This is a genomic window from Nostoc sp. CmiVER01, assembly GCF_034531135.2.
GTDB lineage: Bacteria > Cyanobacteriota > Cyanobacteriia > Cyanobacteriales > Nostocaceae > Nostoc.
Window position 1 is genome coordinate 1 of record NZ_JAVRBU020000001.1, and the last position, 41216, is coordinate 41216.

Below are 41216 nucleotides of genomic sequence, written 5' to 3' on the forward strand. Positions count from 1 at the left end.
AAGCACAGCTTTTCAGCCAACAATCAGGTTCCCAGGTATTCATCACACAGCGATCGCAAAACTTTTCGGTCTACTGAGTTTTAACAACCATCCCGGCTAGGGGTGGGTTGAAAGAAGCCGTAGAAAATCGCTTTGATCGCCAAAGTGAGTAAATCTTGGTTTCAACAACCATCCCGGCTAGGGGTGGGTTGAAAGTTTGAGGAGCGGAAGGGAGATTTTCACCCCCACGTTTCAACAACCATCCCGGCTAAGGGGTGGGTTGAAAGGTTCGCGCTGTGATTCTTTGAGCCATGTAAAAAGTTTCAACAACCATCCCGGCTAGGGGTGGGTTGAAAGTATCCAGCTAACGATATCCACAGCTTTACAAGTAAGTTTCAACAACCATCCCGGCTAGGAGTGAATTAAGAAAAATATTTGAAGCATTAAAATTTTTTTGAGAGGGTTGAAAGGCGCACTTCGTTCGGGAATATTCCAACATTTGTGAGTATATTAGAGATGTGCTGGGATCAACTCCACTTAAAAGGTCGGCGACATTAATTTGTTAATACGACATTTAAATCGTTAATAACGACACTAATGTGTTAACGACGACAAATAATTAGTTATTCGATACATCTACATCGGGATGACTGGATTCGAACCAGCGGCCCCTTCGTCCCGAACGAAGTGCGCTACCAAGCTGCGCCACATCCCGGCATAAAAATCCCATGATAAATTAACAATATCACAACCCGTGCCAAATAACAGAATTACATCTATATATATGAACACTTTACCCAAGGCTTTGCTTGCTACGATTAAATTTGTATAACTCTAGTGGTAAAAGCGGATTGTGACTGTAAAACCAGACTGGTTGCGGGTAAAAGCGCCTCAGCATGAGCGGATTGGTAACGTTAAAGATATTTTGCGGGATTTAGCCCTCAATACAGTTTGTGAGGAAGCATCCTGTCCAAATATTGGTGAATGCTTCAATGCTGGGACTGCCACATTTTTAATTATGGGCCCGGCTTGTACACGCGCTTGTCCCTACTGCGATATTGATTTTGAGAAAAAACCTAAACCGCTAGACCCCACGGAACCTGCACGACTAGCAGAAGCTGTTCGCCGCATGAAACTTAATCATGTTGTGATCACTTCTGTAAACCGAGATGACTTGTCAGATGGCGGTGCGTCTCAGTTTATAGCGTGTATTAATGCGGTTCGTACTGTTTCACCCAACACCACGATTGAGGTACTAATTCCTGACTTGTGCGGTAATTGGAATGCTCTAGAGTTGATTCTACAAGCCGCGCCAGAGGTATTAAACCACAATACAGAAACTGTTCCACGCCTATATCGCCGGGTGCGTCCCCAAGGAAACTACGATCGCACATTAGAATTATTGCACCGCTCTCGCCAAGTTTCTCCTAGCACATATACTAAATCTGGTATCATGGTTGGACTAGGTGAAACTGATGCCGAAATTCGCCAGGTCATGCAAGACTTGCGAACTGTAGATTGCGACATTTTGACAATTGGGCAATACCTCCAACCCAGTCAAAAACATTTGCAAGTAGATGAATTTGTCAACCCAGAACAATTTGCAGCTTGGAAGGCATTCGGCGAACAAATCGGATTTTTACAAGTTGTTTCTTCACCATTGACAAGAAGCTCATATCATGCAGAACAAGTCAGGGAATTAATGGAACGTTATCCCCGCAGCCGATTTTAGATTTGTTCTTGCGTTTAAATTCGGGCACAACTCTTAGAGATGGTGTTCGCATTCAGACCTTTTTAAATTTTGGATTTTAAATTATTCAATTCCAAAATCCAAAATTTAAAATCTAAAATTCGGTGAGTTAAAAGAATGGGGTGATGGGGAGACTTTTGATTAATGACTAATCCAAAAACTGTAGCAATTCTTGGTGCAGGTGCTTGGGGTGCATCTCTGGCAAATCTCGCCACAGCAAATGGTCATCAAGTGCGCGTGTGGTCGCGTCAAGGTTCGCAAACTATCCAAGCAGTTTTAAAAGATGTCCAAATCGTCCTATCCGCTATCTCGATGATTGGTGTGAGGGATGTTGCTTCTCAAGTCCAGTCTTTCCCCCTTTCTCCAGAGACAATTTTTGTCACAGCGACGAAAGGCTTAGACCCTCAAACCACCTGCACGCCATCGCAAATTTGGCAAACAGCATTTCCTAACCATGCAGTGGTTGTTCTGTCTGGGCCTAATTTATCAAAAGAAATTCAAATGGAATTACCAGCAGCCACAGTGGTAGCCAGTAATATTCCCACGGCTGCGGAAATAGTGCAGTTAGTATTTTCCTCTGGACGTTTTCGGGTATATACCAATCCCGATCCTTTGGGAGTGGAATTGGGGGGAACACTAAAAAATGTGATTGCGATCGCAGCTGGTGTGTGCGATGGTTTACAACTAGGAACCAATGCCAAAGCTGCTCTAGTCACCCGTGGACTTACAGAAATGGTTCGCATCGGCAACAACTGGGGTGCGAAGACAGAAACATTTTATGGTTTATCAGGTCTAGGAGATTTATTAGCAACCTGCAATAGTCCCTTAAGTCGCAATTACCAAGTCGGCTATCAGCTAGCTGGCGGTAAGTCACTTACAGAAACTCTCGCAAATTTACAAGGAACTGCTGAAGGAGTGAACACTTGTCGGGTTCTGATGCAACGAGCCAAGCAAGAAAATATTCCTGTTCCAATCACTGAGCAAGTTTATCGTTTACTTCAGGGTGAAGTCACACCTCGACAAGCGCTTGATGAACTGATGCTGCGAGATATCAAGCCAGAGTACAACTACTAGTACCGCAAAGTGGAAATCAAAAGTTAAAAGTCAAAAGTCAAAATGAACACAGCGTAAGAGTTTCGTTGATTTGGGATGGATGGTTTATTTACGCCGTGCTGTACTAGTAGTCTGTCCTATAAGTTCTGATTAGACCTCTTGCAAAAAGCACTTTTGCAAGAGGGGGAAAAGGGTAAAGGTTAAAGGGAAAGGGGACAATACAGAACCTTTCGCCTTTCCCCCTTTCCCTTTTCCCGACTTATGCAAGAAGTCTATTGATTAGTTTGTTACCAAAACCCTGTAGAGACGCGAAATTAATGCGATAGACCAGTAGTCTGTCTTGAAATTGGCAGGTTAAGGCTAATATGCAAAAAGACGCGGGGACAGGAGAGAGTATTTAATAACTCCCCCACGTTTTCTATTTCCGTATCGAGAGAATTTTTGCCGTTAATACTAATCACTTCTTAAATATCTATTAGCTCTACTTATACCTGAATAATCCTGAGAAAAAATTGCTAAATCGTCAGGATATTACTTTTGTAGCCATGTAAATGTGACTATGCCAATTATAAAGATGACATTCACTTAAGGATGTTTATACCGTGTTAAAAAAGCTACTATTAAAAACCATCAAGGTTGAAATGTTAACTAAGTAGTTGAAATATTCAAAACCTAGCTGCCGATTTGAATAGCTATTGGTTTAATCAAAAGCTTATCAGCCGATTAAGTTCAGTAATGCTGTATCCAATAAAACTATTACAGTTAATTTCAAAAAAAACTGTAATGGAACGTTCAACTATGTTAGTTCATCGTAAATCACGGGAACAATAGCAACAGTTGAATAGCTGACCGTAATCTAAGCTGACCGAAATCTATTGTTACCTGGAGCCATTGAGACGATCTTTATGCCAGCAACATCTTTTTATGCAGACGCCCCCTACAACACCAAAAAGTCTAGCCAGGCTTTGGACTCGGATTTCACGGTTGACGAAAGTGAGTTATCGGTAGATGACCTACAGGAGCTAGAAATAGCTGCTGCTGACAATGCTAACTTTACTCTTAACACTAACCGTCGGAGTACAGACCTAGTACGTCTATATCTTCAGGAAATTGGTCGGGTTCGCTTGTTGGGGCGCGATGAAGAGGTTTCAGAAGCTCAAAAAGTTCAACGCTACTTGCGGATGCGGATAGTACTTGCTAAAGCCGCTAAGGAAGGGGATGAAGTGATTACGCCTTATCTTCGGTTAATTGAAGTTCAAGAACGTCTTACTTCTGAACTAGGACATCGGCCGTCTTTGGAAAGATGGGCTGCTACTGCTGATATAGTTTTATCGGATCTTAGACCGACTTTGGCAGAAGGCAAACGTCGCTGGGCTGAAATTGCCAAGTTGACTGTAGAAGAGTTGGAGCAAGTTCAGTCCCAAGGACTTCAAGCAAAAGAACACATGATTAAGGCGAATCTTCGCTTAGTTGTGTCTGTTGCTAAGAAGTATCAAAATCGCGGTTTGGAATTGTTGGATTTAGTCCAAGAAGGCACACTTGGTTTGGAGCGAGCTGTAGAAAAATTTGATCCAACAAAGGGTTATCGCTTCAGTACCTATGCTTACTGGTGGATTCGTCAGGGAATTACACGGGCGATCGCTACTTCTAGTCGCACCATCCGCCTCCCTGTCCATATTACCGAAAAGTTAAACAAAATCAAAAAGGCCCAACGCAAAATTGCTCAAGAAAAAGGTCGCACCCCAACTCTAGAAGATTTAGCAACTGAGTTAGAGATGACACCGACTCAAGTACGAGAAGTTTTGTTGCGGGTTCCTCGCTCCGTTTCTTTAGAAACCAAAGTAGGTAAAGATAAAGACACTGAGTTAGGCGAATTACTCGAAACCGACAGTGTAACTCCAGAAGAGATGTTAATGCGAGAATCTTTACAAAGAGATTTGCATCATCTTCTATCAGATTTGACTAGCCGGGAACGCGATGTAATTTTGATGCGCTTTGGTTTGGCAGATGGTCATCCTTATTCTTTAGCAGAAATTGGCCGCGCTCTCGATTTATCACGGGAACGAGTCAGACAAATCGAATCCAAGGCTTTGCAAAAGCTACGTCAACCCAAGCGTCGCAACCTCATCCGCGACTATTTGGAATCTTTAAGTTAGTCATTTGTCATTTGTCATTTGTCATTAGAAAACTGCATTTGACAAATGACTACCAACAAATGGCTGATTTTATCCCATATTTAAAGCCTTTTAGAGGCTTGTAGCAAATAATTTGCATTTAATTGGACAAGAGTTTCCCCAGACCTTTGCTCAAATATCTTAAAGGTGGGGATCAACTGCACAATTCAAAATTAACTTATATAAAATTCAAAGTCAAGGGATGCAATCGTTATAAGTATCCTAATTATTAGCTGTATGCAAATTAAATGCACTACAGCTTATTACTTGATTTTTGCTCAAGATTTGATGAATTGTTCTTATAATATTTAGTAAGAATTCTCAATAGGCAATGATTGTTGCAAATTGCTCCCAAGATTTGTTATATTCTCAACTAACAAGCTTTGTTGAGAAATATTAGTATGACTGTCTACACAACTACTTCACTCAAGGCAGAACTGAATGAACGAGGCTGGCGATTAACTCCCCAGCGCGAAACAATTTTACACATTTTTCAAGAACTTCCGCAAGGTGAGCATTTAAGCGCGGAGGATCTTTATCATCGGCTAGAAACTGATGGTGAAGGGATCAGTCTGTCAACTATTTATCGGACTTTGAAGTTGATGGCAAGGATGGGAATTTTACGGGAACTAGAACTGGGCGAGGGACATAAGCATTATGAAATCAACCAGCCCTATCCTCATCATCACCATCACTTAATTTGTGTTAGATGCAACTCAACTATTGAGTTTAAAAATGACTCAATTTTAAAAATTGGGTCGAAAACAGCTCAAAAAGAAGGTTTTCACCTACTAGACTGTCAAATGACCATTCATGCAGTGTGTCCCAAGTGCCAACGGGCACTGATGCCGCTTTAGCATTTGGGTAGATAAAAAACAAAACTACTCAAATTAACCAAATAAATGGAATTTTGAGCAGTTCGTAATTTGTTGTTACTGGAGGCAAGCAACCAGTTTGGGACTGATACTAACAACGCCAAAGCGGATGTTAAAAGCGTCCGCTCTTAAGATCCTTGAGACTAATGCCGTAGAATTCTTGGGCTTGTTTAATTGCTTTTTTGGTGTCAGCTGCCATTACACCGTTCAGCTTGCCTTTATAAAAACCCCGCTCCCGTAGTCGCGTTTGGATTTCTAAGGTATTAAATTCGCTTTTGCTAGTAGTATTAACTGAGCTATATAACTTAGCTCGCGTAGTTGGGCCGGCAACACCACTTGCTGACAAGTAGTTAGCTGCTTGGAATCTCCGTACAGCATCGGCAGTGTAAGGGCCATAATAGCCATTTGGCTCTCCCTCTAAGTATCCTGCCTGGATTAACTGTTCTTGAAGTAGTCTAACTGGTTCGCCGCGATCGCCTACACGAAGTTTATTGCGATTGACTACCTTTGTGGGAGCCTCTTCTCCATCACCAATGCCAACTCCCGGCAGTTTAGCTAATGTTGCTGGGCCAACAATACCGTCAACGCTTAATTTGTAAGAATCTTGGAACCGCTTGACAGCTTCTTCGGTAATTGGCCCAAATATTCCTGTGGCGTTTCCGTAATAAAAGCCTGCAATTCTTAAGCGTTCTTGCAAAGCTTTGACATCTTCACCTTCAGCCCCTTTAGCAAGGTAGTTGGAATTACGGCCTTGGCTACTAGTTGCTGAACTGGCTGAACTAGTTGTGCTAGGCTTTTTGGCTTGTGCGCTTCTTACAGCAGTAGTTTTTTTAGCTTGCCAAGTTTCTAATTTTTGTAGGGTGTTTGCGCCAACAATGCCGTCCACTGGTAAACCGGCAGCCTTTTGAAAGCGCCGCACAGCTTCTTGTGTGGATGCGTCATATACTTGGGTAACAGAAGATTGGTAAAAACCTGCTGTTTTCAACTTTTGTTGTAAATTTCTGACGGAAGGGCCTTGATCGCCTTTTTCCAGTGCCATGACGCTGGTAACAGCGCCAAGAATAGATAAAGACAGAGCAAGGGGCAACATATACTTCCAAGCCCTACCTGAAAGCCGTTTCCAGTCTGGTGCAGCTGCGTCCTTAAACAAGGAACTGAGGGAGACCAATTCACTGGGTGTGCTGTCTTCGTAGGCGAAAGCTAGGTGCAAATACGCAAGATTCTCCATATTTGTTTCCTACACCATTGATTTTTCTTCGATCACTGCTTCAGCTTGATGTACTAGGTTCCTCAAAGCTTCTAATGTTCCTATATTTACATCCTCCCACAAATTGCGCTTATGTGCTTCTAATAATTTTTCAGCTATATCACGCAGTGCATAAGGATTCTTTTCCTGAATAAATTCTGACACAACTGGGTCGAGTAAGTAAGCCTCTACTATGCCTTGATACATATAATCTTCTACACATTTAGCTGTTGCATCGTAGGCGAATAAAAAATCTACTGTCGCCGCCATTTCAAAGGCTCCTTTGTATCCGTGGCGCATAACTCCGGCAATCCACTTGGGATTAACTACGCGAGAACGATACACCCGCGCAATTTCTTCTTTCAGTTGGCGGACTCGTGGTTTAGCGGGTATAGAATTATCACCAAAATAAGTTTCGGGATTTTTCCCCTGTAGAGAACGCACCGCCGCAGTTAAGCCACCCTGAAATTGGTAATAATCATCAGAATCTAGTAGATCGTGTTCACGATTATCTTGATTGTGCAGGACAATTTGCATTTGCGCCAAGCGTTGCTCGAAGGCTTTGGTATTGGGGACTGGGAATTGGGGATTGGGAATTGGGAATTGAGTATAGTTATTTTCCTTGTCTCCTTGTCCCCTTGTCCCCTTGTCCCCTTGTCCCCCTGCTCCCTGCCCCCCTGCTCCTGTTCCCGATGAGTAGGCGTAAGAACTCCAGTTGATGTAGGCGCGGGCTAAATCTTCGTCGTCTGTCCAGTTTTGGGATTCGATTAAATCTTGGAGTCCGGCGCCGTAAGCACCTGGGCGAGAACCAAAAATGCGATAGCGCGATCGCTCCACGGCTTCTTCTACAGTTAATCCTTGGCTTGTCCACAAATCAGTTTCTTGGCGAACTGCATCCGCTAGGGGATTTTGTTCTGGCGGTTCATTCAAGTCTGCTACTGCTGATACTGCTTGAGCAAATAAGTCAATTAAGTTGCCAAAAGCATCGCGGAAGAATCCCGAAATTCGCAACGTGACATCTACACGAGGACGCCCCAAAATCGCCAAGGGCAAAATTTCAAAATCCACTACTCGCCGCGCTGCACCATCCCAGACAGGTTGGACTCCAAGTAAAGCTAAGGCTTCGGCTATATCATCACCGCCTGTTCTCATGGTGGCTGTTCCCCATAGTGATAAACCTAGTGTTTTGGGATACTCACCATATTCTTGTGTGTAATATTCAACGAGGGTTTCAGCAGCTTTTCTGCCGATATCCCAAGCTGTCTCTGTGGGAATGGCGCGAATATCGACAGAATAAAAGTTTCTCCCTGTTGGTAGAACTTCTGGGCGGCCGCGCGTGGGTGCGCCAGATGGGGCGCTGGGGACGTAACCGCCATCAAGTCCGTGTAATAAGTGGGTGATTTCTTGGGGGGTTTTTTGTAAGGCGGGAAGGAGGCGATCGCATATCCAGGTAGAGACGCGATGAATTGCGTCTCCCTCCCCAGCTAAGACGCGATGAATCGCGTCTGTACAAGAAGAATTTTGATTTATTAGCTGTTCTACTAGGAGGGCGGCGTGTTCTTCTAGGACTTCGACGATATCACCGAGGGTACGGCATTCTGTGCCATTAACTATTGAGTATTCATCGCTAGGCATTGACAAATTGGCTGTGAGGGGGTCGAAATCTAGACCCCAGTCTTGAGCGATCGCACGCGTGATGCCTGAAGAATGGCGATTGGGGATGCGAGCGATCGCTACTATTAAATCTCGTAGCTGCCTTCCTTGGGGGCATTGCCCGAAAATGTGCAAGCCATCACGGATTTGGGCTTCTTTCAATTCACAAAGATAGCCACCGATGGAATTCAAAACCAGAGATTCAGACTTAAAAATTTCTGTTTCATTTTGGATTCCTAAATCTAGATGGAGATTTTCTTTGATTACCAGTTCGTGGATGCGATCGCGAATCACTGGCAAACGCGAAGGATCTAAACTGTCGGCTTCGTAATACTCATCAATTAAATTTTCTAACTGCTGCAAAGAACCGTAGAGTTCCGCACGAGTCATCGGTGGCGTTAGATGATCTATAATCACCGCTTGAGCGCGACGTTTCGCTTGGGAACCTTCACCAGGATCATTCACAATAAACGGGTACAGGTGGGGAAGTGCGCCAAATGCCACTTCTGGATAACAATTACTTGATAAAGCCACACTTTTACCGGGTAGCCATTCTAGATTTCCGTGTTTCCCTACATGAACTACAGCATCAGCACCAAAAGTTTCTCTTACCCAATAGTAGAAAGCTAGATAGGCATGGGTTGGTTCTAAATCCGGCGCATGATAATTCAAACTGGGGTCATTATCATAACCTCTTGCTGGCTGAATTCCCACAAAAACGTTGCCGAGTTGAATTCCGGGAACGGGGAAAGAAGCAGGGGGGCAGGGGGGCAGGGGGGCAGGGGGGAAGAATTCTTGATTGCTCCTCTGCTCCTCTGCTCCCCTGCTCCCCTGCTCTAAATTTCCCCACCGTTCACTAATACCTTGCTGAACTGCTGGCGGTAATGAAGCGAAATATTCTTGATATTCTTCCCAAGAAACACTTTGGTGTACCGGAAGCGATTCTCTACCTTCTGGATCGTTGGTTACACCATCTGTCAGGCGTTGAATCAACTCTTCTCCTTGAGCAGGTGGATTTTCTACTTCATACCCAGCCTGATGTAAAGCTTGGAGGATTTCTACACAACTAGCTGGAGTGTCGAGTCCCACACCATTAGCGAGGCGGCCGTTGCGGTTGGGGTAGTTTGCCAAAATTAGAGCAATTCGCCGTTCTTGGGGTGGTTTGGAACGTAGACGCGCCCAATTTGCTGCTAGGTTGGCAACGAACTCAATGCGATCGCTCACTGGTTCATAAATTACCACATCCGTCTCTAGATGGGGATTACGAGTTTGTACGGCTTTAAAAGACACAGCACGAGTAATAATCCGCCCATCTACTTCTGGTAGCGCCACATTCATCCCAATATCGCGGGGAGAAAGCCCTTGAAACTGTGACTCCCACTGCTCAATTGATCCGCCACTGAGGATCACCTGCAATACAGGCACATCTAATTTTTCCCATAGTTCAGTTTGGGGTGTTTCGCTTTCCAAACGTGCTAGAGAAAAACTGGTGGTATTCAGCAACACAGCTATTGATTCGCCTTCTTTGGGTTGAAAAAATTCACTCAACTCAACTTGCACATCAGGTTCACGCAATGAGGAAACAAATACTGGCACAGGTTGTAAATTTTTTTGTACCAAAGCTTCGCATAAAGCATCAATTACTTTAGTATTTCCCGCTAAATAATGAGCGCGGTAGAAAAGGATGCCGATTTTGGGGATTGGGGATTGGGGGATTTGAGGTTCCGAGGTGGATGAATCTAGTTCCGAGGTGGATGAATCTAGTTCCGAGGTGGATGAATCTAGTTCCGAGGTGGATGAATCTAGTTCCGAGGTGGATGAATCTAGTTCCGAGGTGGATGAACGGAGTTCTGAGGCGGATGAATCTAGTTCCGAGGTGGATGAACGGAGTTCTGAGGCGGATGAGTCCAGTTCTGAGGTGGGTGAATCCAGTTCTAACTCTCCCCTGCGCCCCTGCTCCCCTACTCCCCATTCATACAATCCCACACGCGGAACTGGACAGGGTAACGGCGGATTATATGCAGTTAACAGGCAAGTATCAGAGATAAATTCCAGAGCATTAACGAAATTTTCTACGCCGCCTTCGCTGAAATATTGCCATACCTGATTCACAATACTCAGAGGTACGGTAGACTGAGAAATTAAGTCGGGATCAAAAGCGTCGTCCCCTGGCATTACAATGAGGGTTCTACCATTACGTTGTACAATTTCTTGCACTACTTCTAAGCCATAACTCCAGTAGGAACGTCCTCCTAACAGGCGCAAAATAATTACTTGGGCAAGTTCCAAAACTTGCTCCCCATAAGTATCTATGCTTAACTGTTGCTGTAACTGCAAGAGATTAGCGACTCTTAAGGCAGGAAAGCTTGTAGGTAATTTTGTCACCGCAACTGCCAAAGTTTGAATGTCGGTATCAGCAGCCGTAATCAACACGAAAGGCGCTGGAGTTTGTTCTAGAAAAATTAAGCCCTCTGACTGATTCCATCCACCCGATATGCTACTTGTACGATGCATAATGCTGTATTACCGTCTTAAACTATATGGTTATTGCACAATCAAAACAAACTTTTTCCGTGCATTCAGCCCCTTCTTACCAGTAATGATTTAAAATGCTTAGTTCTCCTGATTTGAGCTTTTCTCGAACCTTGCCTATTGTTGTATTTAATCAGCTTGGGGAATTGTTAGAACAGATGGCTCAAACGGTGGGAAGTGCCACTCTAGTACTGACAGAAGCTGTGTTGATGCGGATTTGCATACCTGTGGAATGGCAAAGGCAAAGGTTTACGTTGGTGGTTTCTGAGCAGTTTAGTGCGCTTCTGGTAGGAAACTTAGCGCAGGGGGAGGAAGGGGAGCAGGGAATTGACTCGGCGCTTAATGCTCAATTGACATTTAATTTAGAGGCGATCGCAACATTCGTTTACGAATTGAGAGACTTGTTTGAGTGTGATTCCTCCACTTACCAAAATCTCGAAGGCTATCGCCAAATTATTCGACCCAATGATGCCACGCTGCAAAGTCAATTTTCACTGTTGTTATTAGAATATCTTTTAACTCAGCCAAACCAAGAAATAATAGCACCTCCAAGCTCAACGCCGACAATTTATATCTGTCAGCCAGTGGAAGATGCTTTAAAAAAACAGATTTCCCAAGAGCGGTTGTTAAATCAGGTAACAACACAGATCCGCAAAAGCCTGGATTTGTCGGTGATTATGGCAACAGCAATTACACAAGTGCGTGAGTTTCTGGAATTAGACAGATTAGTAATCTATAAATTTGAAGGTTCCAAAGTTAAGGCTCAACAATACCAGTCTGATACTATTCCCCTCAGTGGAACTGCACTGCTAACAGGTATGGAACAGTCAATTGGGGAACCTTCCAAAATCTATTTTTCTATACCAGAGAATAAGGATAAACTCTCGCTTTCTGTGTCAGCCAATAATCAACCATTACTAGAAAACAGGCAAAACTATCGAGGTTATATTGTCTATGAAGCCCGTGCTACAGATGCTATTACATCGGTGTTGAATTACACGGAAAGAAATTGCTTTATCCAAACCTCTCAATGTTGGGAAAAATATCGCCAAGGCTTTACCTTAGCTGTGGATGATGTCGAAAAAACTTATGCTCTAGAAAAGTGTTTGTTGAAATTTTTGAGGGAAAGCCAAGTTAGGGCTAAGTTAGCAGCACCGATTATATTTGAGGACAAGTTGTGGGGATTGCTGATTGCTCATCAGTGCGATAAGCCACACCAGTGGACTGAAAGTGAAAAAAACTTGTTGGTTGCGATCGCAGAACAATTAGCGATCGCAATTCACCAAGCTGAGTTAATGCAAACGCTTACCCAAGAAAAACAAACTCTCGAACAACGAGTTATTGAGCGTACAATAGGATTGCGTGATGCTCTCCTCGCCGCCGAAGCTGCTAACCGTCTCAGAAGTGAGTTTCTCGCTACTATCAGTCACGAATTACTCACGCCTTTAACTTATGTGATTGGGATGTCATCTACGTTATTACGTTGGCCTTTGGGTGAATTGAGTCAACGACAACGGGGTTATCTGCAAACAATCCACGACAGTGGAGAACATTTATTAGAAATGATAAATGACATCCTCGATTTATCGCAAATTGAGGCTGGTAAGACAGCTTTAAATATTTCGGAATTTTCTTTGGTGAATGTTGCTGAAAATGCTATAGAGTCACTGCGAAAAAAAGCAATCAGTGAACAAATTAATCTCAACCTTGATTTGCAAATCGATCCTAGGCGCGATCGCTTTACCGCCGATGGAGAACGAGTAGAACAAATTCTCTGGAATTTGTTAACTAATGCGATTAAATTTACCCCTGAAAATGGCAGCGTTACCTTACGTCTTTGGGTGGAAGATAATACTGCTATTTTTCAAGTGGAAGACACCGGGATTGGTATTCCCGATGAACAATTACCATTAATTTTTGATAAATTTCAGCAACTCGATACACCCTATCGCCGCCGCTACGAAGGTACTGGACTTGGACTAGCTTTAACTAAACAACTTGTGGAACTCCATCGGGGACGAATTGAAGTAGAATCAACTGTAAGTATTGGCTCAATTTTTACTGTATGGATACCAACTCAGTCTATGAGAGTGGTGAGTTAGGAGTCATGCGATTTTAGATTTTAGATTTTAGCCCACTGTTTGTTACTTAGGGACTTCCAGAAAATAAATTATCCAATTTACTTAGATCATATTTTTCTTTCTCCCCCAGCAAGAACTGCTCCCTGCCCCCCTGCCTACACCACGATAGAATATTTCTTTTAGTTGGAAGTCCCTTAACTCGCCTCGATTCATCAACACGCTATGCCTACGTTCGCCTATTTTTTAGGATAGAACGAGTTTGAAAGTAATTAGACTATACATGAAATTTTTGCAACTAACTTAAGTATGAATAAATAGTCTATCTTAAGTAGGTTTCTGAAAATGAGTACAGCAAATAAGCTGTTATTTGATTGTTGAAAATAGCTTTCCATAGCAGTAGTACTTAAACTTTTTATGTTTAAGTACTTTTTATCTAAAACTATGATTTACGCACTATACAAATTAACCATAATGTGAATTGTGGTATTTGGTCGCAGATGATATCAGCTAACCAAAGTACGAAACTATTTATTTTGAGGCTAAACTAATAAGCATTTTTTCAAATATTTTTAATACATGTTCATTTCCATTATCTCTAGTAAAAATACTATAATTTGGATGAGAATTGATTTCAATCAACCAATATTGGTTATCTCGATCTAAAACTATATCTAAACCACCATAATCAAGGTCTAGTTCTTCAAAAATTGGTTGAGCAAAATTAGCAATCTCTGACAATATTTGTGGATCATTAATATACTTGGCCTTTGCACCATTCCAGTGCAGGGGACTGAGGTTTCCCGCAAATTCTGCATTACTTATATCTTTTTCATAGAGCAAAACTAATTCTTTATTTAAGAAAACCGCTCTATATTCAGATTTAATGTGAATAAATTCTTGAGCGATCGCAACGTAATCATACTTTTGATTAATATCAAAAATCTCTTTTACAGCAGTTTCAATTTCATCTGTATTCTGGCATAAAAAAACGTTATGTCCACCAGAGCCAGAATTTCTTTTGACAATTACTGGTGTTTCAAACTTTTCTTTAATTTCTAATACGATATCCTGAATACTAGGAAATTTTAAATAAATTTTATATTGAATGTCACAAAAAGGGGAAAGAAAACCTATAGTGCGAGGGAGTTTAATTTTCTGTTTTAAAATATGGTAAGTGTATTCTTTATCTTTTATTATTTTTGCTACTGCTTGATTAATTAACGGAGTACTATAGTTACAAAAATAATGCTGTTTATTATTGAGTTTAATTCTTATTAAATTTTCAGCAGGTTGAAAAATTTCATAGCTGATGTTTAAGTTTTCACAAGCTTGAAGCAATAGCGAAACATTATCTAACATAAATACTTAAATTTAAATGTCCAAATTACGATTTAGGAATTATTTTAACTTGTTGTTTGCCGTTTAAAAATTACTATCTCAGTACCAACAACTGGGTTACGTGCTATCAACCTATTTTGGGAGTCAACAATTTCTAAATGGGTAAAATCCAGTTCTTGAGAGCGTTGTAATATCTCCCCAGCTAATTTGTCCTGCTGAGATTCATTGAGAGTGTACCAATCGTCGCTAATTTTGACCGTAAGATTGCTGGTGCGGAAGTTGGCTTGAATTGACTTTATCAGACCAGAGGCAATGCGATCGCTAATTTCGGCTACCTGATTTTCAATAGCCGCAATCAAGGCTTGTTCTGGTGTCAATTCTATGGCTGGGGTTGGTGTTGGCGTTGGCGTGGGAATTGGTTCGGGTTCCGCTTTCGCTTCCGGCGTTGGTGGTGGCGGAGTTTGTATTTCTGGCGGCGGCGTAATTTCCTCTGGTGGCAGTGACGGCTGTGGTTCGGGTGCAACTGACTCAGGTGGAGTAGTTATCGTTGGTGTCGGTGCTGGTGCAGGAACTTCTTCAACGGGTGGAACTGTTGCGATTTCAGTAGGTGGTTTACCAGTAAAGACACTCGCAGTTGTCCAAACAATAATTACAGCAATTGCAGTAACAATTCCCGTCAAAGCTGTATCTGATAATTTTGTTGACAAATTTGATGGTAAAAACAAGCGGATTGTCCTTAACAGTCCACCCCACCACAACTGAAACTGCTGGAAAAAGCCAGGTTTTTCCTCAGTACCCGGTGGGGGTACTGTCTCCAGTTTCTCCACCGTTACTTCTAAAACCCCAATCGTCCCTTGGAGAAGTTGGATAATTTTAGCCTTCCAAAATGGCTGAACTCTCTGGTAAGGTTTTTGGGGAGGTTGAGTTACTTGCTTATCCGTCGGTTTTGACTGATTGTCTTGTGACATGGAACTTTCACCAAAAGCAGCGAATCAAAGACAAACAACGTACATTATTACTGGTGCTGCCTTCTTTTGCCTTAATGTATCACTTCAATTGCACATTGCTTCAGCTAAACTGACTATTTATTAAATTTGGTGAGTTATGAACCTCAAACGCCGTCAATTTTTATTTTTAAGTAGCTTCAGCGCCATTAGTACGGGATTTTTAGCCTGGATGTTAGCTGATAAAAATCATCAAACTGCTGATATTACCGATTCAATAACAGCTATAGCCGCCAACCCAGCCAAAAAAGACTTGTTATTACGTTTTGTGTCTGTAGCTGATACAGGGACTGGCGCTAAAGGACAGTATGCTGTGGCTGGAGCGATGAACGCATATCACAAGCGAAATCCTTATGATTTAGTTGTTTTAGCTGGAGACAATATTTACAACAACGGCGAAATTGAGAAAATTGGCGAAGTTTTTGAACGTCCTTATCAAGGTTTACTCAAGCAAGGTGTGAAATTTCAGGCTTGTTTAGGTAATCACGATATTCGTACTGAAAATGGCGATCCACAAATCAAGTATGCTGGCTTTAATATGAAGGGACGTTATTATACGTTTAAACGTAATCAAGTACAATTTTTTGCTTTAGATACTAACAGTAATGCTGATTGGAAAACCCAGCTAAATTGGTTAGAAAAAGAATTAAGCCTTAGTAATGCTCCTTGGAAAGTTATATTTGGTCATCATCCAATTTATTCATCGGGTCAGTATGGGAGTAATCCAGATTTTATAAAAACTTTCACTCCTCTATTTCAAAAATACGGGGTTCAACTTTACATTAATGGTCACGAACATAATTATGAACGCACTCGTGCTATTGATGGTACAACTTATTTAATTTGTGGCGCAGGTGCGGGTAATCGTCCTGTAGGGCGTTCCGAGTGGACAAAGTATTCTACTAGTGACTTAAGTTTTGCTTCTTATGAGGTGTATAAAGATAGAATAGAAGTAAGTGCGATCGCTACTAATAATCGCGTTTTTGATAAAGGCATTATTCAATTAAAATCAGCTTAGTTATATGACTCAGCAAGAACTTCCTTCTACACTCAAAAATATTTTAGAATCATCTCAAACACTAGATACTCTATTTTCTGCACTTTTACCGACTGTAGGAGATTTTTTACAGTCTGATAGATGTTTTCTATACTTGCATAATCCACAAAATAACCTTGGTAGAGTTGCCTTTTGTTGGATTCGCACTCCAGATGTACCTACTGTTTATAATGAAGACTGGGCAGCACAACCCCCATCTGTAACAGATGAAGATCCGATGTTTGCGGCTGCGCTACGCGCTGAACCTTCAATATTTGTCGAAGATGTGGAAACTGCTCCTGCTGAGATATTAAATTGGGAATTTGAACAGAAGAATTTTGGACATCGCGCTCTTATTCATGCCCATATCCGCCAGGATGGTCAACTCTGGGGAATTTTACAACCATGCATTTTTGGTCATCCCAGAATTTGGACTGAATATGAACGAGGAGTGATTAATAATCTTGTCGAAAAAATTACACCTTTTGCAGTTGATTATGTAAAATCTGCTTTTAATTAACTGTTTTTTATCACTAATTGATTAGCTGTAGAGTAAATTACGTTCAGTCTTGTTAAAACTATGAAAGTCAAGCGCTTGAAAATGCAATTTTTCCGTGGAATCGGCAATTTGACGCTTGATTTCCACGAGACTGAGCCAACTATACTTATTGGTATCAATGGTGTAGGAAAATCAAGTATTCTTGACTGTATAACTATTCTTTTGTCACGTTTTACAAATCCCATTCAATCTCCTACCGCTTCTGGAAGAATTTTCACCAAAGAGGATGTTACTAATAGAAAATTGATAACACGCAACGAAATTACAATTTCAGTAGATTCTCAAGAAGTAATATGGTCATTAACTAAGTGGAAACAAAGAAGTGGCAAATATGTCAGTAGTAGCTTAATTGAGTTACGAAAACTACTTGAGAAAGTACAGCAGGAATTGAGAAATAATCCTAAACTTAATCTTACAGTTATTATTTATTATGATGTCAATCGTGCTGTATTAGATATTCCCTTGAGAATTCGTCGTAAGAAATATTCATCTGAGCAGATACATGCTTATGATCAAGCGCTCACAGGCGGAAAAATAGACTTTAGGTTTTTCTTTGAATGGTTTAGAAACCAAGAAGACTTGGAGAATGAATCCTTAAGGGACAATCCTAATTATCGAGACAAGCTGCTTGAAACGGTAAGAAAAGCAATATATTTACTACTTCCAGAGTTTTCTAACTTACGGGTTCGTCGTTCTCCCTTGAGAATGACCGTAAAAAAACAAGGTCAGGAACTAATTATCAATCAGCTATCTGATGGGGAAAAATGCTTGTTGGCAATGGTGGGAGATTTAGCAAGACGATTAGCGATCGCCAACCCAGGTTTATCAGATCCTCTCCAGGGTAATGGTGTTGTTTTAATTGATGAAATTGAACTCCACCTACACCCTAAATGGCAACGAGAAATTATTCCTGCTTTGACAAGAACATTCCCTAATTGCCAATTTATTGTGACTACCCATTCGCCTCAAGTAATTAGCCAAGTCAAGCCGGAAGGTATTTACATTCTAGAAAAGACAGACGAGGGTGTTGTTGCGAAAAGACCAGAAAGTTCCTTTGGGAGAGATAGCAATCGGATCTTAGAAGACCTTATGGGTGTCCCAGCACGTCCACAAGAAATTAAAGATCGTTTACATGAGTTATTTAGACTCATTGATGAAGGAAATCTTGATGGTGCTAGGCAATTATCTCAAGAAATTGCTGATATTATTGGGCAAGATGAACCAGAATTAGTAAAAGCAAGTGTATCTATTCGACGCAAAGAGATTTTGAAACGGTGAAATATATCAAAAAAAGTGAGGAACCAGAAAGTTTTACCGTTTGGAAAAACCTAGCAAATGAAGATTGGCAGCCAAGTTGGGACAACTTCAGCAAACCACAAAAAACTGATGTACATGATTCCTTATTGCAAGAGCAAGGTTTTATCTGTTGCTATTGTGAAAGGCGTATTACCAAGGATATTAGTCATATTGAACATCTAAAACCTAGATATCCTAATACTGAGCTAGCGCTAGAATACACAAATATGCTGGCTTCATGTCAAAGAGAAAGAGAGCGTAAAGAACCTCTGCACTGTGGAAGCAAGAAAAATCATTGGTACGATGAGAATTTGATGGTTTCACCCATAAATGCAAATTGTGAGGAGTTCTTTAAGTACACCGATGATGGGCAGATTTTGGCAACAGATAATTCAAAAAAGCAATTAGCTGCTGAAGTAACAATTGATAAACTCGGACTCAATATTGATAAGCTGAAAGATTTACGCGCAAAAGCTCTTGAGCCAATATTGGAAATCATCAACACAATCACAGAGGAAGACAGACAAGATTTGATTTTAGGTTTCAGTGAAACTGATTCTAAAGGATATTACGAAGAGTTTTGTGCTGCGATTATTTATTTACTAAAAAATTAGTTTTAATTCAATAAAGTGCTTGCATACAGGTAGCCTGTCGTAGGCATCGCATTCAGATTATACTAAATAAAATTAGCCCAATTATCACCACAAAACTTTATGATTACTGAGGCAGTTATGCTTCATGTTAAACCTGGTCTAGAATCAGATTTTGAAGCTACTTTTAAAAAAGCTTCTAAAATTATTTCCTCAATGGATAGATATTTATCCCATGAATTGCATAAATGTATAGAAGTTCAAGGTAAATATTTATTACTTGTCAAATGGCAAACCTTAGAATCTCATACTGTTGGATTTAGAAATTCTGCTGAGTATCAAGAGTGGAAAAAACTTCTGCATCATTTTTATGAGCCATTTCCTACTGTTGAACACTTTGAAGAAATTGAAATATGAAAAACAAAAACCCCAACTTTTTTAAAAAATCGGGGTTCTATGGCTTGTGAGTTTTTTAAACTTTTTGCAATTGTGCTACTCTTGGGTCAATAATTTTCTGTCCCAAGCTATCAAATTTAATTGCCACAGACATCTTACTACCCGTTCCAAAAACATGAGTAATTTCACCAATTCCAAAAGTTTTATGTAATACTCGATCGCCTACTTGCCAATTCTGCTTCGTGTCTTGCTTTCCATTAGAAGTAGAGGCACTTTTAGTATAAGTTTGACGACTCAGGCGTTGAGTAGTTAATAATTCTTCTGGTAATTCGTCGAGAAATTGCGATCGCATCGCAGGTTCACGAGAACCATACAAACGACGTTCCCGCGCGTGTGATAAATACAACCTTTCTTGGGCGCGAGTAATTCCCACATAACATAGGCGGCGTTCTTCTTCCAAAGATGCGGGGTCACTTAAGGAACGGTAGCCGGGAAATAGCCCTTGTTCTAATCCCACCAAAAATACTACGGGAAATTCCAAACCTTTGGAAGCGTGCAAAGTCATCAAAGAAACGGCTGTTTGTCCTTCTTTTAAGTTATCCAAATCGGAACTGAGGGCAGCACTATTCAGAAAGTCTTGCAGGGAAACCTCTTCGTTTTCTTCTTGAAATTGCAGCGCGGCGTTGTAAAGTTCCTGAACGTTTTGTACCCGATCTGTAGCTTCATCTGTGCCTTGATTCATCAAGTCTTGAACGTAACCAGAATCTTCTAGTATTCCTTGTAAAACCTCAGTTACCGGAAGCGTAGCAACTTGTCCTTGCCAACGGCTAATCATTGCGGCAAAGTTATTTACAGCTTTTGTCGCCCGTCCAGCTAATGTATTAACTGATGTTTCATCGCTGAGTATTTCCCACAGGGTTGTCCCTAATTGTTGGGAGGCGTTTATCAAAGCATCAATAGTAGTTTTGCCAATTCCCCGCCGGGGAGTATTGATGACTCGCAATAAACTAACTGTATCGGCTGGATTATTTATCGCTCTTAAATAAGCGACGACATCTTTAATTTCTTTGCGATCATAAAACCTCATTCCCCCCACAACTGTGTAAGGAATTTGATATTTCACCAACAATTCTTCAAAGGGACGAGATTGAGCATTCGTCCGATAAAGTATGGCAAAACTACCCCAGTTTAACTCTGGATTTTGCTGTTCTAAAGTGCTAATTTGATTAATTACAAATGCCGCTTCTGCAAGTTCTTCATCGGCTTTATAACAAGTAATCTGTTCACCCGTTCCCCGCGTCGCTTTCAGGACTTTATCAATGCGTTGGGTGTTATTTTCAATCAATTCATTAGCTGCTTGCAGAATGTTTTCACAAGAACGATAGTTTTCTTCTAGCTTAACCATCGTCCGGGTATCATCATCTACCAAACCATCGCCAAAGTCTTCCTGAAATCCCAACAAGATGGTAAAATCTGCCATCCGAAAGCTGTAAATTGATTGGTCTGCATCACCAACAACAAAAACTGAGCGATTTTCCCATTGCCATTCGCTCTTTTTGGTTTCGCCATTAGTAACTAATAAATTAATCAGTTGATACTGAGTGCGGTTAGTATCCTGATATTCATCTACGAGGATATGACGAAACTTGCGATGCCAGTAACCTAATACTTGCTCGTTTTGTTGAAATAATCTAGTAGGTACAAGAATAAGATCGTCAAAGTCAAGAGCGTTGTTTTGTGCTAATTTTTCTTGATATAAATTGTAAACTTGGGCAATTACCCGTCCTCGATAATTTGGTTGGTCTTGCTCAAATTCTTGGGGTGATAAACCTTGGTTTTTCGCATTACTAATAGCGTAGCGAACAGAGCGGGCGTCAAACTTTTTATCGTCTAAATTTAGCTCTTTATTAACGATTTCTTTGATCAGACTGATAACATCTGATTCATCAAAAATAGAAAAGTTGCGATTCCACTTGCGTCCTTTTTCGTCTACATATTTTTCAATATCAAAACGGAGAATCCGAGAAAATAGACTATGGAAAGTGCCACACCATAAGTCTTTGATCGTATTTTTGTAAACTTGCGATCGCAATTGCACTTGTTGATATTCAGTCAACAAATCCAACCGTTGTCCGTGTTGTTTCATCGCCAGCTGTTCCGCAAACAGCCGTTGAATCCGGTCTTTCATTTCCCGTGCGGCTTTGTTGGTAAAAGTAACCGCCAGGATATTCTCTGGATCAACGCGGTGTTTCAAGATTAGATTCGCAATGCGATAAGTCAGCGCTCGTGTTTTGCCGGAACCTGCGCCAGCAACAACTAGCAACGGGCCGCAGTAATGTTCGACAGCTTGACGTTGGCTAGGGTTAAGGTGACTGAGAAAGTCGATGGTTGTTGTCATGGATGTGAAAAAGCGATTGCCTGGCGTCACATCAATATAGAATTGCTATTGCCCAGGTTACAACATCTTAACGAAACTTGGTCAATAAAAGATTGGCAATATTCTTAACCAGAATGTTACTCATAAGCTAAGACCTGACGAGCTTTGCCATCAAAAATATCAAGCATTTGATCGCGCCAGCTAAAAATGGGATCATCTGCTACGAGTAAGGGAAATGGGCTAACGCTACGTGCCCACTGAAAAGAGCTAAACACCACATAATCTGCCCAAGCTGGTGTTTGTCCAGCTAGGAAGCTTTGGTGCTGGAGAGTTCGACGCATTGGGGTTAGGCTATTACGAAAGGTAACAACTCGTTGTTCCCGGTCGGCAGAAATTACCTCCAATGTTGCACCAAAAGCCTTTTCGCGTGTTTGGCGGAAGTAGTCTTTGTCTTTATCGTGTAGGTGCAAATAAATATCTGTGATAATCAATCGCACGATTTCAGGATTGAGTACTGCTTCCACCCAATCAGTAGTAAATCTGGATAACGACTTTCCAACTTCTCCACCAAATAGTGATGGGTACTTAGGGTAATTCTCCTCCAGATACTGAGCGATCGCCCAAGAATCGTAAAGAACTTGCTCATGATCAACTATTACTGGTACCTTACCCTGTCCTGAGAAGGCAATAGTTTCCTTTTCAGTAAAACGCCAAGGTACAGTTTCAAAAGGCAATCCCTTATGGAGTAGAGCCAGTCGCACGCGCCAACAGTTAGGACTAAAACGGCGATCATCCTCAGCCCCTGCCAAATCGTACAGCCTAATCTTTGTTGATTGCATGATTGATTGTATTCCTGAAAATTTTATGCTGTCCTGACGATAAAGCTTAGATTACTGCTAATAGAACGCAATTTGAGCGAGCATTGTCTTTACAGGATTTACGCCAAAAATTTCCAAAACTATATAATTTGTGTCAAGGCAATTCATAAATTGCCCCCACAATACATTAATTTTTTCTACGCTACATAGGTTGATTGTCAGTTCTTCTTACACTTTCGTCGTAAGATCAGCGACGGGGAATCCAACATCAAAAAATGCTGGGCAAGCTCTAACTTTTTCTGCGATTGACCCTGTTTAATACCTAACCAATAAGTATTGTTACCAATAGGACTATTCACTCCTTGAGTACCCAATTGACATTGGATAGCAATACACGATACATCATGATTCAACCGTTAAATTTTTAAAGATGAAAAATTTCTTTAATTTCTGGTTTAACCAATACAAGGAGAGGTGGATATGGATAGTAGCTTAATTGTATCCAACATTTTGAATCCGCCAATCCTGTTTTTCTTTTTAGGCATGACTGCTGTTTTTGTCAAGTCTGATTTAGAAATTCCCGCACCAGTGCCGAAATTATTTTCGTTGTATCTACTGTTTGCGATTGGTTTTAAAGGAGGGGTAGAACTAATTAAAAGCGGTGTAACTCAGGAAGTAATTTTAACACTCGCGGCAGCAATGATGATGGCTTGTGTTGTGCCAATTTACACCTTTTTTATCCTAAAGTGGAAATTGGATACTTACGATGCAGCTGCGATCGCCGCAACCTACGGTTCTATCAGTGCCGTCACCTTCATCACAGCTAGCGCTTTTTTAACTGAGCTTGGCATTACTTTTGATGGTTACATGGTGGCAGCCCTTGCTCTGATGGAATCTCCAGCGATTATAGTTGGTCTAATTTTGGTGAACATATTCACCGCCGATGGAAAGCGAGAGTTTTCGTGGCCGGAAGTTTTGCAAGAAGCATTTCTTAATAGTTCAGTTTTTCTATTAGTCGGTAGTCTATTAATAGGTATCTTGACAGGAGAACGCGGTTGGCACGCATTAGAACCTTTTACTCAAGGGTTGTTTTATGGCGTTCTCACCTTCTTTTTACTGGATATGGGACTAGTCGCTGCTAGAAGAATTAAAGACTTGCAAAAAACCGGAGTTTTCCTAATTTTATTTGCCATACTAATTCCAATAGTCAATGCTGGCATTGGCTTGGTAATTGCCAAATTGATCGGTATGCCTCGCGGAGATTCGCTATTATTCGCTGTATTGTGTGCCAGTGCTTCTTACATCGCTGTCCCGGCGGCTATGCGGATGACTGTTCCCGAAGCAAATCCCAGCCTGTATGTTTCTACCGCTATAGCAGTGACATTCCCGTTCAATATTATTGTGGGAATTCCGTTATATCTTTACGGAATTAACCTATTTTGGAGGTAATAATATGCACGTAGTTAAAAAGATAGAAATTATCGCCAACTCCTTTGAACTTGCCAAAATTTTAGATAGTTTAGACAAGTCGGGTGTACATAACCATGCCGTAATCCGCAATGTTGCTGGAAAAGGATTACGAGGAACGACTGAAGATTTAGATATGACAATGCTTGATAATGTTTACATCCTCGCCTTTTGTATGCCAGAACAACTCAAACGGGTTGTCGAAAATATCAAACCACTTCTTAATAAATTCGGAGGTACTTGCTACGTTTCCGATGTGATGGAAGTTCGCTCTGTCAGATGTGTAGCGTCGATGTAAGAGAGTTATAAATTCAATGAAGCATTTCATGGAACGTCGTGACTTTTTGAAGTTGGGGATGACTGGTGCCTTTGGAATGATGCTATCCGCCAGCGATTTACTCTGGCGGGTAGAACAGGCTAAAGCTGCCGAAATACCCTCAACCTCCCCTGAATCCCTCAGTCCTGATGCAGCCTTACAAAAGCTGATGCAGGGGAATCAGCGATTTGTTGCTCATCAACCCCAATACCCCGATCAATCGGCGCTGCGGTTGCAGGAAGTTGCTCAAGCTCAACATCCATTTGCAACTATTCTTAGTTGTGCGGATTCACGAGTTCCCGCCGAAATTGTTTTTGATCAGGGCATTGGAGACATTTTTGATGTTCGGATTGCCGGAAATATCGCTACGCCTGAAGCGATCGGTAGTATTGAATATGCGGTTGTCTTGTTAGGTTCTCCAGTGCTGATGGTGATGGGGCATGAACGTTGTGGGGCTGTGACTGCCGCAGTCCAAAACGAATCGTTACTCGGTGATATTAGTACTTTTGTGAAGGCAATTAAGCCAGCAGTGGAAAAGGTTAAGAGTCAGTCAGGTGATGCGGTTGAGAATGCTGTGGTTGCAAATGTGCAATATCAAATTGAACGGTTGGAGCGATCGCAGCTTTTAACTGAGCAAGTGCGATCGGGCAAATTGAAAATTGTTGGAGGTCGTTACGATTTAGATACAGGGAAGGTAACTATTATTACTTAATTCGGTAGAGAATTCCCAACAATATATACAATTCAAAATTCAAAAATTGTTGGAGACTCTGATTCCCGACTGAAAAACTGTTTGGTGTTCACTGATAAGCTAATGAGCATTTAAGTTGCATATAGCGGTTCTCAATTGTATAGAATACAGACCATTTGTAGGGGCACAGCAATGCTGTGCCCTATTGTGTATTGCTTCCATTCGAGAACCACTATAAAAGCAGGGCTAGAGATGCTTACTACATTTTCTGTAACAATATCAAACTTTTAGCTCAGTAATTACACTATACTAGAGAACAAACGGTTGAGAACGGACTTGTGTTCTGAACGAATAGACTTGTCCGGTTGATTACTTATTAAAGCCGAAGAACCCCACCCCAAGAATAAGGCTATGGTGTACACAGAAGCCTGAAATAGCTGATTAACGGGACTTTAACAAAATTTAAGAGCAAAAAAGAGTAAAAGAATATCAAGTTCGAGATAAAATCAGCCTACTACGCCATTTTATTTTAGTTTTCTGTGCCTATACTTTCATTCTTTGGCATCAGTTGACTGGTGGGTTACGACGAAAATGGGCTAATAAACCTTTGAACACTTTTACTGAGGCTTTAGAGGCTTTCAGAACAGCTATGTCTTTCCGTTTTTTTGATTGGTTGACTCTCAATCTTGACCTGTTCGCTTCTTATAAAGCTAGTTTGGGGTATATTTGGGCTTGATTTTTGTTTAAGTCCCATTAACTAAGGTTAGTTTTTTAAATCAGTGTCTTCGCCATATCTACGCCAAGTAGCCAAAAGATCTTTTGATTTTATCGATACTCCAAGATTTTCTCCAATCGCCATCATTAATTTGGCATAGTTTGGTTGTACTAAGTGTCGTCTATAAGATAACTTAGCGCACTTAACTTGATTAGAAAAAAGAGATGGAGCAATCCCGAAAAGTAGTCGATGAAATGGTTTTTGCTGTTCCCAAAGTAAAAATCTATATGCTTGCTGCTTTAAAGACCAATCAAGGCGATTGTTTTGGGGGATAAAGTATTGATCCCACTCGTCAATCCACCTCTCTCCCCAATTTTCTTTATGTATATTAATATCAGCTCTAAGTTTAGCAGATGTCGCTCTCCCAGCATACTCGCTAAAGCAAACTTTTATAAAGTCTCTATAAGCTGTTAAGAAATTATTTCCCCAAATAGGAAGACTTTGATAGACCATTTTATCTAATTGTCTTTTAATCTCTAGGGCTTTTATTGGCGTTATTTCTCGCCATTGCCCTACATAAGTACAATAGCAAAATAAATCGTTCAGTCCTGATGTCAGCTCGTCGAAATCTTTAAATCGGCGCTCCATTAAATCTCGGCTGACTGCTAAGCGGTTGTTAAGTATTCCGAGGCTTCTATTAATTATGTATCCAATTAACGCAACCAAGATAGGAACTAGAACGCTGGAAATCACTTGAAGGCTTGCTGTCCAGTTGGGCAATGAAGTAGTGCTAATTAGCAAGTTTCTTCCTCTGTTATTTGGCTATGTGAAATTACTCTTGGTATATTTCTTTTTAAGTAAACTTTTGATACAAGAGCTTGTGTAGATTCTAGAGCACAATCAGGAACAATAATTTGTTTGATAAAATCACGAAAATTAAGGCGGTCACAGCTCATCAGTAACCAAAAATTTCTAGTATTTTCTATTCTATCAAACATTGTTTGAAATACTGGTTTTTTAAGCAAATTGTCAATTTGATAGGAATAGTCAAGCAGTTTATCGATTTTCTCATGATTACGTTGGTTAGATTCTTTTACAAATAATGGTTTGCAATCTAGTCCTTGCTTATTATATTGAATTATACGCCATTCCTTTTGTTGAAAATATGCCAAAGGACGATCTCGTTTTAGAGAGTCGGCTACTTGAAAAAGGCTTAAAAGAAGTTCTATATGCTCAATTATATTCCAAATAGGAACTCTTTCAGTATCAAAAAGTGGATAGATTTGCTTTGCTAAATTCTTATTTAGATGGGAAGCAGCCTCGATAACTGACTTAGGTTCGTCATCGAGAGTTTGTCCCATTTCTTGCAATTGTCTAATGGTTAAACTATGCTCACAATTACCATCAGCTAATGCCTCAATATACGCCAATCCAATTAGAAGTTTACGTGCCTCTATTAGACGAGAAATTAGTTCAAAGCTCAGAGTAGAACCTGTGCCATAACTATACAAAGGTGATGTATAATTATTTACAGGAGGGTAGTGATAGATTGTAGGAATAGCACCTAAACTCCGTGCTTCAATCGGATCTAATCCAATGGCAAAACCACCGAAAAGATCGAAATGAGATATGAGAGAACTTGCTCCTTGATTATGAGATGATAAAGGTGATGTTCCTGGAATTGGTCGTTTCAGTTCAAAAGCTGTTGCCAATGTAAAACAAGCACGAACCTGCTGCATTTGAAATCGATTACCGATTTGTTCCTGGCTAGGTGTCTGCCATTCCCAGAGATTCTGCCTGTGCAAATATTGTGAATCACGAACAGAAAAAGATTCAGGAGTCAGTAGCAGCCCATTTTCTAAAATCGATTTTAGTAGCAGATTTCCGATTTGATGATATAACTCTTCTGAAACTATAATATCCCGATTTATTTCAGATCGAAATGTTGATAAGTGACGAGGAAAGCAATGATAGAGAAGTAGTGACATGATTATGATTTTGCTTCCTTAGCTAACTCTCTTAATTTGTCACACTGATTCGGAGGGAATTTATAATTTTGGCTATGTGCTTTGACAAACCGCCTTAATTCTTCACAATTATCGTCTGCAAAAGTGCGAAAAATAGCTGTTGTCTGAGTCAACAACAGTGCTTCTTTTTGTTTTTGGTAAAGCGACTCTACTTCTTGTGGAGTAAAATAAGATACTAGTGAACAATACTTGTTATTAGTAGCCTTAATGCTCTCAGGAGTACACGCTCGCTCCACTCTTTTTATATAGGGATACTGGACTCCTTGATACAATTGCCAATAGTATTTATTAATAAGACCCGTTGACTGAACCTGTTTATTAATTAGTTGTGCCTTGTATTTAGTGTCTATATCCGTCCAAATATAGCTGTCTTTTTCAGACTGATAAGACTTAGGATCGAAGCCAGAACCCAATCGCTTATTATACTTAGCTCTAATCTGACTATCATTAAAGAATTCCGAGAGAAGACCTGAGGAGTAGTCGTTTAAGTCAATGAATGCAAGTATTTGAGGTATCGTTCCTTTGGTTAATTCAGCAGGTGCATAACCTTCCTCAACTTCTCTTAATGATCCTTCTTCAGCTTCCTCTTGGTTAGTGAATGCGGTAAATGCCCCTGTTTGACCACTAAAAACCCAAGTTGCCAAAGGTATAGCATTTTGAGAGGATATTTCGATTCCATAGCAAGTTTTCCGGTAAACTATGCAAATTTGCTCATTTTTATCGAGCTGAGCATTGAGTTGAAGTTGTAAATTACGCGGTGAAACTATCTTGCCTGAGCTGTCGCGGAACTCTGTAGTTCCTTGCAATACAACACCACCGTAGGCTAGAACGACCGAACGTGATAGGACATTCATGCCTCTAGTCGTGATTGGGTTGAAGCGTGCTGCAATAGCTATTGTGCTTAGACCAGTAGTTAAAATCAGACTAAACAGCAATGAGACTTTTACTTGTTTCATTTCATTTTTTCGTTAGTTAATTAAAAGCGTTATCTCGATAGATTCTCACCGAATTTACAAAGTGTTTTTAAGGCTTTTTCGTTTCTGTACTAGTTGTAAAAGATACGATGAAATTGGAATTGGTATAAGTAGGTGCAGGAGATACTGGGACAGTAGGAGTAGGAATTGTTTGGTTTTGGGCGGTAATGTTGTTAAAGTCAGTCATTGTAGTCAACAAAACGCTATTAGCCACATATATCATTCTATAAGGCTAATAGAATTTACTTGTTATGTTTTTTTAATTAAGTGATAGGCTGTTTTTTTACTTCAGCATTTTTTCGAGTAAGAAGAGCAACTGGGGGTGATACAATAAGGAACGTGATCGCCTTTGAATAAACATTTCTGGCGTTGCATAAATGCGGGATGAATCAGCTAAATACAGGTATTTCTCTATACTTCAAATAATGGAGTAACAATCGAATCGAATATTTAAGCATATCTACTGATTTGGAATAGCATAATGTTTTTCGATGCAGTCGTGCTAGATAATGACGTAAACGCGTATTCTCACCTTCTACTCTGGTCATATATGTTTTACTGACAATATGGTCTCCTGGCTCGATAAAACTTGGGTAAACTTTCCATCCATCTGTGACGTAAAAATAGCACTGCCAACAACAAACAATATCCCACAAAGGTTTAAATGTTTCTGCGCTATGGTCTCCCAATACCCAAGCCAAAATCCCTTGACGAAAGTGATTTACTGCTGTCGACAACCAAATTTTATTTTTTTTGACCTCACAAAAGTTTCTAATTCATCTAGTTCTCCAACTTCTGGAATCTCGTTGATTGGTGGCGCATCTGGCAGTTGTTCTTAAATTTTGTTAAAGTCCCGTTAACCAAGGTTTTACCCCACACTAATCCTCCCCGTATGTATTGGGGAGGGAACTAGATTCCCGTTTCCCTCAATACATCGGGGGGATTAAGGAGGGTAATTTGCCCTATGCCCCAGCCCATTCAATCCTGTATAGTCATTGGCAGACGAATAGTGAAAGTAGAACCGACTCCGGGCTGACTTTTGACAATAATCTCACCACCCATCATCTGGCAAAAGTGACGGCTAATTGCTAACCCCAATCCCGTACCTCCATACTTTTTCGTAGTCGAGGTATCTCCTTGTGTAAAAGGTTTAAATAACTGCTGCTGTTGACCTTGAGACATGCCTATGCCTGTGTCAGTAACAGTGAAAGTAATCATGCCCAAAGGAGCCTCTGGTCGGAATTCATCCTTTTCTCTTTTGACTGTCAGCGTCACTTTGCCGTTTGTAGTAAATTTACTGGCGTTGCTAAGTAAGTTTAACAACACCTGCCGCATTCTAGTTTGATCGGCGTACATCATGCCAAGTTGCTCATCAAAATGCACTTCTAAAACATTGGCATTTTTTTCTATAGCTGGTTTTACAGTGAGGACAACATTATGAATCAGCGTCGCAATCTCGAATGTCTCTGGATAGAGGGCCATTTTCCCCGCTTCAATTTTTGACAAGTCGAGGATTTCGTTAATCAAGTGCAGCAGATGTTTACCAGCAGCGTTAATTGTTTCTAAGTCGGTGATAAAGTCTGGCGATAAACCAAGATCGGTAGCGTCGTCTTCTAGTAGTTGGCTTAAGCCAATGACAGCATTTAATGGTGTGCGTAATTCGTGGCTGACATTGGCCAAAAATACGCTTTTTGCTTTGCTAGCAGCTTCAGCTAATTCTTTAGCTTGTTGTAGGTCTTTTGTTCGCTCAGATACTCGCTCAATCAGACGATTTAAAGATTTGGCGAGTAGGCCAATTTCATCTTCAGTAGTAACAGGCGCTCGCAAATCAAAATTATGTTTCCTTGCAACTTGTTCAGCTACTTGGGTGACAGTGATAACTGGTTCAGCGATCGCTCGACTGGTACGCCAAGCTACAATGGCTGCGATCGCCACCGAAACCAGCATACTCACAATCACGATCAATCGCTCAACAATTTTTGCCTGCTCAACGGCTTTTTGCCTTTCTTGCTCTTGTTCTTGGGCAGTTTGCAGGATGTTAGTCAAGCTTTGAGAAAGCTGTTCTAGCCGAATGGCTGTATCACCACGCATTATTGCCAATAACTGCGATCGGGCAGAAGAAATCTGCCCAGGCTGCACTTTTTGGGTATCAATTTTCTGTAAGACGACTTCTATTTGGTCAACGTAAGCTTTTAAATTTGTCTTATAATCCTGCAATAACGCCTGTAAAGTCGAACTTGTTGCGGCTAGTCTTTTGGGTTTACTGTCGATAAATCCGCCAATTTTTGACTCTAGTTGCTTGGCTTTTTCAACATTATTCAGAAAATCGGCTTTTTTGCTTTGTAGCTGTTGTGAATTTTCCAATACAGCAACTAGGTTAGAGCTATGTAATTGCGCCCCGACTACTGCATCTTTATAATTACTCAGTAGTTGCCCTTGTTCATAAGCTTGATTGAATTGCCTAACTTCCCTTCCCCGGTAGTAATTGGCGATCACTAACCCAGTCAGCGAGCCAAAAAAGCCAATTCCGATAGCTACAAAGTACCCATAGCCAATTTTTTGATGGATGCGCCAGGAACTGGCTTTGAGTTTCCCTCGTGAGGGAAATTCTATAGTTGGGAGTTCGTCTGTCGATGGCTCTTCGGCTGACACTTTTTTGCTTTCTGAACTGCTGTCGATAGGGGTTGGCTTTTGAGGAAGGTATTTCTCAAACTTCCTTGCCTTCCCGCAAAAATCACCAAATCAGTTTAGCTTGTGCAAACACTTTAATTGGTGATTAACATTTACATTATCTTCTTTTATAGCAATAGCAAATCATTACTTACTATATAATTCACATATCCTTATATAGTATGGGTAGTTTTGACAGCAAGACTGATAAGTACATTTACTGATAGTGAATAGAATTCACTTTTTTCAGCAGCACCAAATAATTCTCTCCACTAAAGACCTATTTTAAACTGTCTTCTCCTTATCACAACACTTTCCTTAATATGCAGTTAATAACAATGAGTTATTACCATCAAGTATGTCACTACTCTACCTTAACTGCTTCCTTATAAAATTAATACAATCAGGAAAAAAACAAAAGCTTTGACATTCGTTGAGCATGGGGCATTGGCAAAGAGGACTTGGGGACTCTTGAGAATTGGGGACAAGGGGAAAGACTTGTTGGAAGCTCTAAACTTTTGTCACCTTGTCACCTTGTCCCCTTGTCCCCTTGTCCCCTTGTCCCCTTGTCCCCTTGTCCCCTTGTCCCCTTGTCCCCTTGTCCCCTCTGCTCCCCCATCTTCAAGGTAGGGATATCATAAAATAGCTTAAAAGTCTAGTCTGTGGGAACACAAAAAAAATTTTATTACGTATTAATATCAATACGAATGCAGCTTAAGATAGCTTTAATATCGGCTAAAATCGGGTTTTAGGCTTATATAAATGAGAGGTGGGCTGATTTTTGCCAGATTTGTACTTAAATTTAGTACGATTATGAGCGAATGACACGGAATGGGATAATCACAATCAGAGGATTCCAGTTGATTCAAGAAAAGAACTCAGAAACTTAACCAGAGTACATTCTGCTGCCTTCTTAGTTCTATCCTCATCCTGAGTGTCTACCTTGTAGTTGATGCAGTAGATATTAGGGGGCAATTATAGTTATAGGACACTAAAACCTTTTTCTGCCCTTTACGCAATTGTACTAATGCACAAGTGCATTACCCAATCAACAGCCTTTTGGTTGTAATTATCCTGATTAGAAAAACTCAACTGTCAAATTTATAGGAGTGAAAATGCCAGAACAAGAATTTACTGAAACCGCATCCAAAGAGACTACAGTGGCAGAGATCAACAGCCAAACAGGAACCATCACTAAACTCCAGCCTCCCGCACAGTCTCAAGATGAATGGCAAAAATATGGTGAGCAAATTTCTACCTTTTTAGCAACATTGCCAGAATATCTGGGAGCCTTCTTTAATCAATATAAGCAACCCTTGATCACTGTTGGTTTAATTGTGGGATCAATTGTTGGGGTTAAAGTACTCTTGGCAATATTAGATGCTTTGAATGATATCCCCTTGGTAGCACCTACTTTTGAGTTAATCGGTATTGGTTACTCTGCTTGGTTTGTTTACCGCTATTTGCTCAAAGCCTCAACCAGAAAAGAGTTGACTACTGAAATCACTACTCTTAAATCACAAGTAGTTGGTCAACAAATTCCAGAAGCTTAATAGCGATAATCGCTTCTCTATGAGACGCAATACATAGCTTAAGTAAGCTCTAATTGCAAATCACTGAAGTCTGATCGTCGACTTGTGGCGATCAGACTTCTAGAGGTAGTTTCCTATCAGTTTTGGTTTAACGTAAGTTCGATTATCCTATCCCTGAGTTGAACTTTTTAGATTCTGCTTTGGAGTAGGCGAGAGTTTTGGAGACATGCTACCCGATGCCTGCGAGGGGCTAGGTCTACGCACTATATTTTGAGATGAAATTCTTGCCAACTTGCCCCGTTTTACTAAAGCTTGATGAATCATCGCCGCTACTTCAGCCCTAGTAGCTGCTTTGTTGGGAGCAAGAATTTGTGAATTTGGATAGTTAACTACCAGACCATTGGCTGTAGCAGCAGCTATTTTGCTAGTGGCATAGCTTGGAATATTTTTAGCATCTTTATAGACACTTAAAATCTGATTTTGGGAAGTGGGTTTTTTTAAATTCAACCCACTAACAAGGGCAACTAGAACTTGCACTCGTGTAATATTTTGTTGTGGTTTGAAGGTTTTTTTCGGGTAGCCTTTGAGAAATCCGGCACTGATGGCTTGGTCAATTGCTGAATTAGCCCAAAATTTTGCAGGTACATCTTGAAATGCGATCGCACTCTTAGACGGTTCTTGGTTAAAGGCTTTTTGCAGGATAGTAGCAAATTCAGCACGGTTTACAGGCTGATTTGGTCTAAAAGAATAATCAGGAAACCCCTTGAGAATACCACGGGAAGAAAGAACATCTATAAAACGCCGACCCCAAAAGTTATCAGGCACATCGTTAAATGCAATTGGTGGCGGAATAATAGATTTTTGTTTTGCTGGAGTTACTAAAGGCAAGGCTGATGATGTAATTATTGATGACTCAAGCCCTGTTGAAGAGGATACAGGTGTCTGTGGTTGTGGGTATTGAGTTGGGATTACCTGAGCAGATGGTAACACTGCGCCAGAAGAACTTGGGAATGCAGGTGCCTTGGGTTCAACAACAGCCTCAGGTGGAGATGACGGCAAAAGGTTATTGGGGGCTGCATTTGGTTCTACCTTGGGAGTAGGGAAGGGCAATACTTGATTTGGTTGAACACTTCTAGAGGGAGTAGGGGAAGGCGACAGCAACCCGTTTAAGTTCCAGCTAGAATCCCTGCGGGACAATGACCAAAAAAGAATCGCTCCGATAGTGGCGAAGGCAACCAATATGGCTATAAATTCATCAAAGCCAAGGGCAGTTTTTTGGGATGACTCCGGTTCAGAAGGAGGTCTATTTGTCATCGTGATTACCCTGGTAGGAGTAAAATTTGTGTCTAAACAAATTAAGCCACAAATTTAATTCGTAATTCGTAATTCGTAATTTATAATTCATAGAAAAATATTAGGGTTCTGGTTCAACACCGAGCGATCGCAATTGGGCAGCTAGGCGATCGGCTCTTTGAAGTTCCTGTTCAGCCCTTTGACGTTCTTGTTCAGCCCTTTCATCGCCACTCAACAACAAATTGCCTTGTAAATCCCACCAACGCAACCAGGGTAATTCCACATTCTGATAAACTCCTAGCCATAAACCTAATTCAACTTCTAAGGGGCCTATGGGATAATGTCCTCGTTCATTTGCTGTTAAAACCTGATACTGTCCTTCAATCAAATGATAAAGTTCTAGACTGGCTTTACTCGCCTCATAAATGCCGTAGAAGGGAGGACGAATTACCTGCTCATAAATCCAAAATTTACCCTTCCAAGGAGTTTTATCTCGTTCTTCACTACCATCACCAGAGACAAATTCTAAGACAATCAACGGAGCAATAAACTCTCGCCACAATACATAAGAACGTCGCGTTTGCCCATCTAGTGTAGGCGGTACATTCGGTACATAAAACCAATCTGGTGCTTCTGCGCCTTTTTCAAGAGGATCAGTCAAGCGCCAGTAAATGCCTAAATCCTGTCCAATACAATATTGACCTTCAGGATTTATTTGCTTGAGGACGGGTGTAATCGAGTCAGTTAGTAAGATACTTTGGGGATGCTCTTGCCAATTTTTGCCTTCGGCACGCTCCGCGAACACAAAAGTGCCATCAGATTCTGGAAGCTGGGTATGGTCAGGAAAAGGAGTGAGGGCCGTGGATGGATTGGTTACAGAGGTCATAACGCTACCTTTGCACTTTTTGTAAAGGTTGTTTTTAGTGTAGCTTGCGATGACTTGCAAGAGCGCACTGGCTTAAGATGGACTTCTGCCTTACGGTAGATACCGAAACCGGAATCGTATTTATAAGGTGACAGAATGTAAAATATTGACTTATCGTTTACCTAATATTATTTGTAAAAATCAGGGTGTATAGTGCCAGAAGAATTCAGTTGCCAAATCTCACCGCCATTTGTGTCTCTTGGTAGCGATCGCGATCTTGATTTAAATTCAACCCTCCAAGAACTACCAATGTACAACTTTCCAGTGGAAATCAATCACACTGGTATGGAAGTGGCTAGTTTTTTGGAAAAATACCCCCTCCTACCAGGAGTAATTTTGGTAGAACAGGGAAAGTTCGTTGGGATGATTTCGCGGCGGCGACTGCTGGAATTTTTGATTCGCCCATTTGGACAAGAGTTATTTGTTCAGCAACCATTAGCCGTTCTCTACAGCTATGCGCGGATACCGATGTTGCTGCTTGCTGATACAACATCGATTTTAACTGCGATGCAACTTAGTTTAAAGCGATCGCCAGAATTATTAGCAGAACCAATTGTAGTAGAAACAGAATCTGGTGCTTATAGATTGTTAGATGTTCAAGAATTGAACATTATTTCTTGGCAGATTCGAGGAATCGACAATCTGGTACGATATGAACGCAGCCAAGCCCAAATGATTCAAAATGATAAAATGGCAAATTTGGGACGTTTGGTAGACGGTGTAGCGCACGAAATTTTAGACCCAGTGGGTTTTATTTGGGGTAATATAACTTACGTTTCAAACTACAGCCAAGATTTGCTCAAGCTGATAGCGGCTTATGAAAAAGAGTTACCATTAGCTTCCCAAGCAATTAATAATATTAAAGAAGAGATTGAATTTGATTTTTTAGAACAAGATTTGTTGCGATCGCTTGCTAGTATCCGCACTGGAGCGGAAAGATTAAAAAAACTTGTCACCAGTTTACAAAATTTCTGTCATATCGATGAACTTTATCCCAAACCAGTGGATTTACACGCTTGTATTGATAGTATTATTTTATTAATTAATAGCCGTCTTCAAGGAGAAATTGAAATTGTAAAATATTACGGTCAATTACCTCCATTATATTGCTTTATGGGGCAGTTGAACCAGGTTTTGATGAATATTTTCAGTGAACTTGTAGATACTTTACTCAATGAAGCAGTGCGGCAACAGTTGAATCGAGAAGATACAAAAACTCTTCAAAAACCCCGAATCGAGATTACTACAGAAGTAATTTCTCAAGAAGCAAGCAACCCAAATGCACCAGATTCTCGCTGGATAATAATTCGCATTTCTGACAATGGCCCTGGAATGTCTCAAGAATTGCAACAGCAAATTATGGAGTCGTTTTCTCTTGAAACGAAGAATAGTAAAAATACCAGTTTAGCAGTAAGTTATCGAATTATAACAGTGAGACATGGTGGAAAATTAAGTTTCCATTCACAGGCTGGTATAGGTACAAAATTTGAAATATTATTACCTTTAGTTTAATTAGACCTGTCTTGAAAATTGCGAGTAGGGAGTGGGGAGTGGGGAGTGGGAAAAAATATTTTCATTGTTCCTTGTGAGTGCAAGTCATGGAATCTCTTGCAAAAGTTCACCCTAACTCTTGGAGACGCTGTGCGCGTTCGGGAAAGTCAAAAGTATTGCTCTATTTTTAATGATGTTCAGATCCCCGACTTATTAAAGAAGTCGGGGATCTAGCAGCCCCTAAGGTACTAGTTATTTTAATGATCGCAATATTTGACTGGTAAAATCTATCGGTGCAGTCAACTAACGTTTTGTTGTTTTACCATAAGTGCTATATTGGCTCTTGACCCGACCGAGTACAAACTATGTATAAGCCCACAGAAAAGCAAAGTCGAGGTGTTGTACTTAGCACTACAGGACAGGCAGGGGGAGTGGGCAGATGAATAAAAATACTGGGCAAAATGGTGTTTTTTCTCTGTTTAGAGGCGTACCCTTACATCGCATTTTGGTAGCGTTGTTTCTGCTGCAAATCTTGCTAGCTGTGGGATTAACTGGATATTTATCGATTCACAATGGGCAAAAGGCAGTCAATGAGGCAGCTAGCGAATTGCGTTATGAAGTCGCTAATCGAGTAGAAGAGAATTTACAGACTTATTTCTCAACTTTGCGTGAAGAACTGCACGGTAATCAAAATATCATTGACATCGGGTTGCTGAAGATGGAAAATTTGGCAACCTGGGAGTCATATTTAATAAAGCAGTTAGAGATTTTTCCTGATGCCATTGCTTTGACGGCAAGCAATGAACAGCAAGAACACTTAGCGGTGGAAAAGCTTAATGATCGCCAATTTTTACTCAGAAAATCCGACAAGTCAACTGGGTACGACCTATACACTTATAAAATTGACTCTCTTGGTCAACGTACCCAACTTCCAGAGGCGATCAAAAACTATGATGTGCGATCGCGTCCTGATTATCAAGCAGCAGTTACCGCCAAAAAATTCACCTTTAGTCAGATTTTTACACCCCTCACCGAACCAACACTTCTGATTAGTGCATCTCAACCTATATATAATTTCCAAGGTCAGTTACTCGGTGTCAACAGTGCTTTAACTCATATATCACAAATTGGGGATTTGCTGCAAAATATTAAAGTTGGCAAGTCTGGGCAAGTTTTTATTATCGAGCGATCGGGGCTATTAGTCGCAAGTTCCACAACCGAAAAACCATTCCGCTTACAAAATGGTAAACCTATTAGGTTGCCAGCTTCCCAAAGTAGGAATTCTTTGACTCAAGCAAGCGCTAAATATTTAACAACTAAATTTAGTAACTTTGACCAGATTCAAAGTTTACAGCAACTAGATTTTTCCTTTGAAGGCAAACGGCAATTTTTAGAAATTAGACCTTTAGAGGATGAACTAAATGTCAATTGGTTAATAGTAGTGGCTGTTCCAGAAGCAGACTTTATGGGACAAATTGATCGCAACACTCAAACCATAATTTTTCTCTGTCTGGGAGCATTAGGATTAGCTACTTTCCTGGGAATTATCACCGCCCGTTGGATAACTCAGCCAATTTTGTACTTCAGCACGGCGACAAAAGATTTAGCCGATTTTACTAATTGTAAAGAATCAGTGGTGGTAGTACAGGGCATTAAAGAACTAGAGGTGCTGGGTGCATCTTTTAATGAGATGATGCAGCAGTTACGGAAAACCTTTACTGCACAGATAACCAAAAATGAAGAGTTAGAATTGCAAGTTAAGCAGCAAACTCAAGAATTACAGCAAGAGATTCAAGTACGAATCAACAGTGAGCAAAAACTGGAAAAGCATCATCAGGTGTTGGCAGAACTGGCAAATAACAGGGCGATTTCAGAAGGAAAGCTAGAAACGGCATTCAAAGTTATTACCGAGAAAGCAGCAGATGCTTTAGAAATAGAACGAGTCAGTGTGTGGTTATTCAATGACGACCGCACCAAACTACAATGTATAAGTCTCTATGAGCGTAGCAGTCAGAGACATTCGGCAGGTTTAGAACGCAACCTTGCCGATTATCCCATCTATTTTAAATCCCTCACATCTGCGCGGATTATTGCCGTCACCGACACTCGCACCGATCTACGAATACAAGAATTATGGGATGAACAGCTAGAACCGAAGAATATTGTATCCCTAATTAATACCTCAATCTGGGTTGGGGGCAAAGTTGTAGGAACAGTATTGTATGAACAGATTGATATTCCTCGGATATGGGAACTAAGTGAGCAAAACTTTGTTAGCTCAATAGCAGAATTTGTTACCCTGACTTTAGAAGTATGCGATCGCAAACAAGCAGAATCCGCTCTACGTGAGGCTAAAGAAACTGCCGAAATCGCAAATCGTGCCAAAAGCACCTTTTTGGGAAATATCAGCTATCAAGTGAGGACTCCCTTAATCTCCATTCTTGGAATCACAGAAGCACTCCGAAATCAAGTGTATGGCCCCGTGAATGAAGAACAAAGCCAGTCCCTAAATACTCTTGAATCCAATGGTAAGAACTTACTAGAATTGATTAATCAGATCCTTGAGCTTACTGACATCCAATCCAGCAAGATAGAACTGCAACTAGCTCCCACTTCAATCCAAGGATTATGTGACTCTAGCTTGAGTTTTGTTAAACATTTAGCGTTCCAGAAAAAGATCCACCTGAGTGTACAAATACCTGAAGAACTCGAACCCATCCAAATCGATGAAAGCCGCATCCGCCAAGTATTTATCAACCTGTTGACTAACGCTATCAAGTTTACTAAAGAAGGAGGCAAAGTTTGGATTGAAGTGCAGCCAAATTCTACGAATGAATATATCTTTTTTAGCGTGGTAGATACGGGTATTGGTATGCTTTCCGATGACCTTTTCCAATTATTTCAACCTTTTGTGCAAGTTGAAAATTCCTCTAACCGTGATGCTAGAGGTACTGGTTTAGGATTAGTAATGGTGCAAAAAATTGTCGAGTTGCATGGTGGTACTGTCCATGCTGAAAGTCAGTTAGGTAAAGGTAGTCGTTTTACAGTGAAACTTCCGTGGAAAAAAGTCTAGGAATGGGGAGTGGAGAGTTATACCCAAATCACCCCGCCAAAGCTATGCTTTGTCTTCCTTCCCGAAGAATAAGGCTACAGTGTAGATACAAGTTATCGAATTATTACCAGTCCTTGAATTACCCCACCCTAACCCTCCCCTTATAAAGGGGAGGGAACTAGATAGATTTCTTTTTCCCCCCTTTCTAAGGGGGGATTAAGGGGGGTAATTCGACTTGTGTGTACACCGTAGCCTTATAAAGGGGAGGGAACGATTTATTCTACGATCGCTCCATCCAGTCCACTAAGGCTATGATACAGTTTCAAGTATCCTCACTAGCCGCTTCCTTAAGAGTCGTTTTTAAACGTGTCGCTGTGCTTTTTCGGATGCGATCGCTTTTGCGAACACCACCCGCCATTTGATATTCATAGCTGTCTTTACCGTACTTAAAGGCAACTCCCAAGAGCATTTTTTCAGTTAGATTGCTTAAAGTTCTATCCAATTCGTCCATCTCAGCTTTAGAAGAGTCAATCACAGCTAGAGCAGTATTATAAGCATCAATTTTGGTACGGTATTGCTCAATTAATTGTGTCATACTTTCTAAGTTGCGCCCATCGCCAAAATTCATAGTAGGATCGATAGCTTTAAGTCCTGCTGTTCTGAATTCAGCTTTTTCGAGAACGCGGTATGTACGTTTTTGACGAGACATCAATGTATCCTTTTTATCTGCTTTAGAGCTAGTTTGCCTCACTAAAGCTGGATCTTAGCTCAGTAAAGTCCTCAAAAATTAGTATTTAATATAACAATTAATTAAGTATTTAGCGCAAAAATCATGATTTTGTCAATGAAAATCGTGATTTTGTCAATGAAAACCATGATTTTGTCAATGAAAATCGTGATTTTGTCAATGAAAACCATGATTTTGTGAATGAAACTCATGATTTTGTCAATGAAAACCATGATTTTTTTGTTGGATTTCTTGGAGTTTGGCTGTGGCATCTTCTACAAAGATTTGATAGGGAATCTCTCTAGCAAGCTCAATAGCGCGATTGAGGGCATCTACAGCCTCTTTTTGCCGTCCCAGTTTTAATAGGATTTTGGATGTGAAGTAAATCAAATTACGGCTTTGGCTATACTTGTCACCAATTTGGGTATACAGTTCTAACGCTGCCTGACAATACTCTAAACCCAAAGTCAAATTTTCTTGCAAGATGCCGATTGCTTTTAATGTATTAGCTTCACCCAAGCGATCGCCTATGTCGCGGTAGAATGCCAATGCTGCTTCGTAGCGCTCTAAGGCTTCGCT

At 40.7% G+C, this 41216-nt stretch carries 31 protein-coding genes, 1 tRNA gene and 2 pseudogenes; 17 read left to right on the forward strand and 17 right to left on the reverse strand.

Features of this window, described 5'->3' with window-relative positions; genetic code table 11:
• Positions 1-620 precede the first annotated feature (620 nt).
• Positions 621-694: transfer RNA gene (locus tag RMZ43_RS00005), tRNA-Pro, on the reverse strand.
• A 138-nt stretch (positions 695-832) separates the two neighbouring features.
• Here RMZ43_RS00005 and lipA point away from each other — a divergent pair.
• From lipA to RMZ43_RS00025, 4 genes are all read left to right on the forward strand, one after another.
• The gene (gene lipA / locus RMZ43_RS00010; RefSeq protein ID WP_322652919.1) at positions 833-1711 is read left to right on the forward strand and encodes a lipoyl synthase; all 879 of its coding nucleotides are present in this window, start codon (positions 833-835) and stop codon (positions 1709-1711) included.
• A gap of 162 nt (positions 1712-1873) precedes the next feature.
• Positions 1874-2803 carry an NAD(P)H-dependent glycerol-3-phosphate dehydrogenase gene (locus RMZ43_RS00015; RefSeq protein WP_322651866.1) on the forward strand — a complete coding sequence of 310 codons (930 nt, stop codon included), beginning with the start codon at positions 1874-1876 and terminating at the stop codon, positions 2801-2803.
• Between the two features lie 884 nt (positions 2804-3687).
• Positions 3688-4938 (forward strand): RNA polymerase sigma factor SigC, encoded by a 1251-nt coding sequence (gene sigC, locus RMZ43_RS00020; RefSeq protein WP_322652920.1) that lies wholly within the window; start codon positions 3688-3690, stop codon positions 4936-4938.
• A gap of 419 nt (positions 4939-5357) precedes the next feature.
• Positions 5358-5813 carry a Fur family transcriptional regulator gene (locus RMZ43_RS00025; protein ID WP_012407750.1) on the forward strand — a complete coding sequence of 152 codons (456 nt, stop codon included), beginning with the start codon at positions 5358-5360 and terminating at the stop codon, positions 5811-5813.
• 130 nt (positions 5814-5943) lie between these two features.
• Here RMZ43_RS00025 and RMZ43_RS00030 read toward each other — a convergent pair whose 3' ends face one another.
• Positions 5944-7059 carry a peptidoglycan-binding domain-containing protein gene (locus RMZ43_RS00030; RefSeq protein ID WP_322652921.1) on the reverse strand — a complete coding sequence of 372 codons (1116 nt, stop codon included), beginning with the start codon at positions 7057-7059 and terminating at the stop codon, positions 5944-5946.
• A 9-nt stretch (positions 7060-7068) separates the two neighbouring features.
• Positions 7069-11244: a cobaltochelatase subunit CobN gene (gene cobN, locus RMZ43_RS00035; RefSeq protein ID WP_322652922.1), complete on the reverse strand. Its 4176-nt coding sequence runs from the start codon at positions 11242-11244 to the stop codon at positions 7069-7071.
• Between the two features lie 95 nt (positions 11245-11339).
• Between cobN and RMZ43_RS00040 the strand changes: the two genes are divergently transcribed.
• A complete protein-coding gene (locus RMZ43_RS00040; protein WP_322652923.1) occupies positions 11340-13364 on the forward strand; it encodes a GAF domain-containing sensor histidine kinase in 2025 nt (674 codons plus the stop codon).
• A gap of 507 nt (positions 13365-13871) precedes the next feature.
• Here the strand turns inward: RMZ43_RS00040 and RMZ43_RS00045 are convergent.
• The gene (locus RMZ43_RS00045) at positions 13872-14702 is read right to left on the reverse strand and encodes an ATP-grasp domain-containing protein (protein ID WP_322652924.1); all 831 of its coding nucleotides are present in this window, start codon (positions 14700-14702) and stop codon (positions 13872-13874) included.
• A 44-nt stretch (positions 14703-14746) separates the two neighbouring features.
• The gene (locus RMZ43_RS00050; protein ID WP_322652925.1) at positions 14747-15649 is read right to left on the reverse strand and encodes a hypothetical protein; all 903 of its coding nucleotides are present in this window, start codon (positions 15647-15649) and stop codon (positions 14747-14749) included.
• 136 nt (positions 15650-15785) lie between these two features.
• On the opposite strand from RMZ43_RS00050, the gene RMZ43_RS00055 reads away from it, so the two are divergent.
• The 5 genes from RMZ43_RS00055 to RMZ43_RS00075 all read left to right on the forward strand — a co-directional run bounded on the left by RMZ43_RS00055 (position 15786) and on the right by RMZ43_RS00075 (position 19583).
• A complete protein-coding gene (locus tag RMZ43_RS00055; protein ID WP_322652926.1) occupies positions 15786-16703 on the forward strand; it encodes a metallophosphoesterase family protein in 918 nt (305 codons plus the stop codon).
• Between the two features lie 4 nt (positions 16704-16707).
• A complete protein-coding gene (locus RMZ43_RS00060; RefSeq protein ID WP_322652927.1) occupies positions 16708-17241 on the forward strand; it encodes a GAF domain-containing protein in 534 nt (177 codons plus the stop codon).
• An 81-nt stretch (positions 17242-17322) separates the two neighbouring features.
• Positions 17323-18558 (forward strand): AAA family ATPase, encoded by a 1236-nt coding sequence (locus RMZ43_RS00065; protein ID WP_428850679.1) that lies wholly within the window; start codon positions 17323-17325, stop codon positions 18556-18558.
• Positions 18555-19190 (forward strand): retron system putative HNH endonuclease, encoded by a 636-nt coding sequence (locus RMZ43_RS00070; protein WP_322652929.1) that lies wholly within the window; start codon positions 18555-18557, stop codon positions 19188-19190. The genes RMZ43_RS00065 and RMZ43_RS00070 overlap by 4 nt, the downstream gene beginning before the upstream one ends.
• Positions 19191-19289: 99 nt before the next feature.
• On the forward strand, positions 19290-19583 hold the full coding sequence (locus RMZ43_RS00075) for an antibiotic biosynthesis monooxygenase family protein (RefSeq protein WP_322652930.1): 294 nt from the start codon (positions 19290-19292) through the stop codon (positions 19581-19583).
• Positions 19584-19638: 55 nt separating this feature from the next.
• Here the strand turns inward: RMZ43_RS00075 and pcrA are convergent, their stop codons facing one another.
• Positions 19639-21960 (reverse strand): DNA helicase PcrA, encoded by a 2322-nt coding sequence (pcrA, locus tag RMZ43_RS00080; RefSeq protein WP_322652931.1) that lies wholly within the window; start codon positions 21958-21960, stop codon positions 19639-19641.
• Positions 21961-22076: 116 nt separating this feature from the next.
• Positions 22077-22778, reverse strand: coding sequence for a glutathione S-transferase family protein (locus tag RMZ43_RS00085; RefSeq protein ID WP_322652932.1), 702 nt, complete (start codon positions 22776-22778; stop codon positions 22077-22079).
• A gap of 459 nt (positions 22779-23237) precedes the next feature.
• Here RMZ43_RS00085 and RMZ43_RS00090 point away from each other — a divergent pair, with 459 nt between their 5' ends.
• The 4 genes and pseudogenes from RMZ43_RS00090 to RMZ43_RS00105 form a co-directional block, all read left to right on the forward strand.
• Positions 23238-24206 (forward strand): sodium-dependent bicarbonate transport family permease, encoded by a 969-nt coding sequence (locus tag RMZ43_RS00090; protein WP_322651878.1) that lies wholly within the window; start codon positions 23238-23240, stop codon positions 24204-24206.
• 4 nt (positions 24207-24210) lie between these two features.
• Positions 24211-24522: a P-II family nitrogen regulator gene (locus RMZ43_RS00095; RefSeq protein WP_322652933.1), complete on the forward strand. Its 312-nt coding sequence runs from the start codon at positions 24211-24213 to the stop codon at positions 24520-24522.
• A 28-nt stretch (positions 24523-24550) separates the two neighbouring features.
• Entirely contained in the window at positions 24551-25252 is a 702-nt protein-coding gene (locus RMZ43_RS00100; protein ID WP_322653061.1) for a carbonic anhydrase, read from the forward strand.
• A gap of 457 nt (positions 25253-25709) precedes the next feature.
• Positions 25710-25967, forward strand: a pseudogene (locus tag RMZ43_RS00105) (IS701 family transposase); the annotation flags it as partial.
• A gap of 27 nt (positions 25968-25994) precedes the next feature.
• Here RMZ43_RS00105 and RMZ43_RS00110 read toward each other — a convergent pair.
• The 6 genes and pseudogenes from RMZ43_RS00110 to RMZ43_RS00135 form a co-directional block, all read right to left on the reverse strand.
• Entirely contained in the window at positions 25995-26747 is a 753-nt protein-coding gene (locus RMZ43_RS00110; protein WP_322652934.1) for a hypothetical protein, read from the reverse strand.
• Complete coding sequence (locus RMZ43_RS00115; RefSeq protein WP_322652935.1) at positions 26741-27934, reverse strand: hypothetical protein; 1194 nt, start codon at positions 27932-27934, stop codon at positions 26741-26743. The genes RMZ43_RS00110 and RMZ43_RS00115 overlap by 7 nt, the downstream gene beginning before the upstream one ends.
• 2 nt (positions 27935-27936) lie before the next feature.
• Positions 27937-28929 (reverse strand): hypothetical protein, encoded by a 993-nt coding sequence (locus RMZ43_RS00120; RefSeq protein WP_322652936.1) that lies wholly within the window; start codon positions 28927-28929, stop codon positions 27937-27939.
• 67 nt (positions 28930-28996) lie between these two features.
• Complete coding sequence (locus RMZ43_RS00125; protein WP_322652937.1) at positions 28997-29161, reverse strand: hypothetical protein; 165 nt, start codon at positions 29159-29161, stop codon at positions 28997-28999.
• Positions 29162-29336: 175 nt separating this feature from the next.
• Positions 29337-29782: pseudogene (locus RMZ43_RS00130) on the reverse strand (IS1 family transposase); the annotation flags it as partial.
• A 143-nt stretch (positions 29783-29925) separates the two neighbouring features.
• Positions 29926-31599, reverse strand: a complete 1674-nt coding sequence (locus RMZ43_RS00135; protein ID WP_322652938.1) for a sensor histidine kinase — start codon at positions 31597-31599, stop codon at positions 29926-29928.
• A 1133-nt stretch (positions 31600-32732) separates the two neighbouring features.
• Here RMZ43_RS00135 and RMZ43_RS00140 point away from each other — a divergent pair.
• A complete protein-coding gene (locus RMZ43_RS00140; protein WP_322651881.1) occupies positions 32733-33170 on the forward strand; it encodes a CAAD domain-containing protein in 438 nt (145 codons plus the stop codon).
• Positions 33171-33317: 147 nt separating this feature from the next.
• Here RMZ43_RS00140 and RMZ43_RS00145 read toward each other — a convergent pair whose 3' ends face one another.
• A complete protein-coding gene (locus RMZ43_RS00145; protein ID WP_322652939.1) occupies positions 33318-34463 on the reverse strand; it encodes an S-layer homology domain-containing protein in 1146 nt (381 codons plus the stop codon).
• Positions 34464-34563: 100 nt separating this feature from the next.
• Entirely contained in the window at positions 34564-35328 is a 765-nt protein-coding gene (locus tag RMZ43_RS00150) for a Uma2 family endonuclease (protein WP_322652940.1), read from the reverse strand.
• Between the two features lie 192 nt (positions 35329-35520).
• Between RMZ43_RS00150 and RMZ43_RS00155 the strand changes: the two genes are divergently transcribed.
• Together RMZ43_RS00155 and RMZ43_RS00160 are read left to right on the forward strand one after the other, a co-directional pair.
• Positions 35521-36879 carry a sensor histidine kinase gene (locus RMZ43_RS00155; protein WP_322652941.1) on the forward strand — a complete coding sequence of 453 codons (1359 nt, stop codon included), beginning with the start codon at positions 35521-35523 and terminating at the stop codon, positions 36877-36879.
• Between the two features lie 418 nt (positions 36880-37297).
• Positions 37298-39931 carry a sensor histidine kinase gene (locus RMZ43_RS00160; protein ID WP_322652942.1) on the forward strand — a complete coding sequence of 878 codons (2634 nt, stop codon included), beginning with the start codon at positions 37298-37300 and terminating at the stop codon, positions 39929-39931.
• A 301-nt stretch (positions 39932-40232) separates the two neighbouring features.
• Here RMZ43_RS00160 and RMZ43_RS00165 read toward each other — a convergent pair whose 3' ends face one another.
• Together RMZ43_RS00165 and RMZ43_RS00170 are read right to left on the reverse strand one after the other, a co-directional pair.
• On the reverse strand, positions 40233-40619 hold the full coding sequence (locus RMZ43_RS00165) for a hypothetical protein (protein WP_428850680.1): 387 nt from the start codon (positions 40617-40619) through the stop codon (positions 40233-40235).
• A gap of 237 nt (positions 40620-40856) precedes the next feature.
• A partial coding sequence (locus RMZ43_RS00170; protein WP_428850681.1) for a tetratricopeptide repeat protein occupies positions 40857-41216 on the reverse strand: 360 nt, incomplete at its 5' end.

What these genes read in the sequence shown, in the direction of transcription:
- RMZ43_RS00015 (WP_322651866.1), top strand. Translation starts at nt 1,874, where the DNA reads ATGACTAATCCAAAAACTGTAGCAATTCTTGGTGCAGGTGCTTGGGGT.
- sigC (WP_322652920.1), top strand. Translation starts at nt 3,688, where the DNA reads ATGCCAGCAACATCTTTTTATGCAGACGCCCCCTACAACACCAAAAAG.
- RMZ43_RS00025 (WP_012407750.1), top strand. Translation starts at nt 5,358, where the DNA reads ATGACTGTCTACACAACTACTTCACTCAAGGCAGAACTGAATGAACGA.
- RMZ43_RS00030 (WP_322652921.1), bottom strand. Translation starts at nt 7,059, where the DNA reads ATGGAGAATCTTGCGTATTTGCACCTAGCTTTCGCCTACGAAGACAGC.
- cobN (WP_322652922.1), bottom strand. Translation starts at nt 11,244, where the DNA reads ATGCATCGTACAAGTAGCATATCGGGTGGATGGAATCAGTCAGAGGGC.
- RMZ43_RS00040 (WP_322652923.1), top strand. Translation starts at nt 11,340, where the DNA reads ATGCTTAGTTCTCCTGATTTGAGCTTTTCTCGAACCTTGCCTATTGTT.
- RMZ43_RS00045 (WP_322652924.1), bottom strand. Translation starts at nt 14,702, where the DNA reads ATGTTAGATAATGTTTCGCTATTGCTTCAAGCTTGTGAAAACTTAAAC.
- RMZ43_RS00050 (WP_322652925.1), bottom strand. Translation starts at nt 15,649, where the DNA reads ATGTCACAAGACAATCAGTCAAAACCGACGGATAAGCAAGTAACTCAA.
- RMZ43_RS00055 (WP_322652926.1), top strand. Translation starts at nt 15,786, where the DNA reads ATGAACCTCAAACGCCGTCAATTTTTATTTTTAAGTAGCTTCAGCGCC.
- RMZ43_RS00060 (WP_322652927.1), top strand. Translation starts at nt 16,708, where the DNA reads ATGACTCAGCAAGAACTTCCTTCTACACTCAAAAATATTTTAGAATCA.
- RMZ43_RS00065 (WP_428850679.1), top strand. Translation starts at nt 17,323, where the DNA reads ATGCAATTTTTCCGTGGAATCGGCAATTTGACGCTTGATTTCCACGAG.
- RMZ43_RS00075 (WP_322652930.1), top strand. Translation starts at nt 19,290, where the DNA reads ATGATTACTGAGGCAGTTATGCTTCATGTTAAACCTGGTCTAGAATCA.
- pcrA (WP_322652931.1), bottom strand. Translation starts at nt 21,960, where the DNA reads ATGACAACAACCATCGACTTTCTCAGTCACCTTAACCCTAGCCAACGT.
- RMZ43_RS00085 (WP_322652932.1), bottom strand. Translation starts at nt 22,778, where the DNA reads ATGCAATCAACAAAGATTAGGCTGTACGATTTGGCAGGGGCTGAGGAT.
- RMZ43_RS00090 (WP_322651878.1), top strand. Translation starts at nt 23,238, where the DNA reads ATGGATAGTAGCTTAATTGTATCCAACATTTTGAATCCGCCAATCCTG.
- RMZ43_RS00095 (WP_322652933.1), top strand. Translation starts at nt 24,211, where the DNA reads ATGCACGTAGTTAAAAAGATAGAAATTATCGCCAACTCCTTTGAACTT.
- RMZ43_RS00100 (WP_322653061.1), top strand. Translation starts at nt 24,551, where the DNA reads ATGGAACGTCGTGACTTTTTGAAGTTGGGGATGACTGGTGCCTTTGGA.
- RMZ43_RS00115 (WP_322652935.1), bottom strand. Translation starts at nt 27,934, where the DNA reads ATGTCACTACTTCTCTATCATTGCTTTCCTCGTCACTTATCAACATTT.
- RMZ43_RS00120 (WP_322652936.1), bottom strand. Translation starts at nt 28,929, where the DNA reads ATGAAACAAGTAAAAGTCTCATTGCTGTTTAGTCTGATTTTAACTACT.
- RMZ43_RS00140 (WP_322651881.1), top strand. Translation starts at nt 32,733, where the DNA reads ATGCCAGAACAAGAATTTACTGAAACCGCATCCAAAGAGACTACAGTG.
- RMZ43_RS00145 (WP_322652939.1), bottom strand. Translation starts at nt 34,463, where the DNA reads ATGACAAATAGACCTCCTTCTGAACCGGAGTCATCCCAAAAAACTGCC.
- RMZ43_RS00150 (WP_322652940.1), bottom strand. Translation starts at nt 35,328, where the DNA reads ATGACCTCTGTAACCAATCCATCCACGGCCCTCACTCCTTTTCCTGAC.
- RMZ43_RS00160 (WP_322652942.1), top strand. Translation starts at nt 37,298, where the DNA reads ATGAATAAAAATACTGGGCAAAATGGTGTTTTTTCTCTGTTTAGAGGC.
- RMZ43_RS00165 (WP_428850680.1), bottom strand. Translation starts at nt 40,619, where the DNA reads ATGTCTCGTCAAAAACGTACATACCGCGTTCTCGAAAAAGCTGAATTC.